The organism is Peribacillus alkalitolerans, assembly GCF_010882125.1.
In the GTDB taxonomy this organism is placed as follows: Bacteria; Bacillota; Bacilli; order Bacillales; family DSM-1321; genus Bacillus_BN; species Bacillus_BN alkalitolerans.
Genome location: NZ_JAAGVZ010000003.1, coordinates 115,343 through 173,013 on the forward strand (window position 1 = coordinate 115,343; position 57,671 = coordinate 173,013).

Consider the following 57,671-nt stretch of genomic DNA (forward strand, 5'->3'; position numbering starts at 1 on the left):
GTGGAATCCTTTGTTGTCACGTCCATCGAAAGCAATTCCATCGTTAAGGGTTTCGAATCCACATCTATTCGAAGATCTTTCTGTAAAAACGATTCGATTCCGTCCTTTTGCGAGGGCAGTTCCTCGTTTTCCAGATTATCATTCTTGTTGGTATCAAATTGCACAAGCAAGTCTCGTTGATCAAGAAAAAGTTCATAGTCAATCTGGTTCCCTTTAACGTATAGCTTCGAGTAACCCATACTTGAGGAATGCGCAAATGAAGTTGTGGCAGTCCCCAAAATTAATGCGATGATGAACAAGGAGAGGAAAGTTCTTAAATTCATTGCTTCTGGACCTCTTTTCATAAAATGGACCAAGTAGAGAAGGAATTGCTATGCAAGCCTGTAACAGGAATGTCACAGGCTTGCGTAACAATTATAGTTCCTAATGTGGTAAATCCTGAATTCATCAATAATTATAGGGGGAGAAATGGATCTCCCCCTTTTCATTACCGACCAAGGGCTGCTGCCGTCTTTGCTGGTCCGTTGGCCAATCCCTGGATGGATACGGGCACTGTTAGGCTCTTTAAAGTCACGGTTGAACGACTTGGAATGTCTTACGATCCACTACCGTATAACCGTCATTGAGCAAAAAGAGTGCATCATAAGTGCCAGGGGCCAGTCCATTGTTTAAACTAACTCTTCCAGATCCAGACTTTAAATAACTCCATCGCAAAGATGCACCGGCACCTGGAGGAACAGCTCCGGTTCTGTAGATGCCGACCCAATCTTTCCCGTTTAACGCTGCCCCAGTATAGGATAGGGTAATAGCTTCCCCTTGGATGTACTGGGATTTGTCTAGTGTTATTTGGCCTGCAGCCACTCCAACTGCTTGAACAGTTACGTTAATACTTGTTGTCAATGGAACGCTGTTCGGGTTTTCAACTCCGGAAGGCAGGGTTACGGTCCCTGGCACCGAGAAGGTCTGCACTGTCTTGATAGCCGGATCGTAGTTAACGCCGCTTAAATCCCAAGTCACACTTGCGTCCACATTTCCTCCATCGGTTGCAAGAATTACTTCTGTGGGCAATCCAAGAGCTTCCGCTGTCTTGGCCGTTCCGTTGTTCGCAGATGCCGATGCAGGCGCAGTGATGCTGTTTAAGTTAACACCCTCCGTTATAATGTCAATGTCCTGGGAGGAACGGTTATACATGGAATCCGCGGCGAATACCCTGAGTAAATATGGCGTTTTCGGCAATAAACCTGTAATCTTATATTGCCTGTATTCATCGAATGGTTTGTCTAACGGCAGCGAAAGGCTGTTAAACGATTTGTCCACATCCCCGGTGAGCTTGTTGATAAGCTCAACATTGTATTCCAACACACGTACATTATCTTCTGCTTGCTTCATCGTAAAATTAACTTCGTTGCTCTTGATGGAATCGACCGTAATACCCTCATCAAACTGCGGAGGTATAAGTTCTCTTATATCGTTCCTGCTGTATGTAAAGGCATTTTTGCCTTCGCCAGCGTTTACTACACGAGGTATGCCTACAAATTCATTCGTACTTAAATTATACTGTTTGATGATAATTTTCGGACCGTAAACCTCTAAGAAATTCACGATGCGAGGTGTGGTTTTATACTTGATATATGCGCCTTCTATGTATCCGCCGTACGGACCGTCATCAATATAACTAGAATATGACGACGCACCGGAATCGAGAAACGTAGCTGAACCTTGATGGAGAGAACGTTCGTCTGTCGGGTCGTATTGCGTATGGCCTGACATATAAAACACCTGCGACAAATTATTGTCGGCAATATATTTACCTACAGCATTACTTCCCGAGCTGCTCCATCTCGATCCCCACACGGTTCCGCTTACAGGGAAGTGAGACATTACAAATATGGGTTTTGTTGAATCATAATCCTCTTCTTCTGTTATTGTTTTGAGGTAATTTTGGGTTTTTCCCACCGTATTTTGGTTATTGTAATTTGCGTCAAAACCGACAATATTGTATCCTTTTACCTTGACCCGATAAGCACTGTTAAAGAAATTGTTATCGTACGATTGCGTTGCTTCGTTCCACGCGCCGGCCGAACCGATAGGTATTAGGTTTTCGGCGCCGCCCATATCATGGTTGCCTCTTACCATTAATAACTCCGTCTTGTCAAATAAACCCTCACTTTGAAGTTTATTGTATACGTTTGTAAGCTCACCCATCCACACATATTCACTGGCTTTGTTACCGCCGGTAACGTCGCCGGGAATCAACATGACATCGGACTGCGGGAACACGCTCATGGCTTTTCTCATATCGTCTTCCACACGCGCGATTGCAGCGGGATTACTGCTGATTTCCGTGTCACTGTTTATAGTTACATTTAAACCGGAGGGAGTTAATGTTTTATTGCTTTTTTGATAGATGAATATGGCATTGTTTAGTTCACGTTCGTAATAATTGATGGTTTCCTGTGTATAGAATTTTACTTTTTGCGTTCTTGCAACCGTTTTTGCATATTTCAAAGCCTTTTTCAAATAATCAAAATCGGTTTTGCTGAAGCCTTCGCCGCGACCGTCTTCTACGATTGCACTTGCTTCTGATATGGTGTCGTTAAGTGCGTTCATATCTACTTCATGTCCAGCGTAACTATTATAATTCTCTTGAACTACATCAGTGCTTAATACGCCTTTCCAAATCATCAGATCAGCGATATCGAATGAATTGCCGCCGTGGTTGCCCAATCCGTCGCTACCTATATTTAAAGGATTCGACGTATCTAAAGATCCGTGCCTCAGCGAAGTTTCAGCCATTTTGTAAGCATCAATATAAAGCGACGCGAGCATCTTATCTCTGTCTACAACAAATGTCACGTAACGCCAATCGGAAGCATCAAACGTGTTGCGCCCAAAGGAAATGTTCTTTACTTTTGCAGTCGGGAATCCAAAATTCATGTTGATTGAATTGGCTGATGTGTAAATCGCCCAGCCTGCGTTAGAGCCGTTACTAAAATCCTTGTTCGATAATATGACATTATTATTTTTAGTGTCGCCCTTATACCAGAAGGATACGGTATAACTCTCTTCTCCAAATTTCAAGCTCTGCGGCGTACTGACATATTTGCCATTTCCGCTTTCTAAGTGCAGAGCTTTGGTTCCGGGTAATACACCGTCTACAAAACTATAATTCCCTTTTGCTATCAAATCTTGTTGATTTGCAGCGTCCTTCAAATTATTATCAAATTTAATCGATGCAATAAGGGGGTTGGCATCTTTGCTGGCATTATCTTTTTCTGCGTATGTGGTGACCGATACCATACCGAATAACATCATTATTACAAGGGAAATGGATATAATTCTTTTCACTACAGAAAACCTCCAGGAATTCTAATTTTCTACGATTACCGCGACTGTATCTTCCACACCGTTCAATACATTTTTAGATTAGGAAATGGTTAACGTCGGATCTTGTTGTCCCTCCCTAGTCGTTAAGCTAAATTCGCAAGCATTGATCCTATACAACTCTTGCTACAAGATTTCCACCCAATTTATCATATCAACTCACTGATACATTCTATTGGCCGGACATTATTCTAAAACCGCCCCCTCCAGAATCAAATTTGCATATCTGCTAAATTGTAAGGGACAAATATTAATAGAGTGTAGATCTAACGTAAATTTTTGCAATATTGATCATTGGTTTAACTATTGGTTTAACTATATAGTTCAAAAGTTATATCCTGTGTAGACAGGATTTAACGAATATTCAAAATAAGCGGACTCACCCTGTCAGGTCTGAATATCATCCTGATCTAAAATTGCTTAAAACACATTTAATAGATTCTGGTGCAAAAAATACTCGATAGAAACATAGAGTGTCAATTTCCTTAAATTGCTAGCTTATGAAGCTAATTCAAACAATTTATGAATGAATTCTTCTATTCTTTTAAGATTTTGGACAGACTTCTACCTTTGGAGAGTCTGTCCTTTTCTGATCATGTGCATAGCCTCTATCCCCGCAATAATTCGTTTAGCAGTTCGCAAGGACTTTAATCCAAGCATCGGGCGAATTCGTTTTTTAATGATGTGATGATCCTGCTCTTGCCTTAGTTGGATGCCTTCAGGCATCTGCTTTTCTTCTTTTAACTCTTGGATAGCGATGGGATAAGCTGGGTTCTTATCTACGGTTATCACACGAGGCTTAGAAACGTGCGAAAAAGCCAAGGCTTTCTTAAAAAAGCGCTTGGCTGCTTGTTTATTTCTTGCTTTACTTAGATAAAAATCGATGGTATTCCCTTCTGAATCAACGGCACGATATAGGTACATCCATTGACCTTTGACTTTTACATAGGTTTCATCGACTCTCTAGGACTCATTGGTGATCTTAAGATAACGTCGTACTCGTATTGATGAACCCAACGCATATTGGTTGTATGAGCCATAGATAGTCTACGTTCTTCCATCATTTCGACTAAATCACGAAAACTGAGGTTGTACGTAGGTACCATCTAACGGTTAATAAACTAATATCAGGTTGATAATGTTTCCACTTGAATAGATTTTGCTTTTCCATACTGATCATCACGTCCTTTTTTAGAGTACTAGTATCAGTAAGTCCAAGTTTGGGAGATTACTTGCAGATATTTTCAAGTTTTTGCACCTCTCGTATTATTCAAATCATAGCCTCATTGCAGTCTTAGAATCAACCAATAAAATGCCAGCACAAAAATAAGACAAGACGCTGAGATCATCATTTTACGATACCATGGGAACTTTCGCAGCCATAGCAAGAAAGGAAGTAATAGGCTTAGGATCATGAGCTGGCCCGCTTCCACACCTAAATTAAACGTCAGGAGTGAGCCAATCAGATTGCTCTTTGGAAGTCCTGTTTCAGCCAAAGCCCCGGCGAAACCCATACCGTGAATCAGGCCAAATAAGGTCGTCAATTGCCACCGCCATTTCGCTTTTTGAACAAATATATTTTCCACTGCCACATAACAGATCGTCAGGGGGATCAAGGCTTCGACCCAATGCGAACTGACCTGAATACGGTCGGTGGCCACCAAGAACAGTGTAATGCTGTGGGCGATTGTAAAAGCAGTAACAATTTTCAACGCATCCTTGAAGCGAGATGCAATTAATACTAAGGATAACAAAAACAGCAAATGATCGTACCCGATCAAAATGTGTTCGATTCCAAGTACAAAGTATTTCCATAGCACGGATTCACTTTCAGGCTGAACAATATTTTCAGGCTGAGCAATGGTGATCTGAACATCTCTTTTTTTGGTATCAAGAATATTCTGATAGAAAAATTCCCCTGAATGGACCAACAGTACATTCGTATGCCGAGGCGCATCTTCAAACATCAGATCGTAATGAAGATTAAATTGTTCGATCGCTTCTTCGGCGGTTAACCTTAGTTTAAACATTACGCCGATCGTGGAAGCCTTTTCTGCCAACTCCATCGAAAGCATTTCCATCGTTAAGGGCTTCGAATCCACATCTATACGAAGATCTTTCTGTAATACCGATTCGATTCTTTCTATCTGCGAGGACAATTCCTCGTTCTCCAGCTGTTTATCCTTGTTGGTATCAAATTGTTCCAGCATGTCTATTTGATCAAGAAAAAGTTCATATTCAATCGTTTTCCCTTTAATGTTTAACACCGAGTAACCCCTACTTTTGTCAGTATGGGCAAATGAAGTGCTGGCATTCGCACAAAATATTAAGGTGACTATGAATAAGGACAGGAATGCACGTAGTTTCAAAGCGAGACCTCTTTTCATTAAAGTTTAAATCTAATCCCTTGGAGCGAATCGTAATTGTGTCAATAAATATTGAGGTCTAAATATAGAGCGTCCCGCAGCAAATATTTTGCCGCGGGACCTCTTTTCATCAAAGTTTAAAACTAATCCCTTAAGCGAATCGTAATTGTGTCAATGAATATTAAGCGTCTAAATATTGAGCGTTCCGCAGCAAGTATTTGCCGCGGGAACTCTTTTCCTCAAAGTTTAATTCTACTTATCCACCGGCGCTAAAATTTTCATTTCCGACAAACCGACATTTGCCCCGCTTCCACCGGATACCTGGAATTTGACCCATGTCACTGTCTTGTCAGGGAAAGTAACAGAATAAGCGCTCCCGTCATTCGGGATTCCTGAAACCGTCAAAGTGCTTCCGTCGCTGAAGGTAAGCGTTCCGCCGGGCGCCCAGTCCGTTGTGTTGGGCCGATCATGAAAGATAATCTTGTTGAACGTTTGATTCGTCGTCCAATTCACCTGGATCCATGGATTCTTTTCTCCCTTGGAGGCCCATTCGCCATTAACCGCTTGCCCTATGCCATCAAACACTTTGTCGGGAGTAAAACTGGCATTGTAAATCGATGAAGCGGTAACTGCGGCGGTCCCCACTGGAATCCTATTAACAGTTACTCTAATACTCGTTGTCAATGGAACGCTGTTCGGGTTTGTGACTCCAATAGGCAGAGTTACTTTTCCTGTTACCGTGAAGGTCTGCGCCGTCGTGGCAGTTGGATCGTAGCTTGCACTATTTACATCCCAATTCACATTGGCATTCACATTTCCCCCATCGGTTACAAGGGCTACTTTTTCGGGCAATCCAAGAGCTGCCGCTGTCTTCGCCGATCCGATTGCCACGTCTGTTATGTCAGCAGGCGCAGTGATGCTGCTCAATTTTTTTTCTTGAACCTCTGTCAATTCAAACCAGTTCAATCTCCAAAAACCTGTATTTGCATTCAGCCTTATTTTATGTGAGCCTTCACTCAGTTTGATCGTATCGGAAGAAAAAGTGTCATAATTCCAACTCCCGGTTGAAAATGGGGTTCTCGTTTGAGGTACTCCATCTACCTGGAATTCAACCTCTGCAGGACGCCATGTTGCCACCCTGTAATTTACTTGATAGAGTCCCGATTTTGCCACATCTACGTTATATTCCATCCATGCGCCTTTTTCTAAATTCATCACTATCCATGCGCGTCCGCCATCATTATTCGGAAAATTTCTAAATACAGAATCCGGTTTTCTCGAATTGTAGTTTACACCTACTATCCTTCCTGGCACCGAAGCTGAACCAGGCATTACATCTAAAATATTTACATTAAAGCTGGCTGTCTTTCCACCTACAGTCACAGTAATTGGCGCTCCTTCTTTAAGAGTGACACTATCAAAGCCGGTAATATGATCATCCGTTACGTTCTCCACTTTTGTTGTTCCATCGCTGTAAGTGCCTGTCACAACCAGCCCGTCTATATTCACCCCATCTCCCTGAAGGTAATTCAACTTTGTTGGCAGTTTAGTTATTTCGATGCTTTTCAACGTAACGTCAGAAGTCTCATTGGCAATCGCCTTTATCTGATCTGTAGACAAAGCTTGATAGTAAATTCTTGCAGCATCAATACGTCCATTGAAGCTTTGTTGGCCTCTACTGTCTGCACCGATATACGTTCCCGTTGTTGGCTTAGAAGGATCTGTTGTATTATTGGTTACCGGTGTGCTCTTGCCATTGATATAAAGCTCCCAGGTGCCGCTTCTTCTTGCCGCCGTGATATTGGTCCATTGGCCCGCCGTCAAAGCAGTCTGCGATCCCAGGATCGTCTGACCGTTAATCGCGATTGATACCTTGTCACCCTGGTTATGATCCAGCATGATTGAATATCCATTGGTAAGGCCATCTCCGTTGGACAATATTTGTTGAGATCCTGAGGTTGCACCATTCCACTTCACCCAGGTTGTTAGGGTTACATTGTTCTGTTTGTTGGATGCAAGATCTGCACTTGCATAATTACCGTCAGCACCGTTCAGGCTGAGCGAAGCTGAACCTTCCATTTTATCCGTCTTATCATAGGCAGCACTTCCATGCAAGGTTGCATTAATCCCATTCTTGATACTGTCGTTGCCATTGTCGTTAAATCCCCACATATGTTTTGGGTTGTTAACATCCATAATTTGGAATTTATCTATATTCACGCCCGCTGCGTTGCCATCGCTTTGTATGACGATCTTGTTATTTGGACCCGGATTCAGTTCAACAGGTACCGCCAATTCGTTATACGAGCTCATGCTTCCGGTAGTCGGAATGCTGAGCGTCTGTACTTTGGCTCCATTTACATATAATCCTTTGGTAGCATTGGCAGCATCGGTAGCATACCTTATTTTCAATATTTTATTGCCGCCAGAAGCTCCTCCGTCAACCTTGAGCGTCTCGATATATGCGGTTCCATGGTTCATATTCACATACTTGCCGCCGGACGGATTTATGTCGTCGCCAGAGGTAGCATATGCGAACACACTATCCTCGGCTTCATACATGCCGGTTGTATTCGGGTGCAGACTCATAGTACCTTCCCATATGGTTTTTTTTGTACTTATATCCCTTCCCTTTATATGCACCTTGTCTTTATATACATCAAACATCATAGCTTGATTATTTAAAACGGCACCGTCTCTTAATGCAGTGAATTTATCCTCGTACATGTTGCCTTGTATCTTAGTATCGTCGTGAAGATGTCCTGTTGTTAAAATAACCTGTGGATATTTTTTAAGGATTTTTCGGAACTCCTGATCCTGTGTAGTTTTTTGATAATAACCATTCGAAGAATATGACTTGGATACGGTCTGGTGAATAGGCTCATGCATGAACACAAAAATCGGCTTGTCCGGTTCAGCATTTGCAGCAAGCGTGCTTTCCAACCAGGCTAACTGTTCGTCGGACATATACGCGGCATAGGACGGTTTCGTATCATACCCTAAAAATATAAAGTCATAGTCTTGTATTTCCCGGTGGTAATACACCTTCTTTTCTGGTATTCCTGCCTTTTCTATAAATCTGTTCTTCGCTACATTATAATCCGACTGCCAATCATATTCATGATTTCCCATTGCATAATACACCGGCGGATGATCTTTTACAGAATCGATAGCATTTCTTATGGCGTCATATTCACCGCTATCCCCGACATTGGTTATATCCCCGGCTAAAACGATTGCACTTGCATTATTATTTTTAGCCTCCGTTACAGCTTTAGCCGTTTTACCCGTATCGCTATGCGTGTCCGACATGGACATGAAGCTGAAGATAGGATCTTCCGTAGTGTTTTCAGTCACTGCTGTATAGCTTTCTGCCGAAGTACTGCCTACTACACCCGTCAGAGCTACATTCACCAGCATGAGTGATAGAAATGGCTTTTTTAACCTTTTAAGAAATAGCATAATTAAACCTCCTGTAATTCTTTGTAATACTCAATATGAAATGGCCTTTTGTAGTCTTGCTTAGGCCGTTAAGAGGTCCCTTAGAGGGGTTCAAAATCAGGATTATATATACTTGATCGCTTAGCGTGAAAAATTTGCGTTTTGACAACTAGACCCCGTTCACGTCGAATCTTGTTGTTCCTTTTTTTTGCATGTAGAGTATCATTTGTTGCCTTTTCCATTCCACTCTTTTCATTTTTCTCCTCTCCCTTTTGCCTTTTAATAATTTTGAATAAAAATACGAGGCAATGAACATTGATTTTAAGTAATGAGGGCGTGTCCCTTGCCAGAAAGAAGCGTATCATGGTTCGAAACGTTTAATATATTCCATAAATCTTCATACCGTATTAAGTAAAACTTAAAATGACTTGTAGATACTACTAGCAAAGCAATTTATTCTTTTTGCCCCAGAACCCATTTATGAAACTTTTACATTAGATTTACTCTCTATTAAAATTTGCCACTTACAATTTAGTAAAAAAGCAAGTTTGATTCTGAAGGGTGTGAATTTAAAATAAATTTCTGCAGTTTGTAATAAAGTTCACCGTATATCAACCCGATCGGTGGAACCGGGCTAAAAATAAATGGAATTCTCATTTATACAACCGTACCGATTCGGACAAAAGTGAGGGGGGAACTTTTAGATACAGGAGAAATTTAATTGCAATCTAAATTCACCCAGTACATAAAAGGGCTCGATTAGATTATGGTCAGATTTTCGAATCTTCTTTTTTAAAAATTAAAATCAAGTGTAGAATTTATAAAAATATAATGATGTAATTTGATTAAGTTGAGGTGGAATGATGAATTTTGAACAAATGGAGTATATTGTAAATGTTGCAAACGAGAGGTCAATTTCAAAAGCAGCAGAAAAATTATTTATTTCAACTTCAGGGATGAGTCAATCTATTACCCAGTTAGAAAATGAGCTTGGAATAAAAATCTTTAACCGATCAAAACAAGGAGTTACTCCTACTTTTGAAGGTAAAATCGTAATTTCTAAAGCAATGAGTTTACTAAACACCATTAAAGAACTAAATAAAGAAATTTTCGAGTTAAAAAATAGCAATCAAACTCATTTAAAAATCTTAACTGCTCCTGCCTTTACTTTTATACTTCAAGAAACAATGGTAAAGTTTAATTCAGAAAATAACGATATTACATTTGAATTAATAGAGCAAAACCCTACAGAAATTATTAAGAATTTCAACAAGGGAAATTTTGACTTTGCTTTAATTCCTGCTTCTTTAGAAGAGTTAAAAAAAGAAAAAAATATTCTTTTTGAACATATTTATACAGGGCATATTTGTATAGCGGTTGGTAAAAATTCACCTTTTTATCATCTTGATTATGTAACACTTTGTGCATTAAAAGATTCAAAATTAGTGATGTATAATTCATCTGACTATAAAAAGGTATTAAAATTAACAAAACCGAATTTAAATCAAGTGTTAGTTAGATCGAATAGCAACAGCCTCCTTTATAAGTTGGTAGCAGAAAGTCAAGCCATCTTGTATTTGCATGATTTTTCTATTAAAAAAAGTTCAATGGTTATGAATGGGGATATAAAAATTATTCCATTAAAGGAAGAAAAACATTTTCCAGTAGATTTCTGGCTTATTTATTTAGAAACGAAAAATTTAACGAAAGTATATAAGGAATTTATGGATGCCTTTTTAGATAATTTTAAAAAATGCATTTAATTTATAGAGAGCTAAAGAACCCGTTTAACAGGTCTGAAGAGGTAAAGTCTCTAAAACAATATTTCCGATTCTATTATAACCACCGTTTCTAGAGCAAAATTAAACAGCCTGAGCCCTTGCAAATATAGAACTCAGTCTCTTACATTTGCACGGACGCGTTCCCCTATCGTAGTTCACTCCCATCAAGCTATTCGGGATCCGAGTTAAAGATATGCACGTCAAAATTCGGTTCGATTGACAATCGAGGAAGTTCTTTGCAGCCATTCATAATACATTCGTTTTAATTCCATTTAAAAAGGTGCCCTTGACATAAAATTCTTTTGAACAACTGAAAAAAAAGCCCTTCTCTTTAGCAGGGCCCTTTTCCACCATAAGCCTGAATCAAAATTCCATTATAAACAGTAATCTTTTTAGTTACCGCAACCATTTATTCCAATAGGATATTACCTAATCTCGATAAGCTCCACCGATAACTTTCTGGGATTTCTCATCTACGAGTTTATAAAGAAGAAAATCAATACCAACGTTTAACAGAGCCATTAATTTCTAACCCTCGTATGTTTCAAATAACTTTTTCTAATACTCTTGATTTCCTTCTGCGATATACTGCTCAACTTCTATTATTCGCGTTGCTAATTCAGCTTTCTATAGACGCATATACTGTCTGTTAACATTCTCATCAATCAATAACTTACACTTAAAGAACCGGCCTCTCCATAGTGCCTTATTATTTAAAATGGCTTAATCCATTATCCACTTTTATACTTCAATGTCGAAAAAGGTTTTATGAAATAATGAATTACATACCTTTCTGAAAGATGTTCAAAATAGCCTAGAGGGACCAGTAATTCTCAATTAATGTAGCCTCTAAAATTTTTATTGACAAATTTATTTATTTAGTGATATTATAATTTGTTTTGATATATTTCTACTTTTGTGGTACTCTTAATGAGGTAACCACTTAGGGAGGTCGATTATTTGTTTCAAATTGGCGATAGTATTGTTTATCCAATGCATGGTGCAGGTGTAATCGAAGGCATTGAGGAAAAGGAAGTTCTCGGAGAAACAAAACAGTATTACGTAATAAGAATGCCAATCAATAATATGCAAGTAATGATTCCTATGGGGAACATTGAAAAATTACGTATTCGTAGTATTTCTGATACGACCACACTTGAAAATGTCATGGAAGTTTTCTATAACGGAGAAACGGATCATTCACTTTCTTGGAAGCAGAGATATACTGCAAACATGGAAAAAATGAAAACCGGGAACATCCTAGATGGTGCGGAAGTTGTACGTGACTTATCTCGTCTTAATAAAGCGAAGGCATTGAACTCAAGCGAAAAACAAATGCTTGAAAACGCTCGGAAATTCTTCATCAGTGAATTAGGATTAGTCAAAGGAATCTCACAAAGTGAAGCAACTGATTTACTAGTACTTGAACCAGACACTATTCTATAAACAGAATTCATCATAGAAGCAATAAGCTGCTAAAACCCCTCCATCTGCCTTCTAATTGAGGCAGATGGAGGGGTTTTTTAGTTTTTCTTCAAAATTGAGCCAGAAAACACGAATGAAAGAATCCTCTTTAATGACCATTTTTAGGATATTATCAAACTGGGCTTATATTTTATCAAAATGCCCCGATTTATTATCATATTTTGAATTATATTATCAAAATCTTCCTATATATATCAAATATTCTTGGACCTTTATTTTTACTCCCTTTTCATTATGTATTGTTATAATTAATATAGTAAATTCTGGAATAGATTAAGGAGCTAATCTCATGCAAACCGAACTATTAAAAATTTTTGACGAACAACACCGTGAAATTGGCGTTGCATCACGCACAGATGTACATAAACTAGGATACTGGCACGAGACGTTTCATTTTTGGTTGATAGAAAAAGAAACGGATTCCTACAATATATATTTTCAAATTCGAAGTGATGAAAAGAAGGATTATCCCAGTTTACTAGATATTACAGCTGCAGGACATCTATTAGCACACGAAACAATCGAGGATGGAATACGGGAAGTGGAAGAAGAAATAGGAATTAAAGTGACTCCTGAAGAATTAATTTCACTCGGAGTGATCAAGAATCCGATTATTACTGATAGCTTAATAGATAATGAATTTAGCCATGTTTTTTTATATGAAAGTTCAGTCTCCCCTACTTTTAAACTTCAACAAGAAGAAGTTTCTGGTATTGCCAAAGCAGATTTCTATGATTATTATGACCTTTGCTTAGGACAAAAAACAGAAATCCAAATAGATGGATTTCTGCAGGAAATTCCATTTTCAAAAATGGTCACCATCAAAGATTTCGTACCACATAAACCTTCCTATTTGGAAATTGTCGCGGAATCGATTAAGGCTCATATAAAATGACGAATGAACCACTAGAGATTCTAGTGGTTCATTTACGCCTAGACTTCAATTTCTGGTACGTGCATAAAAGGAAATAATCCTAATAAGATATCGTAATGACTGCAAATAAGTGACATTCACCTAACAGGAATATTGTTCTTCCTGGTGACTGTCACCAAGCTTTAGTTTAAATATATACACTGACATTTGTGTGTGAAGATGAATACAATGAGATTATATTGCACATAGGCGAATAAAAAGGGTGATGACATCATGTATTCTGTAATTGAAATGCGCGCTTTTGAGCTTTTTTCTCCCCCTCATATCGTTACATTACTTCTATTTTTCATCACATGTGTTGTGTTAGTGTATTATCGACAACAAATTGCGGCTTATAAAACATTTATAAAATGGACACTTTTTAGTATTTTACTAGGATGTGTCATTTCCTTACAATTTTGGCTTGTCCTATCTGGAGAATGGAACGTCGGTCATCTACCTTTACAGCTTTGTTCATTTAGTACCTATTTATCATTGTATTTATTTTTGAAAAATAATAACAAAGTATTCAACTTCTTATTTTTCATTGGCTTTCTTCCTCCTATTCTTAGCATGATTACACCTGATATGTCCCACCAATTTCCCCATTTTCGCTTCATAAGATATTTCCTTCAGCATTCAGCTATTACGTTGTCCGTTTTGTATTTTATTCTATTTGAAGGCTATCGAGTTCCAAAGAGTGCCATTTTATCTAGTTATGTAATTTTGAACATTATTGCCGTACCAATCTTTATATTAAATTTACTGCTTGGAACGAACTTTTTTTTCTTAATGAGTCCATCGTTGGAAAGCAAAACTTTATTAACATTTTTCGGAAGTGGAATGATGTATTATATCTTTATTGAAATCGCTGCAATATTACTACTATTTTTATCTTATATTCCAATGGGTTGGTTACAAAAAATAGAAAAGAAAACTATGAGATCAGGCGAGGAAATTGGAGAAATAAGGAACTAAAAATAACGAAAGAACCACAAGAATGGATTTCCTGTGGTTCTTTCTCTGTTTTATTTGGCTTTTCTTTCGATAGCGGCACTCCAGAATGTTAATAATACCGCACCAAATACCATGATACCGCCAATCCATGGAGTATGAATCAGTCCAATTGTGTCAACCACCACGCCACCAACAAAAGCTCCTATGGCGATTCCTAAATTAAAAGCTGCAATATTTAGAGCCGAAGCAACATTTACAGCACCTGGTACATAGCGTTCCGCAAGCTTCACGACCAATACTTGCAGTCCTGGTACGTTCATGAATGCAAATAACCCCAATAAGAAAATGGTAATTGTCCCAACAATTTTATAAGGTGATGTAAAGGTTAGAATCAGTAAAATGATAGTTTGGACTATGAACATCCAAGAAAGGGATTGTAATGGATTTTTATCAGCCGCCTTCCCACCTATTGTGTTTCCTATCGCGACTGCAACTCCATACACTAACAAAATAATGCTCACTACTTTAGGTGTAAAACCAGTAATATCTTGAAGAATCGGAGTCAAATATGTGAAGGCCACGAATGTTCCACCATAACCAAGAGCCGTAATGGCAAATGCCAATAATAAAGGGCCGTTTTTTAGTATTTTCAACTGATCACTGAATTTTGATAGAGGAGCATCCTTAATATTTTTAGGAATTAAAATGGCGCTTGCTATGATTCCGATGACACCTAGTAATGCTACCCCACCAAAGGTTGCTCTCCAACCGAACGTTTGTCCAATGAATGTACCGAGTGGTACACCTGTAACCGTCGCAACCGTTAACCCTGTAAACATGAATGCGATCGCGCTTGCCCGTTTATCTTCAGGAACTAAGTCTGCTGCAATCGTTGATCCAATGGAGAAAAATACACCATGTGAAAAAGCCGTGATAATTCGGGCTACCAATAATAACCCAAAGCTTGTAGACATTGCCGCAACTGAATTACCGATTATAAAAATGACCATTAGTAACATCAACAATGTTTTCCTACTCATTTTATTCGTAAGTGCAGTTAAGATAGGTGCTCCAAAAGCCACCCCCATCGCATAGCCTGATATTAATAATCCTGCCAATGTAATGGATATATTGAGATCGTCGGAAATGGTTGATAATAAGCCTACTGGCACAAATTCGGTCGTACCAATACCAAAAGCACTTATGGCTAATGCTAAAAGGGCAAATGTCCCTCCGTTATTTTCTTTTGCTAGTATATGTGAACTCACTGAAATTCCTCCTATATTACGTTGATTTGTAAATGCTGATAGATGAAGGCGCCTTTCATCAGGTTATCTGTTTGCAATTATGAATCCTATACTTCAATTGTGGAAGTACGCACTTTAAAGTGCCGCAGATACTTTTGAGGTATATAGGTACATTAAAGTACCCTATACTATCTACATAAACCTAGAGGTATAATACACCTAATCATTCTTATCGCACCTGCTGTTTGAAGCAGATGTACCCTAGGTAGAAGTACGCACTTTCAAGTTCTATAGGCTTGAAACGAATTGGAGGATATTACTATATGAAAAAGTACAATATACCTGTAGAAGCTGCATTAGATGTGATTGGTGGCAAATGGAAAGTGGTCATCCTTTGTCATTTGATCAAAGGAACAAAGCGGACGAATGAATTAAAAAAGCTGATGCCTGGAATCACTCAAAAAATGTTGACCCAGCAATTGCGTGAATTAGAGGAAGATGGGGTAATCCTTCGAGAGGTCTACAACCAAGTGCCTCCTAAGGTCGAATATTCCCTGACTGACTATGGGTGGTCATTAAAAACGATCTTAGACTCCCTTTGTACATGGGGTGAGCAACATATTGAGAAAGTTTATCCCAATAAAGATGAAGTGCTGTGTCTACCAGATTTAGGAGAATAATAAAAAGCCATGAGGTGAATGCATGGCTTTTTGTATTGCTTGATTTCTTTTCTTCAAATGGTACGCTAATTAACTAATACACTTAAGGGAGTACAATAATGGGCAATATAGATCTTTGTGAACTAGTCATACTTGAAACCAGTGATATACACGGCAATATATTCCCTGTTAACTATGGAAATAACATGGAGACAAATTCAGGTCTTGGAAAGATCGCTTCAATTATAAAAAAAGAGAGAGAACAGTATCCCCTTTCCTTACTTATTGACAATGGTGATGTCATTCAGGGCACCCCTCTTACATACCACTACGCAAGGTTTATGAATCATGCTGAAAATCCAATCATTTCAATTTTGAATTATTTACAATATGATGCAGCAGTCATCGGGAATCATGAATTTAATTATGGATTAGATCTTTTGCAACATTCAATTCGCCAATCATCTTTCCCTTGGATGTCTGCAAATATTTTGGATGAACATACAAAGGAATCCTTATTCGGGAAGCCTTACTTTATTAAGGAATTTGACAATGGTCTTCGTGTGGCTGTATTAGGCGTGACTACTCACTACATCCCAAATTGGGAGAATCCTAGCAATATCACTGGAATCCAATTTGATGATGCACTGGAAACCACGAAAAAGTGGGTGAAGCATCTTCAAGCAAAGGAGAGGTACGATTTATTAGTCGTTTCCTACCATGGTGGTTTCGAACGAGACATTGAAACTGGAGAGCCTACTGAATCATTGACTAGCGAAAATCAAGGGTATCAAATAGCTGTTGAAATAGAAGGAATTGATGTTTTACTTACGGGGCACCAGCATCGTGCCATAGCAACAGAATTGAATGGAGTGACGATTGTACAACCTAGTTTTAATGGTCATTCACTTGGTAAGGTCCACGTTAATTTTGAGCAACAGGATGGAAAATGGGTATTATCTAGTAAAAAAACTCAGTTAATTGAAGTGGATGAAACCGTTCAAGTGGATAAGAATGTGTTGGTACTGGCACAAGAGCTTGAAGACAAAACGCAAGAATGACTTGATCAGCCAATGGGAAAATTGCAGGGTAATATGTTGATCACAAATGCGATGGAGCTTAGATTAAAAGATCATCCAATGATTGAATTCATCAATAAAGTTCAAATAGACGCAGGTGGGGTCAGCATCTCAAATACTGCGCTGTTCAATAATGAATTTGCTGGTTTTCCAGAAAATATCACGATGAGGGATATCGTGTCTAACTATATATATCCCAACACTTTAAAAGTAATTAGACTTTCAGGTCAGGATATTAAAGATGCACTAGAGAAATGTGCGACCTACTTTAAATTGGACGAAAACAACAATATCACGGTAAATCCAGAGTTTGTGGTGCCGAAACCTCAGCATTACAATTATGATATGTGGGAAGGCATTGAATACGAAATTCATATTAATAAACCAGTGGGACAACGAGTCGTGACTCTGGAAAAAGACGGTCAGCCGCTTCATATGGAAGAGCAATATGATGTTGTTATGAACAACTATCGTGCAGGAGGAGGTGGGAATTTCCTCATGTTTAAAGACAAACCTGTCATTAAAGAAATACAAATTGATATGACTGAGATCATTGCCAATTATATTTTGGAACGTAAAACGATCCGGGCTACTTGTGATCATAATTGGAAAGTGGTTTATTAATACCATTTCTACAAAAAGAAGGAAGTGTGAATTCACGTTCACACTTCTTTCTTTTTATCGCTGTTCAATTACTGATTATTCCTTCTTCTTTGCCAATTGTTACCTATCTTTCGTCCCTGGCGGCTGCTCCAACCAATTATTTTCAATCATAAGATAAGCACCATCTTTAGCGAATTGAGCAACCTCTATTGAAAGACGTTCATAACTCAGTATTAAATCGCTTCTTTGACTCGCTGCAGCTGAAGTAGCATAATTCCCCATTCCAATTGAATTAAGGAGAGACATATGGAACATGATCAATTTATCTGAAAAGGTTTGTGTAGTTGAATGACTGATGCATACATCAGGAGATCCTGGAACGGTAATATCATTGTCTATTAAGACTTTTGAAAATACTTTAATATGCTTATCTGAAATGTCCTTACCTCGGAGGCAGTTGTGTTGGACTTCTTTCATAGGTGAAGTTTGGGCAAAACTTAATGCTAACTTTGCCCCAATTGCATTCGTTTGGACATTCCTGAACAAATGTGAAATTTCAACAGAATTTAATGGCCTAGGATTATTAAGAATCTTCACTCCACTAAAATATTTCTTTGTATCAATATAGTCGGTTTCATTCGGCACTTCTATGTAAGGTGGCTTAATGTATATCCCTTTAGAGAGAGCAATGTGAATGGTTTTATCATATAGGACAGCGGTCTCGGTAAGACCCTGTATAAAATATTCTCTAATGTCCTCTCGAACACTCATGGAAACAAATCCACCGTATGCTAAGAGTCCTGTTTTCGCCATATGGTTCACATACGTTAAACAAAAAGTATCCGAATACAGACATGGTGCACTCATATTTACATCTCTTTGTGTAAATCCGTTTGGTTTTGCAAATTCCTCTTTTAGAAAAATGGCTTCTAATTTTTCTAGGTGAGAAACTGATAAATTATATGCAGATTTAACGCTTTTTTTGATTTCTGTATCTTCAATATACTGGAGCATAAAACCTAAAACACATTTTGACATACTGTCATTCATATAGGCAGTCCACAAAACAGCAATTTCAGACGCAACTAACTTTATGTGAGAATGATTCATGATTAAATCCTCCAATAAACACAATGATGATACTGTTACGTTTTCCAAAAGAATGTATATTATGTAATCTTCAAGTGTAAGACGATTTGCATTCATTTTTATCCTGCTCATATTTTTCTCATAACTGGATAAAATACCCTTAATATTAAAATGGGCAAAAACAAGAGACAAGCATAGAGGTGACATTTTTGGTTAATGCAGGTGAAACATCTGGAAATAGCAACTTTGGACAAATCGACCTAGAACAGTCTAAGTTCCTTGAAAAAAATATCCCTAACAGAAAAGGGGCATTTCTTGATCTATTAAGCGAGAGAATACAGATGAGTTCAGATGTCATGATTGTTCACCCTACTTTACAAACCACTCTTGTTTACATCGATACCCTCATAGATAAAAACCTGCTTCAAGATGAGATTATTTATGAAATCAAGAAATCAATGGACCATTTTAAGCCTGCTGAATTGATGAAAAAGTTTAATATTAGTGATATAAAACGGACTGAAAACATTGACCAAGCCATCCATTCACTGTTGCTTGGAAATGTAATCATTCATACGGATGGATATCCATTTATCATCCAAGCTAATATTACGACAAGCATTAGCCGATCTATTACAAAACCAGAAAATGAATCACAAGTGATAGGTCCTCAAATAGGTTTTAATGAAAGTCTGTCCACTAATATTTCATTAATTAGAAGATATTTGACCAATCCAAATCTTAGCATCACTTCTTTTGAGTTAGGGAAACAGACAAGAACCGCCATTTCCGTTTTATATATTAAAGATATTGCATCTGAAGAAATGGTGCATACATTGACTCAAAGGATTTCTGACATCAAAATCGATAGCATCATCGATAGTTCGGTGTTAGCTCAATTAATCGATGATAATTCATTATCCATTTTCCCACAAATGATCTTGTCAGAACGTCCTGATTGGATTTGTTCCAATCTGTTAAACGGAAAGCTGGCCGTGTTGGTCGATGGAAGTCCTTTAGCTATATGCTGTCCACAATCTTTCATTGAATTTTTCAAAAGCATGGAAGATCAGAATGTCCGATGGCATATTGCCACTTTTATTCGTATTCTTAGAATCTTGGCTATGCTATTGTCAGTGTTCTTTACTGCCATTTATGTGGCGGCTTTGACCTTTCATTATGAAGTAATACCCCAACCATTGTTAATACCTTTAAGCGAATCGAGATCTAGAGTACCCTTCCCTCCCATTTTCGAGGCAATACTACTAGAATTCATTATTGAACTATTGCGAGAAGCTGGGGCGAGATTGCCAACAAAAGTTGGCCAAACGATGGGTATCGTTGGAGGTATCGTTATTGGTACAGCAGCGGTTCAAGCAGGATTCACAAGTAATATTCTCATTATCATCATTGCACTAGGCGCACTTGCTTCTTTTACGACACCAAGTTATATGATGGGTAACGTAATACGGATCATACGTTTTCCACTAATCATGCTTGCAGGCTTTTGGGGGTTCTACGGAATCTTTTTGGGTTTTTGCTTTGCTTTCATTCATCTATTACGCCAATCTAGTTTAGGTACACCTTATTTGGCACCTTTTTATCCTCCTCGTCTCAGAGACTGGAAGGACAGTATTTTTAGATTACCTTTTGTTTTTACATATAATAGACCTCAACAATCAAGGCCTAAGGAATCAATAAAGTACAACCCGAAAGAAAATAAAACACAAAATGATGCGAACTGAAGGTGAAACCATGAAAATTTCTATCTCCCCTAAACCTCAATTCATGGTCAATGCTTTTTTAATGTTTTTTATCGTTCATTCCATCCAAATTGGGGTCGGTGTGCAAGGCTTTCAGCGAATCATTTATTTACAGTCCAAACAGGATGCTTGGGTTTCGGTTATCATTGCTGGGATTGTCACCCATATAATTGCTTGGCTCATGATCAAAACCCTTTCAAATTATGATTCTGCAGATATTTATGGAATTCAGTATGATGTTTTTGGAAAATGGATAGGTACTTTATTAAATTGTTTATATATCATTTATTGTTTAATGGCATTTATATTAGTGTTGCGTAACTATATTGAAGTGGTACAAGCTTGGATTTTCCCTGAATTATCGACCTGGTTCTTATCTGCCACCTTGCTTGTATTGGTCATTTACGGCATTACCAGTGGAATAAGGGTCATAGTGGGAATTAGTTTCTTCAGTATAGTCCTTTCCCTTTGGATGCTTGTGTTACTTGTGTATCCATTACAATTTGCCAATTTCGATAATTTCCTCCCACTATTTGAATCCAATATTAAACAACTATTACTGGGAGCACACAGAATGACTTTTACGATTCTGGGCTTTGAAATCTTATATTTTGTATACCCATATGTTAAAGAAAAAGACAAGGTTCAAAAATATACTCAGCTTGCGCTATTTTCTACAACCCTTGTCTATTTAGCGGTCATGCTGGTTTCATTGGCTTACTTTAGTGGTGGACAATTAGAGAGGACTATTTGGGGTTCTTTATCCTTATTTAAAATAATTCGCTTTCCTTTTATGGAACGTATGGAGTATGTGGCAATCGCCTTCTGGATGTTTATTATTTTGCCGAATATGTTGCTCTACCTTTGGGCAGCAACCCGCGGTATGAATCGTATTTTTAATTTTAATGAAAAGAAAGTAGTATGGATTTTTTCCATTTTTATCTTGATAGCTACCGTATTGATGAAAACAAGAATCCAAATCAACACTGTAAACGGGAAATTTGGAAACTATTCTTTCTATATCGTTTTTTGTTACCCGATTCTTCTTTACATAGTTACGATGATAAAAAGAAAATTCAAATCCGCAACTAAGGAGAATTCATGATGGTAAAGCCTCTTAACATGATAATACTAATATTCCTCCTGATCATTTGCACAAGTTGCACCAATGCGAAAACTCTTGAAAAAATCGGTATCATTACTTCAGTTGGTTATGAAGAAAATAAGGATGGAAAAATCATTGCGACTATATCTTTATTACAAGTAAATCCCGAAACTTCTCCAAACGTAACCACAGTAACTAGTGAATCATTAACCAGCAAAGGAGCAAGGTTGAAGGCCAACCTAGAAACTCCCAAAACTTTACAATCAGGACAGCTTCGTGTGGCACTTTATAATGAGAAGCTTGCAAAAAATGGGTTTATTCAACTTGCTGATACATTGGCAAGAGACTCTTCAATCAGTGACCTTGTCTACTTGGCTGTCGTCGAAGGTAGTACAAAAAAGTTGTTAGAGGGAACAAAAAAAAGTGGAGACATCAGTCAAATCATTTTCAAAGAATTGGACCAAAATATTAGAGGAGAACAAATTCCATCTACTTCGCTACAAGAGACATTACACAAATATTATTCAGCTGGTCAGGACTTGGTCATGCCTATACTGAAAATGGAAGGTCCTAATGTAAAAATAACTGGGCTTGGTGTATTTCATGATGATATGCTCGTTGGAAAAATCACTCCTAATCAAAGTTTTTTTGTCAAACTAATAAATGACCGTTATAAAGCTGGAAACTTCGAAATGGTATTAAATAAGGATGATTACCCTTCGCTTCCTAAAGTTAAATCCAAATCAAAGGAAATTGCAATAGTATTGGATACCCTAAGAAGTAAAGCTGATATCAAGCTAAAGGATAAAGAAAAGCTCGATTTTGATTTGAAAGTAAAGCTAAATGCGAGGTTACTGGAAATCAATGGTGGAGTTAATCTAGAAGATCCAAGAAACATCAAACGTTTAGAAAAGAGTTTGAACGAGAAAATCGAGAAAGAAATAAAAGACATTATCAAATATTGCAAATCAAAGAATTCAGATGTTTTCGGATTTGGTGAAGAGTATAGAAGCTCTGTATATAGATCTAAATTAACTAAAAAAAAATGGCACGACATGTACAAAGATATCCATGTCAATGTAAAAGTCGATTTCTCCATTATACGGACAGGAATTGTGGAATAAAAGAAAAAGGAACCTTACTACCTTCCATTAACCGAAGGTGGTTGTGTTTCTAAAATACGAGGTGTTTAATGCTGGATTTTCCTACGATCCATACAAATTTTTGGGATGCAGTAATCGCTGTCCCTGTTGTAATCATCCTAACTCAAATAATAAAGATGATCTTCAAAATTAGAAAATTATACGTCCCTACGATAGCACTAATAATTGGATTGATAATATCAGTATTTATTAGCCATAGACACCATATCATAGAGGGATTGTTCATGGGATGGTTCTACGGGTATGCAGCTATTGGTTCATACGCTTCCTTGAAAACAACGTTACAATACTATAGGAATAGAAAAGAAAGGAACAAATGAACAGTGTATCCTTTTACAAAAAGAATAGCGATACTCTCATTTATAGTTAAACCAAAAGAATAAACCCCCGATTTTCATCGAGGGTTTCATTATTATTCCATTTAATTCCTATACACATAAGGATCTTCAGGCTGTTTAACCTTCGCCCACTCTTCTACCTTTAGCACAGGAATGGTTGATTTGAATGGTTGATAATACTCTGAAGAAATCTTACCTCTTACTGAAATCCACTCATCGTCCTTCAGATTCATATCTTCAGGAAATTCCACCAACATACCAAACACACCTGAATCTGCAATACAATGAATGACACCGAATCTTAGTACGAACAGTTGACGATCGCTTATGGCATCCCCCTTGAAAGTAAATCCTGTGAAACTTACTGTATCTCCCATAAATTCACCAGGATAATTATAGAGAGTTTCCATACCCTTTAAATAATCACCATCTTGTAAATCGATGGCTTTTTTCGAAGCATATCGTTTTAGCTCTTCCTGCATGATTTCATTGTAGCCTTCTTTTCCATAGTAAATGCTTGTATCTGGTCGCAAATACTGCCTTACAGCATAGGGATCATCCGTTTCCATACCTTTAAATGAAAATCCCTTTGCTTTTACTATATTGGAATCCAATGTTGCAATCGGGAAAAAGAATCCCGATATTAATGGAAAGATAAAGATTATATAAATTCCAAGTCTTTGATAAATAGGTTTTCTATCTTCATGTTCATGGTCGTGATCACAACCATCATGACAATCATGAGCATGTTTTCCATCGCTTTTCATGTAATAATAGCCCTGAACTATAGTCAAGATAGCTAATATGAAAATCGCAATGTAGGATAAATACGAATATTTCATGTTGATATATTTATTAAGATTTCCACTAGTATGCAAATGGAAAAAGAAATAGGTAAAAGCCATTAATATCAATGTCCTAAACATCATTGCCCTCCTTTACAGAAAAAGTGAACCAATTAACACTAAAATGGCAATATAAGATATTAAGATAAAAACGAATCGTTTCTTAAATGTACCTAACATCATAAGCATATTTTTAATATCCACCATCGGTCCAAATACTAAGAACGCAATCAGGGATCCCGTTGCAAATGTACTACTAAAAGAAGAAGCAATAAAAGCATCCGCTTCAGAACAAAGAGAAAGAACAAATGCCATGCCCATCATAACTAAGGAGGATGACACTTCATTCTGACCAATCGCTAATAACGTTGATGTTTTAACAAACGTCTGCATGGACGCAGCAATGAATGCACCAATAAATAAATACTTACCTACTGAAAAAAATTCATCCACTGCATGACGTAATGTTCCTGTGAATTTTTCATAAAAAGATTTTTTTCCATGATGATGGTGATTTTCCTGTTGTAAGAATTTCTCTAAAAGTTGAGTATCTTTGAACTGGTAAGACAAAATGATTCCGACAGTTATTGAAACAATTAAAGCCAAACCACCTCGATACAGAACCATATCCCACTTGTTCCCAAAAGCGATATAAGTGGAGAATAAAACAATTGGATTTAATACTGGCGCTGTCAACATGAAAGCAATCGCCGCATGTAGAGGAACACCTTTAATTAAAAGTCTCCTTGTGACTGGAACAATCCCACATTCACAAGCAGGGAAAAAGAATCCTACTAAACTAGAAAATAAAACTGCTAAAAAACGATTTTTTGGGATAATTCTTGCAATCATTTCTTCAGATACAAACATTTGGATTAATCCAGATATTAAAACTCCAATTAAAACAAAAGGAATTGCTTCTATTAAAATACTAATAAAAATTGAATTAAGTTGTAAAAAGGATTGTGCCATTATATGCACCTCCAAAAAACGAATTCTTGAACTTAACAATATTAACACAGATTTAACACATCATAACAATTTTTAGTAACCACATGTGACAAGATTTTCTATAGATATCCTTAGTCTTCCAATCTTGTAACAAATTACTTCTCAACTCGTCTATTAAACCAATCGGTATCATGAAACACAACATTATTGAAATACTTAAAACAGGAAATTTTTTACTTTTATTTTGTAATATTTGTAATAAATTATGTTATAATTTTCATTAAATTAAAAATATTTAGAGAGAAACTGTTTTAGGGGGTATTTGATTGGTTTGGCAAATCACAAAAAGTTTGCTTGTTTTTCTATTGATTTTAACGGGATTTATTCTGTTATTATTACTCCCCCGAGAAAAAGAAGTGATCGTATTTTCTGCACATCATATTGAAACAAGATATCCATTTAGTTTTGCATTATATAAGGATAGAATTGATGGGTTTATAGATTATTTTCAAACGGAAAAAGGGTTCGGAACTGTAGAAAGAACAGGAGTACCCATTAAAGATGAGGTAAAAGAAATGCTTGGGAGAAGTATGAAAATTGTAATTCCGGCCTTCATACTAAGTGTCTCACTAGGAATGCTGTTTGGGGTAATAAGGTTTTATCACCGAAGTAGAAAACGAGGAAAAATACAAGCCGCCCTTTCGTGGATTTTTTCATCCATCCCCGATTTTTTTCTTTATATAGCGATTCAATACATGTTTATTAAGTTAATAAGTTTAGGATTCCCCCATTTCAATTTATACGGGAGCGATCATTGGTATAGCTTTATTTTGCCATTATTTGCAGTTAGCTTATTTCCCTTCATACATATGTCCAATTTCACTACCGCGGCTTTGGAAAATGAAATGGGACAAGAATATTTACGTACTGCTTATGCAAAAGGATTAGGGACATCTAAAGCACTCGTCCATATGCTTTGGAATTGTTGGTCCACTTTACTTAATCAAACTCAATTAGTGATGCTATACATATTATCCAGCTTACCGATTATCGAAAAATTGTCTGGGTATAACGGAGCAGGATACCAGTTACTGCAAAGCATCCTAGAAAATGAAGAAGCAAGGGCACTTGCTTATATGCTTCCATTCTTAGGATTCATGTTTACGGCCATAGTCCTGGCACAAGTTCTAAAAAATGTTTTAGTTCCTAAGGAAGCGAGGGGTATTTAATGAAAATCCTCAATCACATAAGGACAAATCCCCTATTATGGCTAGGGTTGATCATGTTGATAGCTTTGGTATACATGACGTTTTTCGGAAAATATTTGCCTCAGGTCGATCAAAAGTTACATACGATTTTATATGTTATGGATGAAAATAAAAAACCAGTCATCCCTCCTTATCCCCCTTCCGAGGAGCACCTATTAGGAACAGACAATACAGGCAGGGATTTGCTGAGTTTACTCGTCCTGGGGGCGAAAGAAACACTTGGAATCATCGCTCTAATCACTCTCATTCGTTACCTGATAGCCATACCACTCGCCTTTTTTGCACATAAGAATATATTAGGCTCACGTATTATCCTTCATTGGCTAAACGGATTTCTTTCCTATATCCCTACCATTGTTGTTGTGATTTTACTTGTAACCCTACCACCCATTCTTACAACAGAAATAAGGCCAGTATATATTCTGCTCATTATCGCCTTCGTGGAGATCGGAAGAGCAGCCGACATGATAAAATTGGAATTCGATGAGCTGTCTTCTAAGGAATTTATCAAGGCAGGAATTGCATGTGGGGCTTCTCCTCTCACCATGTTCAAGACCTACTATCTCCCTTTCCTATACGGAAAAATTGCCGTCTATATGATCTCCGATCTTGGACGGGTTCTTTTCCTATTAGGGCAGCTTGGATTTATAGGAATCTTCATTTCTCAAGAACTTGTTCAACAAGAAAATGGTTTATCCAAACTAGTCAATAATTCCATCTCTTGGCCAGCTATGTTCATTGATGCCTTTAATGATGTTCGAGGACCAATCTGGATTCCATTCTTCGCTGCACTAGCAATGACGTATACTATTTTCACATTCAATCTACTAGCACAAGGTTTGCAGAATTTGTTAAAGAAGAAGGTACGATATATTTAGTATAATGAATCACCTCTTCGGGTTCCTAATATGAATTGTTTTTGAGGAAAAAGGAAAAAAACCGAAAATTTTCCTTTATCGAATTTTCGACATTGAGTAAGGATACCTTAGTATTAAAAGAGTAATCCAATTAATAATTTCTCAACCTTTCCAAAGTAAAAGGGCCATCTTCATGGCCCTTTTACTTTTTTATGCTGTTTAACACTTGCAAATCATTAAATGATTACCGTCAGGATCTTTGAAATTAAAATAGTGATGATGTTCGATTTCAGTAACCAACTCTACCCTCTTTTCCACCATAAACTTATATGCATCTTCAATATTCTCTGTATTGAAATGAAATAATGGTGTTTTAATAATATTTTCTTCTGAAAAAATCTTACTATCTAATACAATCCCCGTTCCTTTCATTGGAATGATATAAAGATGACCGAAATGTATTTCTCCATTTGTTTGGATTCCTAAAATGTCACAATACCAATCTCGTGCTAGTTCTATGTTGCTTACTGGAATAAAGATCGTTCCGATTTGATTTAAAATAGGCTATTCAAAACTGCACCTCCCATAGTAAATTATCCTTAAGCTAAAATAATTTCGAAATCGTTCGTAGAAAGGAAACATTTATGATTTTAAGTAAAGATTTATTTATTAAATTTATGAAATACAGTTTTGTAGGCTGTATAAGTACACTAATATATTTTCTTTCAGTGTTTATTTTGGTAGAGCTTTTTGATATCGATCCATTATCTGGTTCAGCAGTTTCTTTCTTAGTAATGACATTTTTTTCGTTTCTACTAAACAGGAAGTTTACATTTGAAAGCGATTTTTCTCACAAACAATTACTACGATTTGTCATTGTTTCTTCTATCGGCTTCATATTAAATTATGGAATTATGTATACTGTTGTACAAGTTCTTTCTTTTCATTATTCTTTTGGAGAATTGGTAACTATTATAATAATTCCATTGGTAAACTTCGCTTTAAATAACTTTTGGACATTCAAATAAAACAGAATATTTTATATTAAGGTACTTTGATTCATTTTTATCATAGAAACCAAGCAATACCTTTTCCCCAATAGTTTTATGCAACTCGAATGCATAATTCAGAATAACTATTTAATTCACTTAACATCACCATAAAACCCCAATTTTTTTTGATAAATTGCTAAGTAAATGCTAAAACACCAACTGCCCCCTTAATTTACTGAAAAACTGTACCTTCTTCCCCCTCTTTTAAAATGGTATATTTCCAATGTAATCCAAAATGAAAGGGGCTTTTTTAACATGGCTTTAGAGATGAGAAAAAAATGTGAACGCTGTGATTCCTCAATCGGTGAAAATACACTTGCTTATATATGTGTTCATGAATGTACTTTTTGCGCACCCTGCACGGAAGAAATGCATAACATTTGCCCAAATTGTGGAGGAGAACTGGTTAGAAGACCACTGAGGCCTCAAAATGTTTGTTCACTATGATTTAATCAAATTTACTTACCAAATGAAAAAAGCCAACATCATTTGATGTTGGCTTGAATCAATTAATGGATATTTTTCTTTTTAAATCTTCCACCACGAACTTCTGAAATATCGGCAATTGCCAAAAATGCTGACGGGTCGATTCCTTCAACAATTGTCGTTAGCTTTGACTCTTCAAGTCTAGTGATAATACAAAAAATAACCTTCTTGTTGTCGCCTGTATAAGCACCCTCACCGTGCAAATACGTTACACCACGACCTAAGCGATTATTGATTGCATCACCAATTTCATTCGCTTCTTCACTTATGATCCAAACGGATTTTGATTCTTCCATCCCTGTAATGACAATGTCAATGGCTTTTGCTGCAACAACGTAAGCTAAAATTGAATACATAGCTCTGTCCCATGTATACACGAATCCTGCTGAACCAAGTATAAACAAATTAATGAACATAACGATTTCACCAACTGAAAATGGCACTTTTTTACTTATTACTATAGATAGTATTTCTGTACCATCCAATGCCCCACCGTTCCGAATCACTAGCCCTACTCCAACACCCAATAAGATTCCACCAAAAAGTGTGGCAAGTAGAATATCCTCTGTAAACGGTGGAATTGGATGAAAATATGTAGCAAAAATAGAAAGCATGATGATCCCATAGATTGTAGAAATAGCAAATGTTTTTCCAAATTGTTTATAACCAAGATATACAAATGGTAAATTTAACAGGAAAAGAAAGATCCCTAATTTTGCCCCGGTAATATGGGAGAGCATAATCGAAACACCGGTGACTCCACCATCAATGACTTGGTTTGGTATTAAAAAGATTTCCAATCCAGTTGCCATAAACAATGCACCAATGGTAATTAAAATAACGCGTTGAATTATTTTCGCTTTTGATAACTTCTTGTGTTGCCTTTTTTGTCCCAAGACTTCTTCCAAAAATATCACACCTTTTACTATTCTTTTATCTCTATTATATACTAATACCGCATTAGAGTAGTAAAGATAGGTAGTCTCAAATAAAAGCTCTTACCTAAGACATTACATTCCCTCCTAAATTTGGGGTAGTTCCTATTCTGATTAGCAAATGATAAAATAATTATGATTCCCTATAGACCTGTAAGAGGCTTATACATTGAATCTAATAAGGGTAGTCTTAGCCATTTTCATAATTTCATTATCGAGCTATAGTTTAATAACAAAAATTTTTGATGGAACACCATATATGATGTTTTTCTTAGGTGCGTTTATGTTGGTTATTGGTCTATCAGAATTCAAAAATGATCATAAAAGAGTGGTGTCATGAGTCTAATAGTGGCGCTACATATTTATTATGCGTCATTCCAAGGCTTCTATTTAAGGTAATTTCCCCACATTGTTGCATCAGTATAATCTTGTCATATATGGTATTGTAATAAAGAGAATTTTTTTAGGAAGTGAAAGAATGAAACGATTACCTGTAGTTATATTGGTCATGATAGTAGTAGCTATATTAGCAACTTGGTTACTGAACAGAGATTTTTCAGAAATCCCTGTCCTAACAAGAGCTCTAATAATTGGAGGAGGAACTCTGATATCTGGCTTCTTTGCCTTTATCATGACGAGACTTGATGAGCAAGATGCGAAAATTCGCCAAAGTCAAAAAAAATAAAGATTATAAATTCAAATAAAGGAAGTATATTTCATGTTTAATGACATCTTTAATCTAATCCTTGGCTACGGAATTTTGTCTATTTTCTCATTACTAGTGATGTATTTTTTAAAAAAGAAGTCTGACAAGGAACTGGAAAGCTTAGAAAAAACCCAACAACATTCAGAAAAAGAATAAAAAACATATAAAAACGGATGACTCCATTTGTATATAGAGTCATCCGTTTTTTATAGTAAGACTAGATTTGAAGGTAGTTTGGTATTGGTCAAAATATTTAACTCTCGTACGCGAGGTAAATTATATGAGGAACCCGTTAATAACCGATGATCGATATAAGCTGGATGACACATCACTTCAACAATTCCTCCTAACTCAACATTCAGAGACAATTGATCAAAATAATCGTATTTTGCACCTTCCCCATAAAAATCAAAGAAGCTTATGTCTGATAATGCCTCGACCCCCTCAATGGGTTCAGACCCGTTTGCCCGAACTTTGAGATTGTATTTGTAGGCTAGTCTTTGAACAACGGGTAATAGCACTTTTCTTGTATGAACATGATGATGGCTATCAAAATGGGACGGTTGTAGCCCAGTACGAATAAAGCGATCAATTTGAGCGCTCCATTCTTTTTCCACTTCCTCTAAAGAAACGGTCTCATCCAATATCGATTGGGATTTAAAATTACCATGCTCATCAATAAGAGATGGAACGTTATCCGACAGTGGTTTTCCACAAGTCAAAACCAAATGGATCCCTACTTTTAACCGTGGATGCAGTTTGGCAAGTTCAACTGCATGATCGACTGCATCCATATTCATCATCATCGTAGTAGAATTTACAATTCCATTGACATGACTGTCTATTATTCCATGATTCACTCCACGAGAGAATCCAAAGTCATCTGCGTTAACAATTAATTTGATCATTGCATCCTCCACTAACACATTCAATTCTAATAAAGATCTGACCCCACATATGAGGGGTCAGAATAATGAGCCAAAATGCTAATTGGTAATATAGGATATGGATTTGGTAATATGGCCGTCCATTTTGATAATATATGCTACCAATCCGGTAAAATATGAGCCCATTTGGGAATATCCGCCCGTTTGGGAACCAATTATTCGAAGTTAAACAATGGTTAGACTTTCTATCAATATGCAAACTGTGGCAAATAATCCCTATGCGCTTCAAGCATTTCATCTAGGATTTGCTTCGCCACTTTGTCAGAACCGACTAAGGGGTTAATCGTCATCGCTAAAAGTGCCGTATTATAATCTCCAGTTACAGCAGCATCGATTGTTACACGTTCAAAAGATTTAATCGATTGAATCAGACCTCTTATCGCTACAGGGAGTTCTCCAACCACAATCGGTTTTGGACCATCCTTTGTGATGATACAGCTAACCTCAACGGCTGAGTCAGCCGGGATTCCTGCAATCGCTCCATTGTTAATGGTATTAACAGGCTGAATGTCCCTCTTGTCAGTATAAATGGAATGAATCAGACGACAGGCTGCATCACTATAGTATGCCCCACCACGCTTTTCAAGCTGCGGAGGCTTAATATCCAAATTAGGGTCTTTATATAATTGGAACAATTCTTCCTCGAGCTTTTTTACCACTTCAGCACGGGTTCCCCCATTTTCAGCTGCTTTCAGCTCTTCTTCCACCATATCACTCGTTTTATAATAATAATTATGATATGGACATGGGAATAGATTCAAGGCTTTCAAGAACCCAGGCTCCCACCCCATCGCATGGATATTCTTCATGGTTACCATATTGGAAGGTTCAGTCAGCAGGTCTATCAATTTATCCTTCACACTGATGCCATCCACAAATACATCTAGACCATATACCATATGGTTCAATCCAGCAAAATCAATTCGTACTCGACTATGGTCGACACCTAATAATTGGGCTGCACCCATTTCCATTCCGATTGGAACATTACAAAGACCAACCACTTTATTAATATTTGTGTGGCGCAAAACTGCTTCCGTAACCATTCCAGCAGGATTTGTAAAGTTAATCAACCATGCATCCGGACAAAGCTCTTCCATTTCACGACAAATTTCAAGTATGACTGGGATCGTCCTTAATGCTTTAAAAAGCCCACCAGGTCCATTCGTCTCTTGACCGAGAATTCCATACTTTAATGGGATCCTCTCATCTTTCGCCCTTGCATCAAGTAATCCAACGCGGAATTGCGTTGTCACAAAATCCGCGTTCTTTAAAGCCTCTTTACGATTTAATGTAAGATGAACTTTAATTGGTACTCCTGCTTTTTCAATCATTCGTTTTGCTAAATTACCCACGATTTCCAGCTTCTCTTTTCCTTCTTCCACATCGACAAGCCATATTTCACTAATAGGTAATTCAGCATGACGCTTGATAAATCCTTCAATCAATTCAGGAGTATAACTGGAACCGCCCCCAATGGTAGCGATTTTGATGCCATCTTTCTTCGCCATTTTGATTCCCCATTTACGATAACTTTTGGTATAAATCAATAAACTCTCTCGCCATGTCCTTAACAGTCAAGGCGTTCATTAGGTGATCCTGTGCATGGATAAGAAGGATAGGCAGGTCATAGTGCTCCCCTGCAGCTTCTCCTTGGATCAATTGTGTTTGAAAACGATGAGCTTGGACAAACTCTTCTTCTGCCAATGATAATTTTTCTTTTGCTTGTTCAAAGTCACCTGATTTCGCTTCAATTATGGCTTCCATCGCCAAACTCCTTGCATTGCCACTGTGCAGGATGAGCTGAAAGGAAATTTCGTATAATTTTTCTTTATCCATGTGATAACCACCTAAACTGTGACGTAGCTATCAACCTTGTTGATAGCTACGTCTTTATTTTTTTGGCTCTGTTAAACTTGCCTGTTGATTTCCGTTCCAGAAGCTTGCTTTCCGGGGGGCGTTCGCCGAGCCTCCTCGTCGCTAGCGCTCCTGCGGGGTCTCGCCTGTAACGCTAATCCCCCAGGAGTCAAGCGTCTTCCACTCCAATCAACAAAGAGCTAAAAATCAACAATGGACTTAACACAGCCATTTTTTTAAATCCTAAACAGTACTATGCTGCTTGATTCTGATCTTTATTTTTCTTGTCTTCAATTCTTCCTTGAACATATACAAACGGTAGATAAATAACAATGGAGATTGCTAAGTTTACAAGTGCAAGAACAGCTCCAGAAATATGTCCACCTGTAGCTAAATATCCACCAATTCCTGCAGGTGTTACCCAAGGGATACTAGCTGTTACTACAGGATAAACCCAACCTAGGCTAATAGCTGAATAAGCTACGATGGTCATGATGATTGGAGCACTAATAAACGGAATCAACCAAATTGGATTTAATACGATTGGTAACCCAAATAGCAATGGTTCATTGATTTGGAAAACCCCTGGAGGTGTTCCTAATGCAAGGAGTTGCTTGTGACGCTTTCGTCCTGCCAAGAACATTGCGACAATCAATCCGAGCGTTGCACCCGATCCACCCAGGTATACGAAAGCATCAAGGAATGGACCTGCTAATACTGCGTATTTTTCTAGATCAGCTACACCTTGAGCATATAAATCTGTATTTTTAGTTCCTAATGAGGTAAATAAAGGCGTAGTGACTCCACCTAAAATATTTGGACCATGTAACCCAACCGACCAGAAAACGTGTACTAACAAAACAATTAATACGGCAAACGGTAATGAATCAGCCGCATTCGTCAAAGGCGCGACTAGTGTCGCATTTAACCAATCATTTAAGAATTGGCCATGTGTAAGCTTACGAAATAGCAATCCAAATAATCCGAAAGTGAAGATTGTCAGCATACCTGGAATTAACTTAGCAAAAGCACCTGAAACTGCTGGTGGCACTCCATCGGGTAATTTGATAACGAATTTCTTTACTTTTGTTAATCTGATGAATAATTCAGTAGCTGCTAAAGCAACGATAATTCCAGTGAATAATGATGTTGCATTGAAGTAACCCCAACTAACAAAGCCCCAAGCTCCTTCAGTTTCAGGAACTTTACCAACTTGCGGGATTAATAGGAAGAATGATGCCGCCGCAACCAACATAGCCTCAAAGCCATCATCCCCATACGATTTTGCTAGTTTATGAGAGATCCCAAATACTGCAAAAACAGTCATAAATGCGAAGGTCCCCCACCAAATGTCTCCACCCAGTGTTGTCCAAGTTGGTCCAAAAATGCTCTCCATCAATTTTCCATACGGTTTAATGATTTGGCCTAAGTTATTAAACAACACTGCGAATGACCCAATCATGGTAATGGCAATCATCCCAATTAGTGCATCACGAATGGCGAGTAAGTGACGGTTATTTCCGAACTTAACCGCATATGGCATGATATATCTTTCCATAAAGTTCAACATATACCCTATTCCCCCTTAATAAGAGCTACAGCCTGCTTTAATACTTCCTCACCATTACAAAGTCCGTAATGCATCGGATTAATCGATTCGACTGGAATTTTCCCATTCACCTCTTGTTTCATTTGATTAAGCATGAAACGTACCTGAGGTCCTAATAGCAAAACATCCGCTTGATCTAGATGATTTTTCACATCTCCACTTCCGACTGCCCAAATACGACAATCAATCCCTTGTGCCTTTGCACTATTTTCCATCTTAGTAACTAGCAAGCTTGTAGACATACCTGCAGAGCAACATAACAAAATATTCATAAATTAACCCCCATTGAAAAGTAAGCGTTTACATCAAACTATAAAAATTTTAGATTCTTTTTTGTCACCATAAAGAATTCGAGACAGTAAAAAAATTTGGATATAAGTGCAATAGGCCCGAAATATTCTATTAATCTATGGTGATAATTAAATCCCTCCCCTATCCCCATTCGTAAAACTATTATTTGTAATAACAACTTCACAACTTGTATTACATGTTGTATCATTATTGTAATAACAAATCTGAATATTTACAATACAAATTTAACTATTTGTTACGACAAATTTTTTATACTAATTTCCTTAAATCTGGTAAAATAGAAACTATAGAGTGAGTTTAGGAGGATTTATGTTAGTGGATAACCTACACGAAGAACATGCGCTGCATTTAAAAGTAAAGGAAAGCATTCTAAATCTCATACAAAGTGGCGAATACAAACCTGACACTAAATTGCCAACCGAAGCTGAGTTTTGTGAAATATATGGGGTAAGCCGTACGACTGTGCGAACAGCACTCCAACAATTAAGCCAAGAAGGCTATGTTTATAAGCATCAAGGCCGCGGCACCTTTGTTTCAGGAAAAAAGGTGAAGCAAAAGCTTACATCGACTGTCGAAAACTTTACCGAACAAATTACTATGCAAGGAAAGAACCCTTCCATAAAGGCATTAAACCTAGAAGTGATCCAAGCAGATTCATTTCTTATCGATATATTTGATGTGACGGAGGGTGATCCGATAAACAAACTAGAAAGAATTAGATATGTAAATGGAGAGCCTCTTCAGTATGAGCAAGCCTACCTCCCATGGAAGCTAACTCCAGGATTGAGCAAGGAAGCTTGTGAAAAATCTCTCTATAGTCTTCTGGATAAAGAATTCAATCTAAAAATCAAAAAAACGGTCGAATATTTAGAAATCGTTTTAGCTGACTCTGATATTGCTGAAACCTTAAACATCTCAGTCGGCGAACCGTGCTTTTCTCTTGAAACGTACGCTTACTTAGAGGACGAATCTGTAGTGGAATATTCGAAAACCATCTTCCGTGGGGATCATGCGAATTTTGTTATTGAGCGGAATTACTGACATATTATTTACTGTAAAAAACAAAGCATTGTTTCAGAGAAACAATGCTTTTTATTATGCATAAATGTTGTACTTTTTTGAGTGGCTTACATAATTTATGGGTATTGTCATAAATTAATCCAAAAGATGGATTAATTACTTGGAGGAAGTTTCAAATATGAAAAAGTGGATTTTCTCGATACTCATAATGATGGGTGGTCTAATAGCTCCCTTCGTTTCGTTTGCTCATGTAAAGTGGTTTGCCAAGATTGAACCTAAAAAAATACCAATAGAAGAAATACTGTCTCCACTGTTTATTACGATTTCCTTACTTTGTGCAATATTATTAGCGGTATTATCACAGGTCATGACTAAAATGATGAATATACCGTTGGCAGCAAGGTTGGATACAAAATTAGATAGTTATCGCAAGCATTCTTCCAATTTACTAAAGTACGGCACTGCTGCTTCAATGATACTTCAAGTGTTAAACGGGACCATGTTTGCTCCTGAATTCACCATTCAGCACACGTGGCAGACCATATTTATGTGGGTTATTATTGCGGCATTAATCATTCCAGGCCATTTTGCAACCAAATTTGCTGCGATTGGTATGCTCTTCTTATTTCTTCATGTGTGGAGTCAAAATCGGTGGTTCCATATGCTTGACTACGGATTTTATTTAGCCATCATTTGGGTGCTATTAGTTGGGAAAACAAGATATGAAGCAAGCGGTTTTCCGCTTTTATATTTAGGGACTGGACTAAGCTTGTGTTGGGTAGCTGTTGAAAAATGGGTGTATCCTATGATGACAACGGAAATCATTCGGACCCATCATGTACCAACTTTCGGATTTAATCCTGAAGTATTTGTCGTACTAGCTGCGTTTATTGAATTTATCGTAGGCTATCTTCTCGTAGTGGGCATTCTTAATAGGGTATTGGCCGTAGTCGTGACCATATTATTTATCCTTACTACTACCATTTTTGGCTATACGGAAGTAGTTGGGCACGCTATGATCCATATCGTTTTACTAATCTTTATAATTGAAGGTGTATCTTTTTATCACCCTCCCATCAAAATGCATCATACACGACTGAATCAAATGATTTTTATCTTCCTCAACTTTTTGTTTGTCTTGAGTACTTTTTTATTGATTTATTACCGTTTTGCCAACTAGTTCAAAATGGATTGAAACGCCAATACCCCCACATGATGTAATGTGGGGGTATTGCTTATTTACGTTCTTTCCTCTTTTTTAAATACCATAGAATAGCTAGTACAAAAAGAATAAACAAAATCGCATAGACGAAATTAGAAAATACATCCATTTTCTCAACGATTTCATGCCAATTCGAACCTACTGCAGCACCTATATTCACTAAGATTGTATTCCAAATCAACGTCCCAATTGTTGTAAACAAAAGAAACAGCCAAAAATTCATATTGGACATACCAGCAGGGATCGAGATTAAACTTCTAATAAGCGGAACTAATCGACAAATTAAAACAGTCCAAATTCCATACTTATCAAACCATGCATCTGCACGGGTAATGTCATTTTTGGTGAGTCGTAAAATATGTCCGTACCGTTCAATAATGTTTTCTAATCGTTCAACATCCAAAAACAATCCGATTCTATATAAAATAACAGCACCAAAAACCGAACCTGCGGTAGACGCTCCAATAACTCCCAAAACACTTAAATCCGTCGTATTTGTCATAAATCCACCAAAAGTTAATATCACTTCTGATGGTACAGGGGGAAATATATTTTCCAAAGCGATTAACAAAAATACGCCCCAATATCCATATTGTTCCATAATGTTCGTAATCCACGATTCCATATCAAAGCCCCTTCCATCACTTTGAATTTTAACATTACTAAAAAGTTAAGGAAAGTAATGTATCGAGGAATAATGCCGAATAACTAATTCACACTTCATTAATTCCATTTTTTTCTATAATTCGTGAAAAAAGTCCAATTTCCGTGGAAATAATCCATTTTTCACAAATAGAATAATTTATAAATTCAAAAAGACTTCTTACTTGTTAAAATACGAGGTTGTATTAAAATAAAAGTTAATAGATTATTCAGATTAATGATGTAAAAATTTCCCATTTTAATGAAGGAGTTAGTAATATGAATCTAAAATATGAGGTTATTTCTGAAGAAAACATTGAATGCTGCAGAGATGTCTGCAATGAGCTCATGGCCTTTCAAAAGTCGAAATCTTGCATAAAACCGGAACTGTTTGACAACATGAATTTTGAAACACGGATGATTCCTTCTATTGAAAAAGCAGCTCACAATTACATTGTAGTTGTAAAGGATGAGGAGAAAATAGTTGGGTATGTGTATTCCAATATCTCTCCTAAAGAAACTTATTCTAATGAATTTGCTACCTTTTTTGATCTATCGTCTGTTAGTAGAAATAATGTTGGTTGCTTATCTCAATTTTATATCAAAGAAGAGTACAGACAATACGGGGTTGGATCTAAACTCTTCAACATGTCCATGGAGTGGTTGAAACAATTTGATGAGGTGGAAGACTATTTTATCTATGTTTCAAATGGCAACGACGACGCACTTGAGTTCTATAAACGTAAAGGATTCTTCGTTAGCCATGACATTTTAGATGGATTTATAACTGTTTTACGAAATAATAAGCAAGATAATAATAGTATAGAATTAGCTTCATTTTAAGGAATGTTTTCCCTAAGAAAAAGGCGTACCTTTATCCATCTGGGTACGCCTCAATTTATTATCTTTTACTTTAATTTCAATAACCTCCATCGCCCTTCTTTTCATAGTTATATCCATTGAAATGGAATATTTCCACCTTTACCTTTACATCCTTTAAAGAGTCTTTCTGTAGATAAAAACTATTTGTTTTTAATAATTCATGATATTTTTTCGGATGCTTTCTATACCAATCATCTCCTGTATTCAGGACATCCACCTGATTTTCCACTCCTTGTTGATAAATGGCCTGTATTCTGGTTTTTATTTCGTCCTCTATCAATTTCTTTAATTTTTTTAATTCCACGTCTTTTATTTTCTCCAACAAGTCTGCTTGGACGGCTACTTCTATAGAAAACCTTGGAGTGTCTGAGCCCTTTTCAAACTTGACCTTCATTTTGGGAGAGGCAAGCTTGACTGCTGCGACAAGTTTTCCATTGTCCTCTACCTTTCTATTTAATGAAATCTTTTTGTGGGTTAGCCAATCTATAATCACGCTATCCTTGAATGTAAGTTGGCCTTTAAACTTTTGTTTTTGAAAAATTGTATAACCTGAAAAAAATAACACCGGGTAATTTTTATCTGCCTTCCAACTATCCGAATCTATTTTTACAACGGGCAATTTTGCGCTCCCCATCGGTTCATAGTATTCCCTTAAGAAATCCATCAAATTTGTTGGCTTAATTTCATCTTGGAACACTTCGTTGGCATTTTTTTTATATAGAACTGTGTATATAGCTGGGTAATTGAATAGCGCCTTTACGTTAAAAATATCTTGTATACCTTCATCTGTAGTCATAACCCGGATAGTTTGCCTGAGGGAACGGTTTCTACCGATCTCCTGAATCACTTCTTTAAAGTGATGCTCCACAAGAGTATTACTTAATACCAAGGTTGACACATGACCAAAGAATAACGGAGGCTCCGATTTTTTATAAAGCTTCCTTACAGCTAAATTCAGGGTTTCACCTGTTGCTGTCGCAATAAATATCGGTATATGCTCGACACTCCTACCGCCTTCTTGCTTTGCTACATTTGCAAAGTTCAAGCCTTGCAGGTAAACCTTAAACATTTTTTTTTCCTCATCGTAATCCATACCGATTGCCGCAATATAGGTTAAATCCTGTATATTCTTAAGCCCTGAACAACCGGTCAACAACAAAAGACAAGCTAAAAGAGGTACGAATAGTTTGTTTTTCAAGGTCTTTTTTTCCTCCTCGTTTGATCCTGTACACTTGTTGTGGTAGTTCTGGATTTATAGAGTTGCCTCGGAGCCATGAGAAATGCCTTAATGGATTCCCTGAAGCTAATGGGTGCAAGGGAACCAAGGTAAGGAGTTCCAAAGGAGGAAAGGCTCGAAAAGTAAAACACTGATAGGATAAAACCACTAATGACACCAAACAAACCAAAAAACGTACTTAACAAGAGAATCATAAATCTTAAAAGGGTAATGGAGTTACTCAAAGACTGATTGACTAAAGTAAAAGATGCGATATAGGTGATAGCTGCAACGACCAACATAGTTGGTGAAGTCAATCCTGCACGAATGGCAGCATCCCCAACAATTAATCCACCCAGTACAGCTACTGTTTGCCCAATCGCCCTAGGCAACCTTACGCCCGCTTCATTAAAGAGCTCAAACAAAAACAACACGATAAACATCTCAATGGGTGCCGATAATGGCAATCCAAATCGTGAAACCGATATGGTAGCTACAAGCAAATAAGGGATTTGTTCAATGTTAAATGCAGAGAATGCAATCCATACCCCCGGTAAAAAAGCAGAAGTTAATAAACCTATCAACCTGATTATTCTTTCCATTGAAACAAATGCATAATTCATAAAGGTATCTTCAGGTGATTTGGTTTGCAATAATAGACTGATTGGTGCAAAACTAACAGTTGGATTCCCGTCGACAAGAAGGGCAAAACGTCCCTGATTCAACGCCTGCACAATAAAATCCGGCCTTCCTGTATAGTCCATACTCGGAAAGAAGGAGTATGGCCTATCGCGGACATACGATTCGAGTTCATGGATGCTCGTCAGGACATCCAAGTCAACTTTTTCCAACCTTTTATGGATTTCGTCCAGGACCCTTTTGTCAATCACATCTTCTATGTACATTAGCGCGACTTTTGTCCTGCTTCTTTCCCCGATTGTAAACTTTTCTAAGCAAAGAGACGTTGAATTTAGCCGACGTCTGATCAGTGAAATATTCGTTTTCAAATCTTCCACAAACCCATCCTTTGGTCCTCTTATCGAGGTTTCAAGAGCCGACTCCTCAGGTTGCCGTATAGGAAAATTGGATGCTTGTATGCTAAGAACGGACTCATCAACGATAAATAATATATTCCCTTCAAAGAGGATGCTTGAGAATTCATCTATGGACTTTTTTGTTACATCATCTGCATGGAAAAAAGAAATTAATTTGGTTTTGACGGATTCCTCTTTATGGATACCAAGTTTAGGAAGGATATTCTGGTCCAGATACTGCATATCAATTAAGCTTTCAAAATAGAGCATTTCGTAGGATTCTGTTTCTGATTGGTGCCTTTTAATTAGAAAGTCTCCACTTTTATCAAACTTGGATTTTAGCTCTGAAACCTTACTTAAAATGCTTTCATGCTGTATCTGATTAGAGCTCATAATGCCCTCCTAGCTTTTGCCCTTTTTTCATGAGAACTTTTATTATCAAGGCTGAGATAAGGATTTGGATTAGGAAGAAGAGCATACTAGCTGGTAGGAAATACCGATAGATCGCTTGATAGAAATAATAGGTTTCAAACTTGATGGTCATTAAACCAAATAGTAGTAGGTATAATAACGCAACTAATTTCCAATTTAACCGATATTGTTGTCTCTTTTGTGTAAATAATGCCCCAATAAGATACATGAAAAGCCCTATTCTTATCAACGCTCCACTCAGCCATTGATACAAAGCGAAAAAATCGAGATGGTTGATATATTCCCCTATGCTTAATACTCTCCATTGCTCATATGCAGGATAACGGAAATTGACCGACTCTGATGGTCCAAATTCCATGATGGATGCCGTAAGCGGCCCCATTATCAAACCTGTCAAAATGGTTAAGAGGATTAACAACTGTCTAAATTTGATTGGTTCCTGAGAAAAGGGCTGCAATAAGATGACTAAGTAAATTTCGAATAATCCCGAAAAGACGTAGAAACACCCTTTCAGAATAGGTGCATATCCGTCTGACATCACAGGCAACAAAAGGCTGGGATCCTTTACGCTCGTGTTGATTACTGAAATCAAGATTCCTAACAACATCACAATTGGAAGTAAAAAGCCACTCGAAATGGCCATCGTTTTTATCCCTGATAATGTAACAAGGAGACATGCGCTCACCAAGAGAACATTAATAAGGAATACTGAAGATTCTGCTAGAAAATATGCATTCAACCAAATCATCAAGTCCCTTAAAGTGACGTAAGAGCTTAAAAATAAATACATAATCAGGGGTAAAGACAATATAGTGGAGAATATCCTTCCTAGACGGTTACTTATGAAGGAAAAGAACCCTTCCTTAGGACTGTTCTTTACAATGAAATGGACCAGCCAAATAAATAAAATGGATATAGGATACGCACAAATCACACTTACCCAACTATCCCTCCCAGCTGCTGTAAGTAAGTTTGGGATAAGAATGACATGGTTTAATAAGCCAGTTGATAAAATTATTAACATGAAAAGTTGTCTTGGAACCAATATCTTAATTAAGCTTTGCATGACATCACCAATTTACGATTTTAATTGTTAATATTTCCGAAAATGGTAAATGTATGTTTTGTTATCTGAAATTTGCTACCTAAAAGAACTATCAAACCATGATGGTGAAAGTTATTACTTTCCTTTAAAATCCGATAATCCAATCCATATATACTTTTACACTAGACTATGCAAATTGATTAAATAAGAAAAAGAGCTGTCAAAACAGCTCTCCAGATTGTCGACAAAAGGTAGGTGGAAAGGTTGATTTCCGCTCCAGCCGCTTGCTTTCCGGGGGGCGTTCGCCGAGCCTCCTCGTCGCTACCGCTCCTGCGGGGTCTCGCCTGTAACGCTAATCCCCCAGGAGTCAAGCGCCTTCCGCTCCAATCAACCAGTGTCCTTGAATAATCAATTTAAAATCCTGTTCATTAAGCTTTATAAATCATCCTAAGCAACTTTCCATGTCCAAGTTGCCAGTTTCTTTAAATTCATGGATACAAACGTAAGCATCGCCTGCATGGACAATTTTTTTAATCCTTTTAGGGTTGTCCAACGCATACCACGTGAGCCTTGAGACCCCGCACGAGCGTAGCGAAGGAGGAGGCTCAAGCCACGCCCGCAGAAAGAAAGAGTTCACCCTTCACTGCAATCAACTTCTCTAGTTCTTAGTTAACTTCTTTCATTGTAAAAGAAAAAAAATCTCTCATCTATCTCTTACTTTTTTAAAACCGGGATCCATATTTCGCTTTTGAAAGTCGGAGAGGTTACATCTTTATTTTCGTTCCAAAGGATTTCCGGTCCCTCATTTATTTCATAGGTAGAGGTAGGAAACCATTCGGAATATATACGCCCCCAGACATTTTGAAGTGTTTCAGGAAAAGGGCCGACTGCTTCAAACACTGCCCAAGTAGATGCAGCGACTTCAAGCATTGTTAAGCTAATTGGACACTCTTTAGTGGTGGCTACTCCTATAAAATGGTCAAGCTCCCCTTTTTCCTCCATCCTGCCTTCAGAAAAGTTGGTGGAAGCACTAATCAGTCCTAATGGTTCTATATTTGAAAGCTTTTTTAGTTCATTTATCACTTTCTCATCTAAACTTTTCCACATAGAAGCAATCTCTTGATTAACTCCATTAAAAATGATCGGAACTCTTTTTTTAATTCCTATTATACGAAATGCCTCTTTTTCTACGATTCGATAATTCATTTCACTGCCTCCATTAATCGTTAATTGGAAGGACATCGGTGGATAGGCTTTAAGTGAATAACCATTACTTCTTGCCTCTGAAGGTGTGATACCATGCAAATGTTGAAAAGCTCTTGCAAAAGAGTCTGGTGAGTTGTAGCCGTACTTTATTGCTAAATCAATGACCTTTAACTTGTTATCCCTAAGATCAAAAGCTGCGAGAGTAAGTCGTCTTCTGCGAATATACTCGGATAATGTAACTCCTGCAAGGAAGGAAAACATCCTTTTAAAATGATATTCCGAACAATAAGCTAACCTTGAAACTACTTTAAAATCAATCTCATTTGCAAGATTTTCTTCAATATACTTCATCGCTCTATTCATATTTGTAAGCAAATCCAATTTGATGACCTCCTTGTATCAATAGAATAGCAGGAGTTGAAACGAAGCATCCGACATTTTGTGTTCCGTTTTGTAGGGTCTATCACTCAGTCAAAAATTAATGGCTTATTTTCAATCCCTTTTCATTAGGATAGTAAGAAAGCCCATCTGATAATGATTGATGTATCAGTGGGCTTGTAATATTTATAGGTTATCACCTGACTTATTTTAAATCACACAAATTTACTTTCAATTTAAGCAACAAAAGCAATGGATATGAATTCATTCCTTTGCAATCATATTTTATTATTCAACTATCTATAGATCAAAAGTAAATCCTGTTATCTCTCTTCCCACACATTAAAGACCATGCCGAATGGATCCCTTACATAACAGTCTTTGCCTTTTCCTTCCCATCGAACAATAACAAAACCATTGTCTACTAAATATTGTTTGGCTTCTTCTAAGTTTTCAACAACTATCTCCATTACAGGTCCAAGGTTTTCATTTCCTTCTATTAAAAAAATGTTATTATAGTCAGTCCTGAACTCTATTTCACTAACAAAACTTTGCTCAGGCTGTTTAAAACCTAGAATATTTTCATAAAATAATTTAGCTTCTTCAACATTTTTCACTTGGAAACCAATATTCTTTGAAACCCTATATATCATAATAAAAGTACCTCTCTTTTTATGCTAAATGATATATATTCTTTCTTCATTAAAAAGCTATTATCCTTTATGTATTGGCACCAAAATATTAAAATGTTAAGCAATTGTAGTAGTAACTGACATCCATAACCTAGCCTATTGTTAAAACACTCCAATTAATCTAACAAATAAGTGAATTAAACTTACAATTTCCTAGTCATGAATACACTATTTGGGTCCTCTTTATAATCTGAAAACGGCTGACAATATTGAAATCCAAAACTATTATAAAGCCTTCTAGCTGGTTCAAAAGCATCCATTGATCCCGTTTCCAAACTTAGTCGTCGATATCCACGTCTCTCTGCTTCATCAATGATGTGTTGAAGGATGCTCTTTGCAACTCCTTTTTTAAGATGAGATGAAGAAGTTCGCATCGACTTAATTTCTCCATGTTGTCCATCAAGTTCTTTAAGCGCTCCACAACCCAGTAATTCATCCTGTTCCCATGCACACCAAAATGTAATTTCAGGTTTTTTTAATCCTTCAAGATTTAGGACATGAATACTTTCCGGTGGAGAATTCTGGGCCATTCCTTGAAGATGCTCACCTATTAATTGAATTACTTTAGTTCCAGTAAGATCATCTAATTTAATCTCCATAAATGTTCTCTCCTCACTTCAAACCAAAATGGAAAATTAATTCCTCACCATAATCACCCTCATACCTTAATCCTTTATCTACGAATCTAGCTTTTTTGTAGAGGGATATAGCAGGAATATTTGTATGGTGTACAGTTAAAATCATCTCATCTTTGTCTGGGTAGGTTAATTTTATGACATTTGGTAATACCTTTAATGTATTAAGAGCATGACCCCTTTTTTGGTAGCGGGCATCAATCGAGAATGATTTGAACACGATAGCATGTTCATTTGTTGTATAAAAATTCCCATGCATATTTGTATATAACGCAAAGCAACCAACTAGAGAATTATTACAATAAATCACATAGGGCTGATTATAGTGATCCTTCTTATAGGCCTCAATTATGTTTTCTGGCATGGAGGTAAAGATGGCTTGATCATTAGGTAAACAATAATTCTTGAGTTTAGGAAAATCGTTTTCTACAATGGGCCTTATCACTAAAAAGCTATCTATAGTCAGCACCCTCCTCTTTTTAGAAACTGTAGGGAAATAATCGTCCTTTATCGTAATACGCTAGTTATTCCCGTAAGGGCTTTATCAATATCAGACTTCGTTACATCATAATGTGTTACAAATCGGACTAGTCCGTTTCCGAAACCATTTGCCAAGATGCCTTCCTCTTTAAGTCGGGCGCTGAATTGATCCGCAGTAAATCCGGTTTTACTTACATCCACAACCACAATATTTGTATCGATTTGATTGGCAATTGTTAGATTTGCAATCCCACTAACCCCTTCAGCTAAAAGTTGAGCATTTTCATGGTCTAGGTAAAGTCTTTCAGGCATCCTTGTTAGCGCAATCAGACCCGGTGCGGCAATAATACCTGCCTGACGCAAGCCTCCCCCTAGCCGCTTTCTCCATTTTCTTGCTTTTTTGATAAATTCATTGCTTCCAGCCAACAAAGAACCGACTGGTGCTCCTAGACCCTTTGACAAACAAATTTGCACTGTATCACAATGAATAGTCAAATCACTTACCTGGCAGCCCAGGGCAGTTGAAGCGTTAAAAAGGCGAGCCCCATCGACGTGTAAAGGGACATCGTATTTTCTTGCAACTGTATAAATCTCACTCATTGATGATGCAGGAACAACAGCACCACCTGCTCTGTTATGTGTGTTTTCGATACAAATTAGACCAGTTTCAGGGAAGTGTTGATCCTCAGGTCTAATAGCCGACACCACTGAATCCGCTGACATTGCTCCCCTGATGCCGGGTATGGTTCTAGTTTGGACGCCTGCAAGTGCCGATGCAGCTCCTGACTCATAATAAAAAATATGGGATTCTGCTTCAAGTAGCACTTCATTACCAGGACGACAATGAACTAGTATCGCAATTTGATTGCCCTGTGTTCCACTTGTCACAAACAAAGCGTCTTCCTTGCCCAAAATCTCTGCAGCCGCTTCTTCCAAACGCCTTACGGATGGATCCTCACCGTAGACATCATCCCCAACCTCAGCGGTATATGCAGCTTTTCTCATTTCTTCTGTAGGCTTTGTGACTGTATCGCTTCTAAAATCAATCATGTTCAGCGTCCTTTCGTATGTAGGAATCTTTTTATACATTTTACCTCACATGAGAATTCATTTATAGAAAAATCCGTAAGTTACTGGAAGGAATTGACCACTATTTTTCCTCTCATATGTGAACATATTAAAAGGAATACTTTAAGAAAGTGAGGTTCTAAAGCATGTCAAAACAAGGTGCACAAAATAAAAATCAAACAAGAGCTCAAATTGAGAAACAGGATAATAAAAATGATGTTGAGTTTGGAAATGAATTTCAAGTTGGAAATTCCGCATCACAAAGCCAGAAAAAAAGCGGGCGTCAATTAAATAAAAAATAACCTTATCTTAAAGTAGGCTGGTCTGCTCAACAAAAGGCATTCAGAATCTGTGAATTCGGATGCTTTTTGTATTTTTCAATTACTTTTCCTTTTAATCTGACTTCGCTTAGACGCTCATTCATCTAGTACTAATTAGACGTCTACTTTAAAATTCTTGGATACAAAAAGAACGATTACTAGCATGTACAAATTAGGGCACTACCCTTTTAACGTGAATTCCTCATTAATAAATTCCTATACAATAAAAAAACGCAATGCGTCAATAATTTACGCATTACGTTTTGATAAAATGTTCATTCAATGTTCTCAGATAGTAATTGTTGAATGGTAATAGTTAGCATATCTCTTAAAACATCGAAGGCATTGTCCACATCTAAACGTTCTGTCCATTGGTGAGCGTCTTTCCCTACAGGACCCAAGTTTATTACTGGAATATTTAATTCCTCTAATACATCTAAAGGAATACTATACCCTTGATTCCATAAAGGCATATTAGATGTGAGGTGTGTTAAGCTTGAAGCTGGCTTTTCTAACCCTACATAGCTTAAGTCAGATAATCCTGCAAAATATTTTTGTTCTTTAAGGTTTATATTATTCTGGTTTTTGGCTAAGTCAATTATATTACCCACTACTCTATTAATTCGTGGGTGATTACGAGAGCTGATTGCAGGATAATATGGAGGAGCAAAGAAAAGTACAATCATCGGTGATAACTCTTTACAAAGAATAGAAATTTCATCAACCAAATGGATGGATACGTCTCTGTCGTCCTTCATTCCTCTATCTCTAAGGACTCTCTTTAGAATTTTGTCTACTTTCTCTTCTCCATGAGTCACTTTTGCATATTGTAGTAATTCATCGAAGTTTATTACTTTTACATGGACTTCATTGGGAGAAGATCCTTCAATTTTAGAAAAATGGACTGCCCTCTTTTCAAAACCCTGCTCAATTCTTCGTGCAACTTTTTCTGCGCTTGCTCTTAGCTGTTCAACTATTCCTTCCATTGATTGTTCCATTATAAACAAATTAAATAAAGTAACAGCCCGATGAGGAATTTGAACATTATATTCTTTTTTTAAGTCCTTTTGAATGAGATTGGTAGGTGGAGGTGTAACCTCCCCTTCAACAACTTCACAAAATTCTGTGTTTAGCTCTATTTCACAAGTTAATTGAGAGGCCATATAGTTTGCATTTAAACCTGAAAAAGGCTCGCCAACATGAGTTTCCTTCCCATAACAGAGAAAACCAGGTAAAACCTTACCAATCGAGCCAGAATAGATATACTGATTCTCATCACCTGGGAATCTAGCAAACATAGGCTCTGAATTTAAACAAGCATAATATTCAAGATCATATTGTTTTGCCATATCCAATAGGATCGGTGCAGCATTCCTCATTCCAACAGAATTCACTTCTTCATCACAAACCGTTAAAAGGAGTAAATTACCATCAAACGATTCGGTGCATGCCTCTTCAATGAGTGACATGTGCAGGGCTAATCCACACTTCATATCCATCGTTCCCCTGCCAAACAGCCAATTTCCTTTCTCTAAGTCTCTTTGTACATCTTCAGGTACACTTATCTTGTTTTCGTAAAATAACTCGGTTAATTCTTTTGGTTTAAAAGCAAATTCCTTCAAGTTCCCATAATCATCAACGTCTACTACATCAAAATGACTGACTAAAATAACAGTCCTTTTTTCATTTCCTTTTTTAACGAGAGCCGTAACAAATTTACGATTGTCTTCTGTATTATGAAGTGATAGTAATTCTTTATTTCCTTGAAAGTAAGGAAGTTTTCGTAACTTTTCTTCAACATACTCAGCAAGTTTAATTTCAGCTTTGCTATGTGTCACACTCGGAATCTCGACAAGTTCACATAATAGGTCCAATGTTTGATGCTTTGTTTGCCAGTTGCTTTCAAGTGTTTTCATTAGCATTTTCCCCCGATTAAGTAGTTTAATCTCTTATTTAAGTGTTTATGTATTTGTATACAATTTAAATGAGTATTGTACCTTTACTATACATGTATAGAAGCTCTAGCGATAAGCACTTATACTCACTAGAGCTTGTATCATTTATTTTTATGAATCTATTCCAAAACGCTTGGAAACATTTTTAACATGATAGGCCATCAGTTCTGCCGCTTTTTTCTGATCTTTATTTTCAAGTGCTTCTAAAATTTTACGATGTTCTATTAGAGCTTCTGGCGCACTTGATTGAATCGTATTCGTAAGTATTAAATATCTTTGCAGTTGTGTTCTTAGAGAGGCAATAAATTCTTTTAATTTATGGTTATTTGTGAATTCAGCAAGATAACAATGAAATTGAGTGTCTAAATTAATGAATTGACAATAGTCTTTTTCTTCTATACTTTCTTGCTGTTGTTTACAAATGTCTTTTAAAAAGTCCATTTGCTCTTCGTCGATACTTTGACATGCTAGCTGAGCCGCTAGAGGTTCCAACGATTCTCTTAAAACCTGGTACTCTTGTGCTTCCTCGGCTGAGATCATTCGAACTCTTGTATGCTTTGAAGCTTCTATTTCGACTAGACCTTCATATGCAAGCCTAGTAAGTGCTGAACGGATTGGTGTTCTGCTAATCCCTAGCTTTTCGGCAATTTGTTCTTCTATTAAATATTCGAGAGGTTTAATTTCATTATTGATAATTGCGTTTTTAATTACGTCATATGCTTGATCAGCTAACGAACCAGCGGATTTTAATTTTCGCATGATAATCTCCCTCAATTACTATTCCTTTGTAGAATGAATCAACTAGATTGTACACAAGTACAATCTAGTTAAATTATACCAACGATGTAGAATTTGTAAATATCTTCAAAGGATTAAAATTCCATTCAATTCTTTCGATTCAAGAGATTATCTATGGAAAAATAATAATCCTTTTTTACAGACACAAAACCATTCTAAAGAAGTTCTCTAACTTCATTGTGCAGGTTAATGGATTGCATAAATTGTTCCATTCTATTTAAAGCTATTTCGAGATTTTCCATTGAATTTGCATAAGAAATCCTCACAAATCCTTCTCCATATTCTGAAAATCCATCACCTGGTACAACTGCTACTTTTGCTTGTTGAAGTAGCTTTAACGCAAAATCGAACGAAGTCATGTTTGTTTTTTTTATGGAAGGAAATACGTAAAAGGCACCTTCTGGTTTGACAACGTCAAGTCCCATGTTAGTTAATCGTTCGCATACATAATCTCTTCTTTCCTTATATTCAACAACCATATGTTGAGCATCATTATATCCATGTGTTAGTGCTTCCAATGCTGCGTACTGGCTAATAGTACTTGCACAAACAGAATTATAAAGATGTACTTTCAGCATTTCTTGGGATAAATAGGCTGGAGCAAAGGTAAAACCTATTCTCCAGCCTGTCATAGAATGCGACTTAGCAAGGCCGTTAATAACAATCGTTTTTTCCCACATCCCTTGAACAGAAGCAATCGAATAATGGTTTTTATCAAAAATCAACTCACTGTATATTTCATCTGAAACAATCAAAATATTCTTATCCCTTAAGAGGTTTGCAATTTCAAAAATTTCTTCTTGATCTAAAACACTCCCTAAAGGATTCGATGGAGAACATAAAACTATACATCTCGTTTTTTCGGTTATTTTACTTTCAATTAACTTAGGATTGACCTTGAAATTATTTTTAGTTATATCAATAAATACAGGTACAGCACCACACAATCTGATTAGCGGTTCGTATCCAGGGTAAATGGGAGCAGGGAGAAGAACTTCATCCCCCTCTCTCAAAATTGTACGAAAAGCTGTATCAAGTGCTTCCGTTGCTCCATTCGTAACGATGATTTCCTTTTCAGCATCGTATGAAAGACCGTATTTTCTATAAACATAGTTACTAGCCGCTTGCCTGAGTTCAAGTAATCCAGCATTATGTGTATATGCCGTTTGATTATGTCTTATTGCTAAAATCCCGGCTTCTTTTATATGCTCTGGAGTAGGAAAATCAGGCTGACCAAGGGTAAGGCTAATAGCATCAGGATAATCGACAACCATATTGGAAAATTTTCTGATACTCGGAACCTGGATTGTAGTTACTCTTTTATTTATCAAATTTTCCATTGTTCTATCACCTTTTTATCAGTTTTGCAATCTTGTTAGGATTCTAATATTACTTCAGAGAAACTAGTGGTTTATCAGGCTTGATAAAGAACCATAACGCACCTGCTAATAGGACAGGAAAAATGTTAATTAATAGAGTAGTATTCCATCCTAATTCCTGTGCAAACCATCCACAGATAATTGGAGACGTAATTCCTCCAATGGCACCCCACGTATTCATCCAACCACTGACCGACCCTGAGAATTCTTGACCTAAGTCATTAGCGATGGACCAGGAAGCAACGATAGGAAGTCCAAGTGCACCAAGAGCTACTGTAAGCCAGACAACGTTTGATGTAGGACTAACAGAGTAAGCAGCAAGGTACAAACCTGCCATGAAAAAGGCAAAGCCCAATATAGCTAATCCTCCACGTGCGATCATCCGCGAGTTTGTTTTTTGTAGGATTCTATCTGAAACAGCTCCGCCTACTAGAACAGAGAGACAGATAGCCAACCAAGGAAAACTCGCCGCAAATCCCATTTCTTTTAGGGAAAAATTCCGTGCTTCCATTAAATAAGTTGGCAACCACGTTAAAAAGAATGTGTTCATGTATATTACAACTAGATATTGAATCCCTACCGCCCAGAATCGGAAGGTTTTTAAATATTGCTTCCAAGGGGCCGTCTTTTTTTGAGTACCGGAAACACTGCGATTTTCAAGGATAAGCATTTTTTCTTTTTCGGAAATCCATGGGTGTTGTTCTGGCTTATCTCGTCCAACGAAATGCCAAACTAAAGCAATTACAATTCCCAGAAGACCGAAAATATAAAATACCCCGTGCCAACCAAACAACCCTATGATGGCTACTGAGATTCCAGGTGCAATAACCGGGCCGAAGAATGAACCAGCCAACAACGCACTAGAAGCACGGCCTTTTTCATTCTTTTGAAACCAGTAGGAGTTGAAAACAGCATTCCCTGGATACATGGGACCTTCTCCAGCACCAAATAAAAATCGGACGATACACAATACAACATAGTTGAAAGATGCAGCTGTTAGTGCGGTAAATAACGACCACCAAGCGACTGCAATGGTAATAATATTTCTTGCCCCAAATTTCTCAGCCAACATACCTCCAGGAATTTGGGCAAAACAATATCCTAAATAAAAGAGTGAAGATAATAAACCAAATTGGACTTTATTTAAACCTAAATCCTCCATCATTGGAACAGCTACGATTGAGATGTTCGAACGATCCATATAAGCAATAAATCCTATAATGAAAAAAATAAAAGCAAGTCCCCAACGAAGGCCTATTTTCTTTTCTTTTGCTTGCAGTACTGACGAATCAAATTGTTTTTCAGCAGCTAATTTTCCCATCATACACTCTCCCTTTTAGGATAAATCGTAAAAAACTCTATAAGAAAATTGCAAATTCTAAATAGTATTTTAATAATTTAATAGTTTTTACTCTTTTCCATCATCTTATCCCATAATGGGTCGAAACGACGTAGATAATTCTCAGCACCAAGCTGTTCTAAATCATGTCGGCGTTTTTCATCAGCTTCCTGTTCCTTTTTACCGATTTCCAGATAGGCTAATGCCTCATCTTTTGGGACAACCAACAAGCCATCATTACTTCCGACAATAATATCACCAGGATTTATGATGCAACCGGAAATGGAGACAGGAACGTTCACATCGCCATCAAGACTATATACTTTGGTTGTTAACGGGGAAACCGCATAAGAAAATACATTAAATTGAAGATCAGTAATGATTTTAGTATCTGTAACCGGTCCATTTATGATGGCTGCGATAGCTCCCTTTTCCATAGCAACTTTTGTAGTAATTTCCCCCCAACAAGCAAAGCGCTCTTCTTCATTCATATCAATTACTACAACGTCACCTGGTTGAACAAGATCTAGTACCTTATTGACCAATAACCCATCATTTGGTGGAATTCTTAACGTAACAGCTGGGCCAGCAAAAGTATGTTCAATCGGAATTAAAGGCTTAATTTTTCTGGCACTAATCAACTGGAAATTGATACTGTGCCCAAAATCACTTGGTGAAATCGCTTCCAATTGCTTGACTACTTGAGGATTTGGTCTTTGGACTTCAGAAATAATCTTCATCTACTCTTTCCCCTTTCAAATATCAGCTTAGAATTATTCAATCTGGGTGCATTTCAAGAAAGTTAACCTTCTCTGAACCTCTTTCTTACATTGTATACAAATACAAATACATTATAATTCTCTAAACGCTAAATTGTAAATACAATTTAGATAATTTAGAGAAAAAAGAAAATCCGACATTTTTCGTCAATAGAATGTAAAATATCGATCTTATGTATAGGTAGGACCTTCTGCCCTTCGATTCACTCATTAATAATAAACAGGACAAAATGTAAACAAAAAAAATGCTCATTAGTAAGCCGGTTAAGCTTCTAAATGAGCATTGGTTTATTCGATATTCTTTTTATTTTTCCCTTTTACAAATCGATAGGTTAAATATGCGATGTAGAGTGGTGTGGCTATGTAGATTAGGTATGGGAATTGTCCATACGTACCACGGTAAATCAAATATAAAAGACTACCTAAAAACAGGGTTACAATTGTTCCATATTTCGGTAGTGGTACCTCTTTGAGACTCGGTATTCTAATTCGGCTTACCATTAAAAAAGATAGGCCAGTAAATACTACAGTGGTAAAGATATTAGGAATTCGATCTCCAAACAACGTAAGAAGCGCTAATATACCCCCAGCCGCAGTAATTGGTACTCCAATAAAATAGTTCAAGTTGGATTTATTTGTACTAATGTTGAATCTTGCCAATCGATAAGCTCCAAACAGCGGGAATAAACCTGCGACAATCAATCCCAATAAACCAAATTGAAAGAAGTATGTATAGTAAACCAAGAATGATGGGGCGACTCCAAATGTTACGATATCAGCTAATGAATCTAATTCCTTCCCTAATTCACTATCTGCTTTTAACATCCGGGCAACTCTTCCATCCATGCTATCCAACATCATTCCAATAAGGATCAAGATCGCTGCGTTTTTATATTGACCGTTAGCTGCAAACCCAATAGACAAAAAACCACAGAATAAATTACCTAATGTAAACATGTTGGGAATACTCTTCGTAAAACGCACTCGCTGTCACCGCTCTCTATCTATATCTTTTACAAATTCCTTCTATAGGATTTATTTACTTTCATTATAACATTTAAACCATTTATTTGTAGTGCATACTAAATAATACAAATAAGCATCTTGTTATAGGAGTGAAAAAAATTGAAGCAAAGTAGAGTTTGGATTCATCTATCATTACTATTAATGGTAATAGCCGTCTTAATATGGTCCCTCATAAAGCCAGACAATTATATGATTTGGTCAGCTGAAGCCATCCCTGCACTTGTTATATTAGCTATTGCCATCTTCAAATATAAAAGCTTTCGCCTTACCACAATGTCTTATCTTATTATTGCTATTCTTTCGATTACTATGTTCATTGGAGCCCATTATACCTATTCAAAAGTTCCATTATTCAATTGGATCAAAGATTATTTTGATTTAGAAAGAAACCACTATGATCGGTTAGGACATTTCCTGAAAGGTTTATCGGTTATCATCATTCGTGAAATCATTCTCAGAACAACTCCTATGTCAAAAGGCAAATGGTTAATCACCTTTATTTTAAGTATTTCTTTAGCCATAAGTGCTATATACGAACTCATCGAATGGTTAGCTGCAGTCCTTGCAAAAGGCAGAAAAGTATCTGCTGATTTTTTAGGAACCCAAGGTGATAAATGGGATGCTCAGTGGGATATGGCATTGACATTTATTGGCTCAATAATTGCACTTTTACTTCTCTCAAAACTCCATGATAAATTATTAAAAAAAGAAAGGATTTAAAGCTAAATCCAACAAAAAAAGTGACTTAACGCAAGAACAAGCTCTTGCATTAAGCCACTTTTTTATGAAATTATGGGGAAACTACTGGAGTCAAAGCTTTAATACGACCTTCCACTTTGTACTCAAAAGGATTGCCTAAAGTTTTGATATAGTTCACTGTTGCTTGTAAATCTTCAGGACCTACTTCCATATCCGTTGAAAGTGCTCCAATTCCATACTTCAGGTTCCCATACATGTAGTTATTCACTACCACTGTATATTCTTTCGTTTTATCAATCTTGCTACCATCTGGAAGGATAATATCTACTACTTTACCTGTAGAAGTATCCCATGTGTATTTAAAGCCTGACACATGGAAGTCTAGACTATATCCACCACTTGTATTTGGCGTGATTTGATTATTCAATACTGTCTCTAAATCAGCACCACTTAACTTCACTTTATTTAATACATTTCCAAAAGGCTGGATGGAGAATAAATCACCAAAAGTAACTTCACCAGCATCGAGCTGAGCACGAACTCCCCCACCATTCATTAAAGCGAAATCTGAATTCATCGCAGCCTTCATGCCATCCGCCAACAAGTTACCAAGCGCAAAGTCCCCTGTTTCTGTAGCTGAAGGGTAGCCTTTTGGCAAGGTAGTCAAAGAATTACCGACGATCTCAGCTTTAATTGGTGCGATCAAATCTTCATACTTCTTCATGATAGTTGATACAGTTGAATCGGGAGTGTAATCCTTCTGATACACGGTCACCACTTCTGCATCTTTCTTCACGATATCCCCTGTTACCGGATCAAGCTCCAGATCAACATCCGAGAATGCTGAGCCGTAAGAATAAGCTTGTACAATCAATTTGTTATCGACTACTTGATCAACATATACATGGTTGTGAGCAGCGAAAATTACATCGACTTCATCATCCACTTTTTCTGCGATGTCCGCAGCATCAAATAAATCTGCTCTCCCATTTTGTACGGATGGATTATGAGCAAGTACCACAATTGCTTCAATTCCTTGTTTCTTTAATTCTTCCGTATATTTATTGATCGCAGTAGTTTCATCTGTAATTTGAAGAGTTTCATTTCCTTTTCTAACGATAATATTAGGAGTTTCTTGTGTTACAACCCCGATGAAACCGATTTTTTTGCCACCTACTTCTTTAATAGCATATGGCTTAGTAATTAAGTTACCTGTTGATGAATCAATAGCATTCGCTGCGACAACTGGGAAGTTCATTCCATCATAACCCTTTGTCCCCTTTGCATGTTCGCCACCATTGATCATTCGCTGTAGCTCTGCAATACCTTCATCAAACTCATGGTTACCTAGTGTTCCTACATCAAAGCCCATTGCTTCCATCACTTCGATAGTAGGCTCATCTTGGAATAGTGCAGAAATAAGAGGACTTCCCCCTATCATGTCTCCTGCATGAACGAGTAAAGTGTTTGGATTTTCTGATTCACGTTTTTTCATGGCGGCAGCTGTATATTCCATGCTTCCAGCCCACACGTCTACTCCATTCAATTTCAGCTTCGTATCTGTGTCTAATTGACCGTGTAAATCATTTAAGCCAAGTAATTGTACTTTAATGTTTTCTTTTGGAGTGACTCCAAGATTTAATTTAAAAATACCAAAGCCTTTGTCATCTGTTTTGTTCGTATAGGAGATGCTGCTACCTTCTTTAATATAAGCCTCCGCATTTGGCGATGTTGTAAAGGTTACATTCACATTTCCCTCGATTGGAGCGATTGACCAGTTATTGTCAGCTGTTGGAGTGATCTCCTTCATTTCAGAGATATAATCCATCAAAATTTGACGGTTCTCATCTGCAGAATCTACAACGAGCTCACTTCCTTTAACTCCAGGGAAGTTACCTCCACCGCCTGCACGATAGTTATTTGTTACGACGATAAAGTCTTGGCTCGGATTAACTGGGTGACCGTTATACGTTAAGTTAATGACACGACTTGAAGAAGGATTAATAACATTTCCTGTACCATCATATTTAGCAGGTTTTGTCACATCAATTTGATATTGAACACCATCAATCACATCAAAGTTATACACTGGGAATGCTGGGTTCAATAATGCTTGCTCTTCTGTTTTAGTTCTGTCGATTGTATTGAACTTGCCTGCAGACATTTCAATCCATTCTTTTACCACAGAGCCCTTTACTTTAACGGCTTTTAACGTATTGTCATACA

52 protein-coding genes and 3 pseudogenes (2 of these 55 running past the window's edge) are annotated in these 57,671 nt (G+C 37.1%); 22 read left to right on the top strand and 33 right to left on the bottom strand.

Annotated features, from left to right (window positions below; genetic code table 11):
• The 5 genes and pseudogenes from G3O09_RS04940 to G3O09_RS04960 form a co-directional block, all read right to left on the bottom strand.
• Nucleotides 1–323, bottom strand: the 5' portion of a protein-coding gene (locus tag G3O09_RS04940) for a HupE/UreJ family protein (protein WP_163100381.1). The gene continues 784 nt to the left of window position 1, outside the view; only the first 323 of its 1,107 coding nucleotides appear in the window; the start codon lies at nt 321–323; the stop codon falls past the left edge of the window.
• Between the two features lie 247 nt (nt 324–570).
• Nucleotides 571–3,348, bottom strand: a complete 2,778-nt coding sequence (locus G3O09_RS04945; protein WP_163100382.1) for a LamG-like jellyroll fold domain-containing protein — start codon at nt 3,346–3,348, stop codon at nt 571–573.
• Nucleotides 3,349–3,882: 534 nt separating this feature from the next.
• Nucleotides 3,883–4,555: pseudogene (locus G3O09_RS04950) on the bottom strand (IS6 family transposase).
• 112 nt (nt 4,556–4,667) lie between these two features.
• Complete coding sequence (locus tag G3O09_RS04955; RefSeq protein WP_240338343.1) at nt 4,668–5,651, bottom strand: HupE/UreJ family protein; 984 nt, start codon at nt 5,649–5,651, stop codon at nt 4,668–4,670.
• Nucleotides 5,652–6,002: 351 nt separating this feature from the next.
• On the bottom strand, nt 6,003–9,212 hold the full coding sequence (locus tag G3O09_RS04960; RefSeq protein ID WP_163100384.1) for a DUF7402 domain-containing protein: 3,210 nt from the start codon (nt 9,210–9,212) through the stop codon (nt 6,003–6,005).
• 842 nt (nt 9,213–10,054) lie between these two features.
• Here G3O09_RS04960 and G3O09_RS04965 point away from each other — a divergent pair.
• The 4 genes from G3O09_RS04965 (at nt 10,055) to G3O09_RS04980 (ending at nt 14,348) form a co-directional block, all read left to right on the top strand.
• Nucleotides 10,055–10,954 (top strand): LysR family transcriptional regulator, encoded by a 900-nt coding sequence (locus G3O09_RS04965; protein ID WP_163100385.1) that lies wholly within the window; start codon nt 10,055–10,057, stop codon nt 10,952–10,954.
• A 1,011-nt stretch (nt 10,955–11,965) separates the two neighbouring features.
• Nucleotides 11,966–12,418 carry a CarD family transcriptional regulator gene (locus tag G3O09_RS04970; RefSeq protein ID WP_240338352.1) on the top strand — a complete coding sequence of 151 codons (453 nt, stop codon included), beginning with the start codon at nt 11,966–11,968 and terminating at the stop codon, nt 12,416–12,418.
• Nucleotides 12,419–12,746: 328 nt separating this feature from the next.
• Entirely contained in the window at nt 12,747–13,352 is a 606-nt protein-coding gene (locus G3O09_RS04975; protein ID WP_163100387.1) for an NUDIX hydrolase, read from the top strand.
• Nucleotides 13,353–13,604: 252 nt separating this feature from the next.
• Entirely contained in the window at nt 13,605–14,348 is a 744-nt protein-coding gene (locus G3O09_RS04980; protein ID WP_163100388.1) for a YwaF family protein, read from the top strand.
• Between the two features lie 50 nt (nt 14,349–14,398).
• On the opposite strand, the gene G3O09_RS04985 is transcribed toward G3O09_RS04980, so the two are convergent.
• A complete protein-coding gene (locus tag G3O09_RS04985) occupies nt 14,399–15,595 on the bottom strand; it encodes an MFS transporter (protein WP_163100389.1) in 1,197 nt (398 codons plus the stop codon).
• 302 nt (nt 15,596–15,897) lie between these two features.
• Here G3O09_RS04985 and G3O09_RS04990 point away from each other — a divergent pair, with 302 nt between their 5' ends.
• Both G3O09_RS04990 and G3O09_RS04995 read left to right on the top strand, forming a co-directional pair.
• Nucleotides 15,898–16,254 (top strand): winged helix-turn-helix transcriptional regulator, encoded by a 357-nt coding sequence (locus G3O09_RS04990; protein ID WP_163100390.1) that lies wholly within the window; start codon nt 15,898–15,900, stop codon nt 16,252–16,254.
• Nucleotides 16,255–16,352: 98 nt separating this feature from the next.
• Nucleotides 16,353–17,936 (top strand): annotated as a pseudogene (locus G3O09_RS04995) (bifunctional metallophosphatase/5'-nucleotidase).
• Nucleotides 17,937–18,035: 99 nt separating this feature from the next.
• On the opposite strand, the gene G3O09_RS05000 reads toward G3O09_RS04995, so the two are convergent.
• Nucleotides 18,036–19,025, bottom strand: coding sequence for a DUF3231 family protein (locus tag G3O09_RS05000; RefSeq protein ID WP_163100391.1), 990 nt, complete (start codon nt 19,023–19,025; stop codon nt 18,036–18,038).
• 179 nt (nt 19,026–19,204) lie between these two features.
• On the opposite strand from G3O09_RS05000, the gene G3O09_RS05005 reads away from it, so the two are divergent.
• The 4 genes from G3O09_RS05005 (at nt 19,205) to G3O09_RS22410 (ending at nt 23,355) form a co-directional block, all read left to right on the top strand.
• A complete protein-coding gene (locus G3O09_RS05005) occupies nt 19,205–20,749 on the top strand; it encodes a spore germination protein (RefSeq protein ID WP_420850325.1) in 1,545 nt (514 codons plus the stop codon).
• 10 nt (nt 20,750–20,759) lie between these two features.
• A complete protein-coding gene (locus G3O09_RS05010) occupies nt 20,760–21,872 on the top strand; it encodes a GerAB/ArcD/ProY family transporter (protein ID WP_163100392.1) in 1,113 nt (370 codons plus the stop codon).
• A complete protein-coding gene (locus G3O09_RS05015; protein ID WP_205439608.1) occupies nt 21,872–22,996 on the top strand; it encodes a Ger(x)C family spore germination protein in 1,125 nt (374 codons plus the stop codon). The genes G3O09_RS05010 and G3O09_RS05015 overlap by 1 nt, the downstream gene beginning before the upstream one ends.
• Before the next feature lie 71 nt (nt 22,997–23,067).
• Complete coding sequence (locus G3O09_RS22410) at nt 23,068–23,355, top strand: hypothetical protein (protein WP_240338353.1); 288 nt, start codon at nt 23,068–23,070, stop codon at nt 23,353–23,355.
• Between the two features lie 101 nt (nt 23,356–23,456).
• Here the strand turns inward: G3O09_RS22410 and G3O09_RS05020 are convergent, their stop codons facing one another.
• Together G3O09_RS05020 and G3O09_RS05025 are read right to left on the bottom strand one after the other, a co-directional pair.
• A complete protein-coding gene (locus tag G3O09_RS05020; RefSeq protein ID WP_163100394.1) occupies nt 23,457–24,299 on the bottom strand; it encodes a TIGR03943 family putative permease subunit in 843 nt (280 codons plus the stop codon).
• Between the two features lie 12 nt (nt 24,300–24,311).
• Nucleotides 24,312–25,193, bottom strand: a complete 882-nt coding sequence (locus G3O09_RS05025) for a permease (RefSeq protein ID WP_163100598.1) — start codon at nt 25,191–25,193, stop codon at nt 24,312–24,314.
• 302 nt (nt 25,194–25,495) lie between these two features.
• Here G3O09_RS05025 and G3O09_RS05030 point away from each other — a divergent pair, with 302 nt between their 5' ends.
• Both G3O09_RS05030 and G3O09_RS05035 read left to right on the top strand, forming a co-directional pair.
• Nucleotides 25,496–26,398: an ABC transporter permease subunit gene (locus G3O09_RS05030; RefSeq protein ID WP_163100395.1), complete on the top strand. Its 903-nt coding sequence runs from the start codon at nt 25,496–25,498 to the stop codon at nt 26,396–26,398.
• Nucleotides 26,398–27,315 (top strand): ABC transporter permease, encoded by a 918-nt coding sequence (locus tag G3O09_RS05035; protein WP_163100396.1) that lies wholly within the window; start codon nt 26,398–26,400, stop codon nt 27,313–27,315. The genes G3O09_RS05030 and G3O09_RS05035 overlap by 1 nt, the downstream gene beginning before the upstream one ends.
• 198 nt (nt 27,316–27,513) lie before the next feature.
• Here the strand turns inward: G3O09_RS05035 and G3O09_RS05040 are convergent, their stop codons facing one another.
• Entirely contained in the window at nt 27,514–27,855 is a 342-nt protein-coding gene (locus G3O09_RS05040; protein ID WP_163100599.1) for a VOC family protein, read from the bottom strand.
• Nucleotides 27,856–27,971: 116 nt separating this feature from the next.
• Between G3O09_RS05040 and G3O09_RS22980 the strand changes: the two genes are divergently transcribed.
• Nucleotides 27,972–28,322 carry a GtrA family protein gene (locus G3O09_RS22980; RefSeq protein WP_420850331.1) on the top strand — a complete coding sequence of 117 codons (351 nt, stop codon included), beginning with the start codon at nt 27,972–27,974 and terminating at the stop codon, nt 28,320–28,322.
• A 279-nt stretch (nt 28,323–28,601) separates the two neighbouring features.
• Nucleotides 28,602–28,793, top strand: a complete 192-nt coding sequence (locus tag G3O09_RS05050; protein ID WP_163100398.1) for a DUF1272 domain-containing protein — start codon at nt 28,602–28,604, stop codon at nt 28,791–28,793.
• Nucleotides 28,794–28,855: 62 nt separating this feature from the next.
• Here the strand turns inward: G3O09_RS05050 and G3O09_RS05055 are convergent, their stop codons facing one another.
• A complete protein-coding gene (locus G3O09_RS05055) occupies nt 28,856–29,740 on the bottom strand; it encodes a YitT family protein (protein WP_163100399.1) in 885 nt (294 codons plus the stop codon).
• Nucleotides 29,741–29,936: 196 nt separating this feature from the next.
• Here G3O09_RS05055 and G3O09_RS05060 point away from each other — a divergent pair, with 196 nt between their 5' ends.
• The 3 genes from G3O09_RS05060 to G3O09_RS05070 all read left to right on the top strand — a co-directional run bounded on the left by G3O09_RS05060 (nt 29,937) and on the right by G3O09_RS05070 (nt 30,629).
• Complete coding sequence (locus G3O09_RS05060) at nt 29,937–30,107, top strand: DUF3953 domain-containing protein (RefSeq protein WP_163100400.1); 171 nt, start codon at nt 29,937–29,939, stop codon at nt 30,105–30,107.
• Between the two features lie 138 nt (nt 30,108–30,245).
• Nucleotides 30,246–30,452: a hypothetical protein gene (locus tag G3O09_RS05065; protein ID WP_163100401.1), complete on the top strand. Its 207-nt coding sequence runs from the start codon at nt 30,246–30,248 to the stop codon at nt 30,450–30,452.
• Between the two features lie 33 nt (nt 30,453–30,485).
• On the top strand, nt 30,486–30,629 hold the full coding sequence (locus tag G3O09_RS05070) for a hypothetical protein (protein WP_163100402.1): 144 nt from the start codon (nt 30,486–30,488) through the stop codon (nt 30,627–30,629).
• A 50-nt stretch (nt 30,630–30,679) separates the two neighbouring features.
• Here the strand turns inward: G3O09_RS05070 and chbG are convergent, their stop codons facing one another.
• The 5 genes from chbG to G3O09_RS05095 all read right to left on the bottom strand — a co-directional run bounded on the left by chbG (nt 30,680) and on the right by G3O09_RS05095 (nt 35,158).
• On the bottom strand, nt 30,680–31,381 hold the full coding sequence (chbG, locus tag G3O09_RS05075) for a chitin disaccharide deacetylase (protein ID WP_163100403.1): 702 nt from the start codon (nt 31,379–31,381) through the stop codon (nt 30,680–30,682).
• 227 nt (nt 31,382–31,608) lie between these two features.
• Nucleotides 31,609–32,931: a 6-phospho-beta-glucosidase gene (locus G3O09_RS05080; RefSeq protein WP_163100404.1), complete on the bottom strand. Its 1,323-nt coding sequence runs from the start codon at nt 32,929–32,931 to the stop codon at nt 31,609–31,611.
• A gap of 13 nt (nt 32,932–32,944) precedes the next feature.
• Nucleotides 32,945–33,259 carry a PTS sugar transporter subunit IIA gene (locus tag G3O09_RS05085; protein ID WP_163100405.1) on the bottom strand — a complete coding sequence of 105 codons (315 nt, stop codon included), beginning with the start codon at nt 33,257–33,259 and terminating at the stop codon, nt 32,945–32,947.
• A 271-nt stretch (nt 33,260–33,530) separates the two neighbouring features.
• Nucleotides 33,531–34,847 carry a PTS sugar transporter subunit IIC gene (locus G3O09_RS05090; RefSeq protein ID WP_163100406.1) on the bottom strand — a complete coding sequence of 439 codons (1,317 nt, stop codon included), beginning with the start codon at nt 34,845–34,847 and terminating at the stop codon, nt 33,531–33,533.
• Between the two features lie 5 nt (nt 34,848–34,852).
• A complete protein-coding gene (locus G3O09_RS05095) occupies nt 34,853–35,158 on the bottom strand; it encodes a PTS sugar transporter subunit IIB (protein ID WP_163100407.1) in 306 nt (101 codons plus the stop codon).
• 349 nt (nt 35,159–35,507) lie between these two features.
• Here G3O09_RS05095 and G3O09_RS05100 point away from each other — a divergent pair, with 349 nt between their 5' ends.
• Nucleotides 35,508–36,239, top strand: coding sequence for a GntR family transcriptional regulator (locus tag G3O09_RS05100; RefSeq protein WP_163100408.1), 732 nt, complete (start codon nt 35,508–35,510; stop codon nt 36,237–36,239).
• A 157-nt stretch (nt 36,240–36,396) separates the two neighbouring features.
• Nucleotides 36,397–37,398, top strand: a complete 1,002-nt coding sequence (locus tag G3O09_RS05105; protein WP_163100409.1) for a DoxX family membrane protein — start codon at nt 36,397–36,399, stop codon at nt 37,396–37,398.
• Nucleotides 37,399–37,453: 55 nt separating this feature from the next.
• Here G3O09_RS05105 and G3O09_RS05110 read toward each other — a convergent pair whose 3' ends face one another.
• On the bottom strand, nt 37,454–38,065 hold the full coding sequence (locus tag G3O09_RS05110) for a DedA family protein (RefSeq protein WP_163100410.1): 612 nt from the start codon (nt 38,063–38,065) through the stop codon (nt 37,454–37,456).
• Nucleotides 38,066–38,361: 296 nt separating this feature from the next.
• Here G3O09_RS05110 and G3O09_RS05115 point away from each other — a divergent pair, with 296 nt between their 5' ends.
• Nucleotides 38,362–38,925, top strand: a complete 564-nt coding sequence (locus G3O09_RS05115; RefSeq protein ID WP_163100411.1) for a GNAT family N-acetyltransferase — start codon at nt 38,362–38,364, stop codon at nt 38,923–38,925.
• Nucleotides 38,926–39,001: 76 nt separating this feature from the next.
• Here the strand turns inward: G3O09_RS05115 and G3O09_RS05120 are convergent, their stop codons facing one another.
• The 9 genes and pseudogenes from G3O09_RS05120 to ltaE form a co-directional block, all read right to left on the bottom strand.
• Nucleotides 39,002–40,162: a Ger(x)C family spore germination protein gene (locus G3O09_RS05120; protein ID WP_163100412.1), complete on the bottom strand. Its 1,161-nt coding sequence runs from the start codon at nt 40,160–40,162 to the stop codon at nt 39,002–39,004.
• The gene (locus tag G3O09_RS05125; protein WP_163100413.1) at nt 40,159–41,607 is read right to left on the bottom strand and encodes a spore germination protein; all 1,449 of its coding nucleotides are present in this window, start codon (nt 41,605–41,607) and stop codon (nt 40,159–40,161) included. The genes G3O09_RS05120 and G3O09_RS05125 overlap by 4 nt, the downstream gene beginning before the upstream one ends.
• Nucleotides 41,597–42,712 (bottom strand): endospore germination permease, encoded by a 1,116-nt coding sequence (locus tag G3O09_RS05130; protein ID WP_163100414.1) that lies wholly within the window; start codon nt 42,710–42,712, stop codon nt 41,597–41,599. The genes G3O09_RS05125 and G3O09_RS05130 overlap by 11 nt, the downstream gene beginning before the upstream one ends.
• A 426-nt stretch (nt 42,713–43,138) precedes the next feature.
• Nucleotides 43,139–43,255, bottom strand: a pseudogene (locus tag G3O09_RS22985) (transposase); the annotation flags it as partial.
• 150 nt (nt 43,256–43,405) lie between these two features.
• The gene (locus tag G3O09_RS05140; protein WP_163100415.1) at nt 43,406–44,278 is read right to left on the bottom strand and encodes an AraC family transcriptional regulator; all 873 of its coding nucleotides are present in this window, start codon (nt 44,276–44,278) and stop codon (nt 43,406–43,408) included.
• Nucleotides 44,279–44,598: 320 nt separating this feature from the next.
• Nucleotides 44,599–44,928, bottom strand: a complete 330-nt coding sequence (locus tag G3O09_RS05145; RefSeq protein ID WP_163100416.1) for a VOC family protein — start codon at nt 44,926–44,928, stop codon at nt 44,599–44,601.
• 182 nt (nt 44,929–45,110) lie between these two features.
• Nucleotides 45,111–45,566 carry a GNAT family N-acetyltransferase gene (locus tag G3O09_RS05150; protein ID WP_163100417.1) on the bottom strand — a complete coding sequence of 152 codons (456 nt, stop codon included), beginning with the start codon at nt 45,564–45,566 and terminating at the stop codon, nt 45,111–45,113.
• A 13-nt stretch (nt 45,567–45,579) separates the two neighbouring features.
• Nucleotides 45,580–46,071, bottom strand: coding sequence for a GNAT family N-acetyltransferase (locus G3O09_RS05155; RefSeq protein WP_240338345.1), 492 nt, complete (start codon nt 46,069–46,071; stop codon nt 45,580–45,582).
• Between the two features lie 38 nt (nt 46,072–46,109).
• A complete protein-coding gene (gene ltaE / locus G3O09_RS05160) occupies nt 46,110–47,132 on the bottom strand; it encodes a low-specificity L-threonine aldolase (protein ID WP_163100418.1) in 1,023 nt (340 codons plus the stop codon).
• Nucleotides 47,133–47,296: 164 nt separating this feature from the next.
• Here ltaE and G3O09_RS22120 point away from each other — a divergent pair, with 164 nt between their 5' ends.
• Nucleotides 47,297–47,452, top strand: coding sequence for a hypothetical protein (locus G3O09_RS22120; RefSeq protein WP_205439609.1), 156 nt, complete (start codon nt 47,297–47,299; stop codon nt 47,450–47,452).
• Between the two features lie 293 nt (nt 47,453–47,745).
• On the opposite strand, the gene G3O09_RS05165 is transcribed toward G3O09_RS22120, so the two are convergent.
• From G3O09_RS05165 to pssA, 6 genes are all read right to left on the bottom strand, one after another.
• Nucleotides 47,746–49,386, bottom strand: coding sequence for a M20/M25/M40 family metallo-hydrolase (locus G3O09_RS05165; protein ID WP_163100419.1), 1,641 nt, complete (start codon nt 49,384–49,386; stop codon nt 47,746–47,748).
• 150 nt (nt 49,387–49,536) lie between these two features.
• Nucleotides 49,537–50,184, bottom strand: coding sequence for a GntR family transcriptional regulator (locus G3O09_RS05170; protein WP_163100420.1), 648 nt, complete (start codon nt 50,182–50,184; stop codon nt 49,537–49,539).
• Between the two features lie 194 nt (nt 50,185–50,378).
• The gene (locus G3O09_RS05175; protein ID WP_163100421.1) at nt 50,379–51,563 is read right to left on the bottom strand and encodes an aminotransferase A; all 1,185 of its coding nucleotides are present in this window, start codon (nt 51,561–51,563) and stop codon (nt 50,379–50,381) included.
• Between the two features lie 49 nt (nt 51,564–51,612).
• On the bottom strand, nt 51,613–52,926 hold the full coding sequence (locus G3O09_RS05180; protein WP_240338346.1) for an MFS transporter: 1,314 nt from the start codon (nt 52,924–52,926) through the stop codon (nt 51,613–51,615).
• 74 nt (nt 52,927–53,000) lie between these two features.
• A complete protein-coding gene (locus tag G3O09_RS05185; RefSeq protein WP_163100422.1) occupies nt 53,001–53,681 on the bottom strand; it encodes an RraA family protein in 681 nt (226 codons plus the stop codon).
• 327 nt (nt 53,682–54,008) lie between these two features.
• On the bottom strand, nt 54,009–54,704 hold the full coding sequence (gene pssA / locus G3O09_RS05190; protein ID WP_163100423.1) for a CDP-diacylglycerol--serine O-phosphatidyltransferase: 696 nt from the start codon (nt 54,702–54,704) through the stop codon (nt 54,009–54,011).
• 141 nt (nt 54,705–54,845) lie between these two features.
• On the opposite strand from pssA, the gene G3O09_RS05195 reads away from it, so the two are divergent.
• Entirely contained in the window at nt 54,846–55,466 is a 621-nt protein-coding gene (locus G3O09_RS05195) for a DUF2238 domain-containing protein (protein WP_476742324.1), read from the top strand.
• 70 nt (nt 55,467–55,536) lie between these two features.
• On the opposite strand, the gene G3O09_RS05200 is transcribed toward G3O09_RS05195, so the two are convergent.
• A protein-coding gene (locus G3O09_RS05200) for a bifunctional 2',3'-cyclic-nucleotide 2'-phosphodiesterase/3'-nucleotidase (protein ID WP_163100424.1) crosses the window boundary here: on the bottom strand, nt 55,537–57,671 show its 3' portion. The gene runs 1,489 nt beyond the window's last position; 2,135 of the gene's 3,624 nt are visible here — the last part of the coding sequence; the start codon falls outside the window, past its right edge — the gene reads right to left on this strand; the stop codon is at nt 55,537–55,539.

Coding starts and splice junctions, on each gene's coding strand:
- G3O09_RS05085 (WP_163100405.1), bottom strand. CDS start 33,259: ATGGATAAAGAAAAATTATACGAAATTTCCTTTCAGCTCATCCTGCAC.
- G3O09_RS04970 (WP_240338352.1), top strand. CDS start 11,966: ATGCATGGTGCAGGTGTAATCGAAGGCATTGAGGAAAAGGAAGTTCTC.
- G3O09_RS05000 (WP_163100391.1), bottom strand. CDS start 19,025: ATGAATCATTCTCACATAAAGTTAGTTGCGTCTGAAATTGCTGTTTTG.
- G3O09_RS05145 (WP_163100416.1), bottom strand. CDS start 44,928: ATGATATATAGGGTTTCAAAGAATATTGGTTTCCAAGTGAAAAATGTT.
- G3O09_RS05165 (WP_163100419.1), bottom strand. CDS start 49,386: ATGAAAACACTTGAAAGCAACTGGCAAACAAAGCATCAAACATTGGAC.
- G3O09_RS05100 (WP_163100408.1), top strand. CDS start 35,508: ATGTTAGTGGATAACCTACACGAAGAACATGCGCTGCATTTAAAAGTA.
- G3O09_RS05080 (WP_163100404.1), bottom strand. CDS start 32,931: ATGGCGAAGAAAGATGGCATCAAAATCGCTACCATTGGGGGCGGTTCC.
- G3O09_RS04960 (WP_163100384.1), bottom strand. CDS start 9,212: ATGCTATTTCTTAAAAGGTTAAAAAAGCCATTTCTATCACTCATGCTG.
- G3O09_RS05170 (WP_163100420.1), bottom strand. CDS start 50,184: ATGCGAAAATTAAAATCCGCTGGTTCGTTAGCTGATCAAGCATATGAC.
- G3O09_RS05090 (WP_163100406.1), bottom strand. CDS start 34,847: ATGTTGAACTTTATGGAAAGATATATCATGCCATATGCGGTTAAGTTC.
- G3O09_RS05010 (WP_163100392.1), top strand. CDS start 20,760: ATGAAAATTTCTATCTCCCCTAAACCTCAATTCATGGTCAATGCTTTT.
- G3O09_RS05110 (WP_163100410.1), bottom strand. CDS start 38,065: ATGGAATCGTGGATTACGAACATTATGGAACAATATGGATATTGGGGC.
- ltaE (WP_163100418.1), bottom strand. CDS start 47,132: ATGATTGATTTTAGAAGCGATACAGTCACAAAGCCTACAGAAGAAATG.
- G3O09_RS05185 (WP_163100422.1), bottom strand. CDS start 53,681: ATGAAGATTATTTCTGAAGTCCAAAGACCAAATCCTCAAGTAGTCAAG.
- G3O09_RS05070 (WP_163100402.1), top strand. CDS start 30,486: ATGTTTAATGACATCTTTAATCTAATCCTTGGCTACGGAATTTTGTCT.
- G3O09_RS05105 (WP_163100409.1), top strand. CDS start 36,397: ATGAAAAAGTGGATTTTCTCGATACTCATAATGATGGGTGGTCTAATA.
- chbG (WP_163100403.1), bottom strand. CDS start 31,381: ATGATCAAATTAATTGTTAACGCAGATGACTTTGGATTCTCTCGTGGA.
- G3O09_RS05130 (WP_163100414.1), bottom strand. CDS start 42,712: ATGCAAAGCTTAATTAAGATATTGGTTCCAAGACAACTTTTCATGTTA.
- G3O09_RS05050 (WP_163100398.1), top strand. CDS start 28,602: ATGGCTTTAGAGATGAGAAAAAAATGTGAACGCTGTGATTCCTCAATC.
- G3O09_RS05065 (WP_163100401.1), top strand. CDS start 30,246: ATGAAACGATTACCTGTAGTTATATTGGTCATGATAGTAGTAGCTATA.
- G3O09_RS05150 (WP_163100417.1), bottom strand. CDS start 45,566: ATGGAGATTAAATTAGATGATCTTACTGGAACTAAAGTAATTCAATTA.
- G3O09_RS05095 (WP_163100407.1), bottom strand. CDS start 35,158: ATGAATATTTTGTTATGTTGCTCTGCAGGTATGTCTACAAGCTTGCTA.
- G3O09_RS04965 (WP_163100385.1), top strand. CDS start 10,055: ATGAATTTTGAACAAATGGAGTATATTGTAAATGTTGCAAACGAGAGG.
- G3O09_RS04990 (WP_163100390.1), top strand. CDS start 15,898: ATGAAAAAGTACAATATACCTGTAGAAGCTGCATTAGATGTGATTGGT.
- G3O09_RS05020 (WP_163100394.1), bottom strand. CDS start 24,299: ATGTTTAGGACATTGATATTAATGGCTTTTACCTATTTCTTTTTCCAT.
- G3O09_RS05125 (WP_163100413.1), bottom strand. CDS start 41,607: ATGAGCTCTAATCAGATACAGCATGAAAGCATTTTAAGTAAGGTTTCA.
- G3O09_RS05035 (WP_163100396.1), top strand. CDS start 26,398: ATGAAAATCCTCAATCACATAAGGACAAATCCCCTATTATGGCTAGGG.
- G3O09_RS05175 (WP_163100421.1), bottom strand. CDS start 51,563: ATGGAAAATTTGATAAATAAAAGAGTAACTACAATCCAGGTTCCGAGT.
- G3O09_RS05015 (WP_205439608.1), top strand. CDS start 21,872: ATGGTAAAGCCTCTTAACATGATAATACTAATATTCCTCCTGATCATT.
- G3O09_RS05180 (WP_240338346.1), bottom strand. CDS start 52,926: ATGATGGGAAAATTAGCTGCTGAAAAACAATTTGATTCGTCAGTACTG.
- G3O09_RS04980 (WP_163100388.1), top strand. CDS start 13,605: ATGTATTCTGTAATTGAAATGCGCGCTTTTGAGCTTTTTTCTCCCCCT.
- G3O09_RS22980 (WP_420850331.1), top strand. CDS start 27,972: ATGAAATACAGTTTTGTAGGCTGTATAAGTACACTAATATATTTTCTT.
- G3O09_RS04975 (WP_163100387.1), top strand. CDS start 12,747: ATGCAAACCGAACTATTAAAAATTTTTGACGAACAACACCGTGAAATT.
- G3O09_RS05115 (WP_163100411.1), top strand. CDS start 38,362: ATGAATCTAAAATATGAGGTTATTTCTGAAGAAAACATTGAATGCTGC.
- G3O09_RS22120 (WP_205439609.1), top strand. CDS start 47,297: ATGTCAAAACAAGGTGCACAAAATAAAAATCAAACAAGAGCTCAAATT.